Source organism: Xanthomonas sp. NCPPB 3570 (assembly GCF_056725115.1).
Window position 1 is genome coordinate 1,873,571 of sequence record NZ_CM161513.1, and the last position, 55,649, is coordinate 1,929,219.

Below are 55,649 nucleotides of genomic sequence, written 5' to 3' on the forward strand. Positions count from 1 at the left end.
CCGCGCGCCAGGCCTCCGCCAGCGCCGGGTCGGCGGCCGGCTCATCCGACGCCGGCGCCGGCACCAGGCGCAGGGTGCGCGGTAGGCCGTCGCCGCCCATGTCCAGTTCGATCACGCCGGCCTCATCGTGCGTCGACGTCGCGCCGCGGGCCTGCTCGGGTAGGCTCAAACACCCGAAGGCATGCAGCGTGTCCTCGACCGTCACGCGCAGCTTGCGCCGGAACACGAAGCGGCCCAGTGCCGTCGCCAGTTCCTCGGCGCCGCCGTCGGCCAGCAGCATCAGCAAGGCGTCGTCGGCCTGGCGCAGCAGCGCGAACACCGCGATCACCCGGCCCTTGGCGGTGAGCCAGGCGTTCCATTGCCATTGCCCCGGTGCCAGCGCCTGCACGTCGTTGGCGAATTGCGCATGGGCGAAGGCCGCTGCATCCGGACCGCGCAATGCGACGTATTGCAGGTGTGGCAAGGCGGAAAAACCGCCGGATTCCAGATTCAGGTTGTCAGGCACGAGAGGGGAGGACTAAAATTGACGAGTTGTGAGACCCGCATGATAGGCCAACCAACCCCCACACCCGAGTCCGATCCCGAAACGCAGCGGCCCGCCGAGGACACCCCTCCGCAGACCGAGCCTGCGCCGCGGGAGATCGGCGGGCGCGGCGGCCTCGAGCCGACGCGCTACGGCGACTGGGAGAAAAACGGACGCTGCATCGATTTTTGAGCAGCTTTGAGCCAACGCGGCCTTAAGCACGCCGCCCAGCCGAGACAACGAGCCCAGCGAATGGCTACGCGCGAACGTCCCCTTTCCCCGCATCTGCAGGTCTATCGCTGGCAGATCCAGATGGTGACCTCGATCCTGAATCGAGCCACCGGCATCGTGCTGTCGATCGGTGCCCTGATCATCGCCGCCGGCCTGTTGGCGCTGATGCTCGGCCCTGCCTCCTGGAACTGCTTCCGCGACATCGCCGGCGCCTGGTACGGCCAAGTGTTCCTGTTCGGCTGGACCTGGTGCTTCGCCTTCCACCTGTTCGGTGGCCTGCGCCACATTCTTCAGGATTTCGGCCAGGGCTACGCCGTCCGCGCCTTCGTCACCATCGGCTGGCTGTCGGTCGTGCTCAGCTTCGTGCTGACCGCCGCGGTGTGGGCCTACGTGCTGCTGGGAGCCACCGCATGAGCCGCTATCGCACCCCGTTGAAGAACGTCCGCGGCCTGGGCGCGGCCAAGACCGGCACCGAGCACTTCGTGCTGCAGCGCCTGACCGCCACCGCGCTGGTGCCGCTGTCGATCTGGTTCCTGATCTTCGTGCTGAGCCTGCTCGGTTCGGACTACGTCGCCGCCACCGAGGCCGTGGCCAAGCCGTGGAACGCGATCCTGCTGGTCGGCTTCCTGATCGCCGCGTTCTGGCACGCCCAGCTCGGCATGCAGGTGGTGCTGGAAGACTACGTGCACACCTCGCTGCTGGCGCTGGCCGCGCAGACCATCGTGCGCTTCGTCGCCGTGCTCGGCGCCATCGTCAGCATCTTCGCCGTGGCGCGCATCGCGCTGGGCATCGCCTGATCCATCGGCGCCCCCTCTAGGAACCACATTTCGATGTCCGCTTACAAGATCACCGAACACAAGTACGACATGGTCGTGGTCGGCGCCGGCGGCGCCGGCCTGCGCGCGACCTTCGGCCTGGCCCAGAAGGGCCTGCAGACGGTCTGCCTGACCAAGGTCTTCCCGACCCGTTCGCACACCGTGGCCGCGCAGGGCGGCATCTCCGCCGCGCTCGGCAACATGGGCGAGGACGACTGGCGCTACCACTTCTACGACACCATCAAGGGCTCGGACTGGCTGGGCGACCAGGACGCCATCGAGTACATGTGCCGCGAGGCGATCCCGGCGATCATCGAGCTGGAGCACTACGGCGTGCCGTTCAGCCGCACCGAGGACGGCAAGATCTACCAGCGTCCGTTCGGCGGCATGACCACCAAGTACGGCGAAGGCCCGTCCGCGCAGCGCACCTGCGCCGCCGCCGACCGCACCGGCCACGCCATGCTGCACACGCTGTACCAGCAGTCGCTGGCGCACAACGCGCGCTTCATGATCGAGTACTTCGCGCTCGACCTGATCTTCGACGAGGAAGGCGCCTGCCGCGGCGTGCTCGCCCTGGACATGGCCGAAGGCTCGCTGCACCTGTTCCGCGCCCACGGCGTGGTGCTGGCCACCGGCGGCTACGGCCGCGCCTACTTCAGCGCCACCTCGGCGCACACCTGCACCGGCGACGGCGGCGGCCTGGTGATGCGCGCCGGCCTGCCGATGCAGGACATGGAGTTCGTGCAGTTCCACCCGACCGGCATCTACGGCGCCGGCTGCCTGATCACCGAAGGCGTGCGCGGCGAAGGCGGCATTCTGCGCAACAGCAGCGGCGAGCGCTTCATGGAGCGCTACGCGCCGCACTACAAGGATCTGGCCTCGCGCGACGTGGTGTCGCGTTCGATGACCATCGAGATCCGCGAAGGCCGCGGCGTCGGCGAGCACAAGGACCACATCCTGCTCGACCTGACCCACCTCGGCCCGGGCGTGATCGACGACAAGCTGCCCGGCATCGCCGAGAGCGCGCGCATCTTCGCCGGCGTCGACGTGCACAAGCAGCCGATCCCGGTGATCCCGACCGTGCACTACAACATGGGCGGCATCCCGACCAACTACCACGGCGAAGTGGTGCGCAAGGACGGCGACAACCCCGATGCGGTGGTGCCGGGCCTGTACGCCATCGGCGAGGCCGCCTGCGTGTCGGTACACGGCGCCAACCGCCTGGGCTCCAACTCGCTGCTCGACCTGGTGGTGTTCGGCCGCGCGGTGGCCAACCGCTGCGCCGAGACGATCAAGACCGGCGCGCCGCACAAGGGCCTGCCGGGCGACGCCTGCGACAAGGCGCTGGGCCTGTTGGACAAGCTGCGCAACGCCAACGGCAGCACCCCGACCTCGGTGATCCGCGACAAGATGCAGCGCACCATGCAGTCCGACGCGGCGGTGTTCCGCACCAGCAAGACGCTGAAGGAAGGCGTGGACAAGATGGCCGACATCTTCGCCAGCTTCGAGGATGTCAAGGTGTCCGACCGCTCGCTGGTGTGGAATTCCGACCTGATCGAGACCTACGAGCTGAACAACCTGCTGCTCAACGCAGTGGCGACGATCAACTCGGCCGAACAGCGCAAGGAAAGCCGCGGCGCGCACGCCCACGAGGATTTCCCCGACCGCGACGACGTCAACTGGCAGAAGCACACGCTGGTCACCGTCGACGACAAGGGCCAGTGCAGCTTCGACTACCGCCCGGTGCACATGTACACGCTCAGCAAGGACGTGGACGTGGTGCCGCCGAAGCCGCGCGTTTACTGACCACAGCCGGGAATCGGGAGTAGGGAATCGGGAATCGAGAACAGCGCATGCGCTCTTCGCTCCCGCTTCCCATTCCCCATTCCCCAATCCCCATTCCCGGATTTTAAAGCCATGGCAGAGTTCACCCTCCCCAAGAATTCCAAGATCGGCAAGGGCAAGCACTTTCCCGCCAAGGGCGCGAAGAATGTGCGGACCTTCAAGGTCTACCGGTGGAATCCGGACGACGACAGCAACCCGCGGACCGACACCTATGAGGTGGATCTGGACGCGTGCGGCCCGATGGTCCTGGACGCGCTGATCAAGATCAAGAACGAGATCGATCCGACCCTGACCTTCCGCCGCTCGTGCCGCGAGGGCATCTGCGGGTCGTGCGCGATGAACATCGACGGCACCAACACGCTGGCCTGCACCAAGGCGATCAGCGACTGCGGCAAGAAGGAAGTGCCGATCTACCCGCTGCCGCACATGAGCGTGGTCAAGGATCTGGTGCCGGATCTGACCCACTTCTACGCGCAGTACGCTTCGATCAAGCCGTGGATCCGTACCCAGACCCCGCCGCCGCCGGACCGCGAGCGGCTGCAGTCGCCGGAAGACCGCAAGAAGCTCGACGGCCTGTACGAGTGCATCCTGTGCGCGTGCTGCTCGACCAGCTGCCCGAGCTACTGGTGGAACGGCGAGCGTTACCTTGGCCCGGCGATCCTGCTGCAGGCCTACCGCTGGATCATCGACTCGCGCGACGAGGACACCGGTGCGCGCCTGGACGATCTGGAAGATCCGTTCAAGCTGTACCGCTGCCACACCATCATGAACTGCGCGCGGACCTGCCCGAAGGGCCTGAACCCGGCGCTGGCGATCGCCGAGATCAAGAAGCTGATGATGGCGCGCCGCGCCTGATCGCAGCGGCATACGTTCCATACGGCGGGCCTGCCCGCCGACCGCGCGGCACCGGCTTTCGGGTTCGGTGCCGCGTTCGTTTTCGGCGGCTGCCGTGCGGCGCCGCCCCCAGGCAAGGGCGCATGCGATGGACGAGAGCACCGAACTGAAGAAGCTGCGCTGGCGCTGCCGGCGCGGCATGCGCGAACTGGACCAGTTGTTCGGCCGCTACCTGGACCGGCGCTGGGGGGAAGCTTCCGAGGCCGAACGCGGGGTTTTCCTATACCTGCTCGATTGCGAGGACGATAAGTTGTGGCGCTGGTTCATGGGCTACGAGGCCTGTCCCGATGCACGCGCCGCCGATCTCATCGCTTCCATCCGCGCCATGCCGGCTTGACTGGCGCCCCTCGCGCTGGCTGCTGGCCGCGCTGACCCTGCTCGGCGCGCTGGCGCCGCTGTCGCTGCTCGGTTCCGACCTGCCGCCATACCTGGCCTGGCCGGCGGCCGTGCTGGCGCTGTTGTACGCGGTGTGGCTGCTGCGCCGCGAGGCTGGGCGGGCGCAGCGCACGCTGTTGGTTCCTGCAGGTGTCGGTACCGCCAGCATCGATGGCGCTGCGGTGAGCGACCTGCAGGTCGCCTGGCGCGGGCCGCTGGCGTTCGTGCGCTGGCGCGACGCGCAGGGGCGCACCCAGCGCCTGGCGTGGTGGCCGGACACGCTGCCACCGGCGGCACGACGTGAACTGAGTCTGGCCGCTTCGGCCCATGCCGCTTCGTCTGCGCCGCCGCAAATGGCACCATAGCGCTCCCTGGATGGTGGCTGCGCATGTTCAAACCCTTACCCGTGGCCATCGGCCTGCGCTATCTGCGCGCCAAGCGCCGCAACAATTTCATCTCCTTCATCTCCATGGCCTCGATCCTCGGCATCGCCCTGGGCGTGACCGTGCTGATCACCACCCTGGCGGTGATGAGCGGGTTCCAGAAGGAGATCCGCGACCGCCTGTTGCAGATGGCCGCGCATGCCACGGTCAGCGCGCAGGGCGCGCCGATGGAGGACTGGCAGCACGCGGTGGACGTGGCTATGCGCGACAAGCGCGTCGCCGGCGCCGCGCCCTACGTCGAGGAAGAGGCCCTGCTGACCGGCCAGCGCAACCAGCCGGCGATCGTCCGCGGCATCCTGCCCAAGGAAGAGGCCAAGGTCTCGGTGCTGGCGCAGAAGATGAAGCAGGGCTCGGTCGACAGCCTGACCCCGGGGTCCTACAACATCCTGCTTGGCCAGGAGCTGGCGCTGTGGCTGGGCGTGGGCGTTGGCGACAAGGTGGTGGTGATGCTGGGCGAGCCGCAGGCCAGCCCGATGGGCATGGTGCCGCGCTACAAGCGCTTCACCGTCAGCGGCATCTTCGAGGCCGGCTACAACGAGATCGACCGTGGCCTGGCGGTGACCAGCATGCCCGACCTGCAGCGGGTGCTGCGCATGGGCGACGGCGTCACCGGCGTGCGCCTGAAGCTGTACGACATGGACCAGGCCTGGAACGTGGCGCGCGACTTGGCGCTGAACCTGCACGGCCCGTACATGGTCAGCGACTGGACCCGCGAGAACGCCAACCTGTACCAGTCGCTGAAGATGGAAAAGACGGTGATGGGCATCCTGCTGTCGCTGATCATCGCGATGGGTGCGTTCAACCTGGTGTCCTCGCAGGTGATGCTGGTGACCGACAAGCAGGCCGACATCGCCATCCTGCGCACGCTGGGGCTGAGCCCGGGCGGGGTGATGCAGGTGTTCATGGTGCAGGGCACGCTGATCGGCGTGATCGGCACCGTCGCCGGCGTGATCGGCGGCATCGTGCTGACGCTCAACCTGGAGCGGATCCTGGCCGGCATCGAGGCGGTGTTCAACATCAAGCTGCTGCCCGAGGACGTCTACTACATCACCGGCCTGCCCACCGACATGCAGCCGCACGACGTCATGGTGATCACCATCGTGGCCTTGCTGATGAGCTTCCTGGCCACGCTGTACCCGGCCTGGCGTGCGGCGCGCACGCAGCCGGCGGAGGCGCTGCGCTATGAATGAGGGCCGGGAATCGGGAATGGGGAATCGGGAATCGGGAATGCAGAAGCCACAAGCGGGCGCGGCGATCCGCGCCGAAGGCCTGGCCAAGACCTACGCCGAAGGCAAGATGCGCACGCCGGTGTTCGACGGGCTGGAGCTGAGCGTGGCCGCCGGCGAGACCGTGGCCATCGTCGGCGCCTCCGGTGCCGGCAAGAGCACCCTGCTGCACCTGCTCGGCGGCCTCGACGTGCCCACCTCCGGCGAGGTCTACGTAGCCGGGCAGCGCATGTCGGCGCTGACCGACGCGGCGCGCGGGCAGTTGCGCAACCGCTCGCTGGGCTTCGTCTACCAGTTCCATCACCTGCTGCCCGAGTTCACCGCGCTGGAGAACGTGATGATGCCGGTGCTGCTGGGCGGCGCGCCGATGCCCGATGCCGATGCGCGCGCGCGGGCGCTGCTGGAATCGGTGGGCCTGGGCCATCGTCTGGAACACAAGCCGGGCGAGCTGTCCGGCGGCGAGCGCCAGCGCGCCGCGGTGGCGCGTGCCCTGGTCAATCGCCCGGCCTGCGTGCTCGGCGACGAGCCGACCGGCAACCTCGACGACAAGACCGCGGCCAACGTGTTCGCGCTGATGCTCGAACTCAACCGCGCGCAGCGCACCAGCCTGGTCCTGGTCACCCACGATCGCAGCCTGGCGCGCAAGCTGGACCGGGTGCTGGAACTGCACCAGGGCAAGCTGCGTGAATTGGCGCCTGCGGACGTTTGAGTGAGTGTGGTGGCGGCGGCATGTGTCGCCGCCTTGCACAGTGTCGGGAATAGTCGCGGCCTTAGGTCGCCAGCCGTTGAAATCTGTTGCGTGCGTTCGGGGCCGGGCGTGACAGCCTGGCTTGCTGTGCAGTGCTCGCGGTCACGACAACAGCGGTGTTCTGCGACCCGATGCAGTGCGCGTCGGGACTGAAGTCCCTCCCACAGTGCACATCGACGCTTCGCCGCGCGATGGAGCGACGTCAGGCTCGACGAGCGACGCAGCGAGCCGCGGAGGCTTTACTGCATCTGCCGACTCCGAAGATCCTCGGACAGGCGCAAGCACTTCGATCGCAAGCGTCCCGTAGGAGCGGCTTCAGCCGCGAAGGAGCGTCACCGGTAGAGCCTGTCGCGGCTGCAAGCCGCTGCTACACGTGCACCCCATGTAGGAGCGGCTTCAGCCGCGACGAACGAAGCCGGCACGTAACCGGCCTTCGTTGCTGTCGGCGCCGAAAAACTTCGTACGGCATTCCCTGCAAATGCGTCGCCGCAGCACTGCAGCGGATGTCCCGACAACGACGACCGTCCTGCAGCGCATCGCATGCTCCGTAGTCGGCGACCTTTCGGATTGCCGCGTTCCCGCTGCCGGACGACTCCTCACCCAGCCGCGTGCCTCAGGGAATCACCCGCTGCGCGCGCAGCCGCGTGAACAGCTCCAGGAACGAGGCGCGGCTGTCGTAGTAGCCGAGGAAGCCCAGGTCGCGGCTCTTGGTCATGTCGTTGACGCACTCGATCTCGCGGCCGAGGTCGGCATCGGTGTGCCACCACGAGGCGAGTTGGTTGACGTCCGCCTGCACCAGCCCATGCTGCTCGGCGATCTCGCGCCACAGGGCCGGCGCGGCGTCCTGCAGCCGCGCTTGCAGCGGCATCGGCGCATCCGGATAGGGGGCAGGGTCCAGGCCGAAGAACGCGGCGATCTCGCCCCACATCCAGCGCCAGCGGAACACGTCGCCGTTGACCGTGTTGAAGGCCTGGTTGCGTGCGGCCGGATTGGTCGCCGCCCAGGCCAACTGGTGGCCGAGCAGGCCGGCGTCGGTGAGGTCGGTGAGGCTGTCCCACTGCGCGCGCGAGCCGGGAAACACGAAGGGCTGCCCGGTGTGCTTGCACAGCGTCGCATACACCGCCAGGGTCACGCCCATGTTCATCGCATTGCTGCCGTTGGCCTGGCCGATCATGGTGTGCGAGCGGTGCACGCTCCAGCCGAAGCCATGGCGCGCGGCGGCGTCGAACAGCAGGTCTTCCAGTGTGTAGTAGAAATTCTCGCCCGGCTGCCGCGGCTCGCTCTCGCGGAACGGCGTCTCCGCCTTGCCGCTGCCGTAGTGCTCGAACGAGCCCAGGTAATGTTTGGTGCCGGTGACCAGCGCCATGTGCTGCAGCGCTGCGCCGTCCAGGCCTTCGCACAGGTGCCGCAACATCGCGCCATTGGCGGCGACGTTCTCCTTCTCGGTGTCGCGCCGCGTCCAGGTGCAGAAGAACACGTGGGTGATCGGCAACCCACGCAGCGCGGCCACGGTGGCCTCGCGGTCGAGCAGATCGGCCGCCACCGGGATCACGCCTTCCTGCGGCACCGGGCGGCGTGCCAGCCCATAGACGGTCCAGCCGTCGGCGACCAGGACGTTGGCGAGGTTGTAGCCGGAGATGCCGGTGACTCCGACGATCAGTGCGATGCCCTTGCGCATGCGCGCACTCCTTACGACGTTGGGCACAGCACCATAGGCGCCTGGCGATGAAGCTGCGGCGAACTGCACCAGGACTGTGACGCGGCGCGCGCTCGGCTTAGGCAAATTCTGACGCGGTGTCCCGGCATAGCCCGATGGCCCGCGTCGAATCGCGATGCGACGCTGGCACGGCGATCGCGATGGCATTGCACGTTGTGGATGCCCGCGCGGAGTCGTGTCGTTGCGTCCGATTCGCCGATGCCATGGAGGGCAAGTACATGCAACTGGCAGCAGAGGCCGTGCCGCGTCGAGACGTCGCTGGCGTTGGCGGGTCGCGCTGGCCGGCACCGGCGCCGTTCGGCGCTGCGGTCGCGGCCAGCCTCGCCGCCGGCGTGCTGGTCGCGCTGTGGCTGCCGCGCCTGCTGCCCTGGCCGCTGGCCGTGGCGATCCTGCTCGTCGGGGCGGTGCTGTACGTGGCGGCGCCGCGCTGGCGCTGGCTGGGGGCGTTCGCGATCGGTGCCGGCTGGCTGGCGTTGGTCGCCGGCATGGTGCTGGCAAGGCAGTTGCCGGCCGACTGGGAAAAGCGCGTGGTCGACGTCCGTGGCCAGGTGGTGGAACTGCCGCAGGCGGAGACCCGCCGCACCCGCTTCCTGTTCCGCGTGGACAGCGACGCGGCGCAGCCGGCGCCGGTGCGCGGGCGCCTGCTGCAACTGGCGTGGTACGACGACTTCGGCACGCACCAGGCCGGGCCGCGCAGCGCCCTGCGCGCCGGCGCGCGCTGGCAGTTGCAGGTGCGCCTGCGTGCACCGCGCGGCTTGAGCAATCCTGGTGGCTTCGATGCCGAGGCCTATGCGCTGGCGCAGCGGATCAGCGCCAGCGGCTACGTGGTGGCGCCGCGTGCGGCCACGCAACTGACGCCGGGGCAGGGCATCGACGCCTGGCGTGCGGAGATGTCCGCACGCATCGCCGCGGCCGTGCCGCAGGCCTCGGCGCGCTACGTGCAGGCACTGGCGCTGGGCGACACGCGGCGCCTGGACGATCGCGACTGGCGCATCCTGCGTGCCGCCGGCCTGACCCATCTCATCGCCATTTCCGGCTTCCATGTCGGCCTGGTCGCCGGCGCCTTCGCGTTGCTCGGCGGCGGCCTGTGGCGGCTGTGGCCGCAACTGGGCCGCTACTGGCCGCGTCGCCAGGCCGCGGCGGCGCTGGCGCTGCTGGGTGCCGGCGGCTACACCCTGGTGTCGGGCATGGCCCTGCCGACCGTGCGCACCGCGCTGATGATCGCCGTGGTGGTCGCGGCCCGGCTGTGGCGGCGGCCGGTGCGGGTGGTCGACGCGCTGGCACTGGCTGCGATCGCCATGCTGCTCTGCGACCCGCTGGCGGTGCTCTCGGCCGGCTTCTGGCTGAGCTTCCTCGGCGTCGCCTGGCTGGCCTGGTGCATGCCCGACGCCGGCCGCGGCTGGCGCGAAACGTTGCGCAGCTTCCTGACCGCGCAGGGGGTGGCCACGGTCGGCCTGCTGCCGGTGAGCACGATGCTGTTCGGGCAGGCCTCGCTGGTCGGGCCGCTGGCCAATCTGCTGGCCATCCCCTGGTGGAGCCTGGTGGTGGTGCCGCTGGCCCTGCTCGGCACCGCGCTGGAGGCGTTGCACGCCGGTGCCGGGGCCTGGCTGTGGCGCCTGGCCGCGGCCTGTTTCGACCTGACCTGGCCGTTGTTCGTCACCCTGGGCGAGAGCCGCTTCGCCCTGCGCTGGCTGCCGGAGGCGCGCGACTGGGCACTGCCGCTGGCCCTGCTGGGCGCGTTCTGGCTGCTGTTGCCGCGCGCCGTGCCGGGCAAGCCGCTGGCGGCGCTGCTGTGGTTGCCGTTGCTGCACCCGCCGCTGGAGCGGCCACGGCCGGGCGAGGTCGATCTGGTGATGTTCGACGTGGGGCAGGGGCTGTCGTTGCTGGTCCGCACCGCCCACCACCAGCTGCTGTACGACACCGGGCCGGCGGTGGAGGACGGCTACGATGCCGGCGAGCGGGTGGTGGTGCCGGCGCTGCATGCGCTCGGCGTGGCGCGGCTGGATCGCGCGGTGATCAGTCATGGCGACAACGATCATGCTGGCGGCCTGGGCGCGGTGCGCGCGGCGTTGCCGATCGGCCTGGTCCAGGCCCCGGCTGGCGCGCCGTTGCCGGTGGACCGGGCCTGCGAGGCCGGCGACGCCTGGGAGTGGGATGGGGTGCGCTTCCAATTTCTGCACCCGGCGCGGCACTTTCCCTATCTGCGCAACGAGTCCAGTTGCGTGCTGCGCGTGGAGACCGCGCACGGTGCGCTGTTGCTGGCCGGCGACATCGGCGACGTGGTCGAGCGCACGCTGCTGCGCGAGGCGCCGCAGGCGCTGCGCGCCGAGGTGGTGGTGGCGCCGCATCATGGCAGCGCGCATTCCTCGCAGCCGGCCTTCGTCGCCGCCACCGGCGCACGCTTGGTGCTGGTCTCGGCGGCCTATGGCAACCGCTTCGGCCACCCGCATCCGGGCGTGGTGGCGCGCTGGCAGGCCGCCGGCGCCGAGGTCGCCGGTACGCCGCAGGGCGGTGCGCTGCGCGTGTGGCTGGGGCGCGCCGGCCCGCAACTGCGCGAGCGGCGGCCCTGGCGGGCGCGGCTATGGGACGCGGCGGAGCGGGCGCGGGCGGCTGCTATCCTATCGGCCAGTGAACGAACGGCCGAGCGTGCCGGAGGGTTGCGACGTGTGGGAACTGGTCAAGGCCGGTGGCTGGCCGATGGTGCCGTTGCTGCTGTTGGGCGTGGTCGCGCTGGCGATCGTCCTGGAGCGGTTCTGGAGCCTGCGCCGTAGCGAGGTGTTGCCGCCGGGACTGGGCCAGGAAGTGCGCAACTGGGCCACGCGCGGCAAGCTCGATCCCACCCACATCGAGTCGCTGCGGCGCAATTCGCCGCTGGGCGCGCTGCTCGCCGCCGGCCTGGACGTGCGCAACCGCCCGCGTGAGATCGTGCGCGAGCGCATCGAGGACACCGGCCGGCATGTCGTGCACCGCATGGAGCGCTACCTGAACGCGTTGGGCACGATCGCCTCGGCCGGACCGCTGCTGGGCCTGCTCGGCACCGTGGTCGGCATGATCCAGATGTTCCTGGGCATCCTCGACCATGGCCTGGGCGATGTGAACCAGCTCGCCGGCGGCATCGGCAAGGCGCTGGTGTGCACCGCCACCGGCATGATCATCGCGGTGCCGGCGCTGATCTTCCATCGCCATTTCAAGGGCCGCATCGCCGGCTACGTGATCGAGATGGAGCAGGAAGCCACCGCGTTGACCGATGCACTGGACGGCCACGGCCGTGCCGTGGCGCCAGCGGCACGCGGCGCCGCGTCGAACGCCGCGACGGCCAAGGGCTGAGCCGGTGCGGATCCGCGACGACCGTGGCCAGGACGAGCCGCACATCGACCTGGTGCCGTTGATCGACGTCATCCTGGTGCTGATCATCTTCTTCGTCGTGACCACCACCTTCGATGCGCGTTCGACGCTGCAACTGCAGTTGCCCAACGCCAGCGACCGCAATGCGCCGCCGCCGGCGCGCGCGCTGAGCGTGCTGATCAACGCCGACGGGCATTACTTCATCAACGACCAGGAAGTGCTGCGCACCGACGTGGAGTCGGTCAAGCGGAGCATCGCCCAGGTCGCCGGCGACGACCGCGAACAGCCGGTGCTGCTGCGCGCCGACGCGCGCACGCCGTACCAGGCGGTGGTCACCGCGCAGGACGCGCTGGGCCAGCTCGGATTCCGCCGCATCGCCATCGCCACTGCCCCCGAAGTCAACAGGGACGGAAGCTCCAAGTGAATGTACCCACCGACGTGCCCGTCCAGGATTCCCCCTGGCGGACCTATCGCCGCCTGTTGTCCTATGCCGGCGGCTACCGCGGCCTGCTGCTGATCGCCGCCGTCGGCGCGCTGCTGGAAGCGCTGGCCGGCTCCGGCTTCCTGGCGCTGATGAAGCCCATCACCGACGAGACCTTCATCGCCCGCAACCGCGAAGTGGCGATGTGGCTGCCGCTGCAGATCGTCGGCCTGTTCGTGCTGCGCGGCATCGCCGGCTACGTCACCGACATGTCGATGGGACGCGCGGCGCGGAGCATCTCCCGCGATTTCCGGGTCAACGTGCTGGACAAGTACCTGCGCCTGCCGGGCAGCCGCTTCGACGCCGAGCCGGTGGCCTCGATGCTGGTGCGGCTGGGTTCGGACAGCGAGCAGGTGGCGCAGGCCGCGGTCGACGCGATGAAGGTAATGGTGCAGCAGACCCTGCAGATCGTCGGCGCGCTGGCGGTGATGCTGTGGTACAGCTGGACCGTGACCGTGACCATCCTGCTGGTGGCGCCGCCGCTGGCCTGGGTGATGGACCGCGTGGCCAAGCGCTACCGGCGGGTCAGCCATCGCATCCAGGAGAGCAACGCGGAACTGATGCAGTCCGCCGAGCAGGCCCTGTCCGGCAACCAGGAGGTCAAGGTCTACGGCGCGCGCGCCAGCGAGATGGAGCGCTACCAGCACCTGGCCGACACCAACCTGCATCTGGCGATGAAGGTCGAATCCACCCGCGGCATCTCCTCGGCCGCGGTGCAGTTGCTGGGCGCGATCGGCCTGGCCGCGCTGCTGCTGATCGCCGGCCACGAGGCGCTGGCCGGGCGCCTGACCGCCGGCGAGTTCGTGTCGCTGATGACCGCGATGATGGCGATCATCCCGGCGCTGAAGAACCTCACCAACGTGCAGAACATGCTGCAGCGGGGCGTCGCCTCGGCGCAGCGGCTGTTCGTGGTGCTGGATGCGCCGGAGGAACAGGACAGCGGCACCCGCCACATCGAGCGTGCGCAGGGCCGGATCGAGTTCCGCGAGGTCACCGCCGCCTATCCGGGGCAGGCGCGGCCGGCGCTGGCCGAGGTCAGCTTCGTCGCCGAACCCGGCACCGTCACGGCCATCGTCGGCCGCTCCGGCAGCGGCAAGTCCAGCCTGGTCAAGCTGATCCCGCGCTTCTACGATCCGCAGTCCGGGCAGATCCTGCTCGACGGCCATCCGCTGCAGGAATACCGCCTGGAGGATCTGCGCCGGCAGATCGCCCTGGTCGGCCAGCAGGTGATGCTGTTCGACGGCAGCATCGCCGAGAACGTCGCCTACGGCGAGATGCGCGACGCGGGCCCGGCGCAACTGCAGCAGGCGATCGCCGACGCCAACGCGATGGAGTTCGTCGAGCACCTGCCCGAGGGCGTGCAGGCGCAGGTCGGGGCCAAGGGCGGACGCCTGTCCGGCGGCCAGCGCCAGCGCCTGGCGATCGCCCGCGCCATGCTGAAGGACGCGCCGATCCTGATCCTCGACGAGGCCACCGCGGCGCTGGACAACGAATCCGAGCGGCTGGTGCAGGACGCCTTGCACCGGCTGATGCCCGACCGCACCACGCTGGTCATCGCCCACCGCCTGTCGACCATCGAACACGCCGACCAGGTGCTGGTGATGGACCACGGCCGCATCGTCGAGCGCGGCACCCACAGCGAACTGCTGGCGCTGGGCGGGGTGTATGCGCACCTGCACAGCATGCAGTTCCGCGAAAGGCAGTTCGGATGAGCGAGCGCGGGCCACACACCCCCGCCTATTGGTACGGCACGGGTTCGCCGCCGCTGCACGCGCGTGTGCTGACCCCGCTGTACGCGGCGGCGATCGCGCTGCGCCGTGCGCTGTACCGGCGCGGTTGGCGCAAGCGCCACAGCATCGCCGCACCGGTGGTGGTGGTCGGCAACCTCACCGCCGGCGGCACCGGCAAGACGCCGCTGACCATCGCCCTGGTGCAGCGCCTGCGCGACGCCGGCTGGAGCCCGGGCGTGGCCAGCCGCGGCTACGGCCGCAGCCAGCCGCAGGAGCCGCGCTGGATCGAGCCGGGCACCTCGGCCGAGCAGGGCGGCGACGAGCCGGTGCTGATCGCGCGCAAGACCGGGGTGCCGGTGCGGGTGGACCGCGACCGCGTCGCCGCGGCGCGCGCGCTGCTGCAGGCCGGCTGCGACATCGTGGTCTGCGACGACGGCCTGCAGCACTACCGCCTGCAGCGCGACATCGAGATCGAGGTGGTGGACGGCCAGCGCCGCTATGGCAACGGCCGCCTGCTGCCGGCCGGGCCGCTGCGCGAGCCGGTAGCGCGCGGCAACGAATGCGATTTCCGGGTCATCAACCTGGGCCAGGCCAGCGACAGCGGTGCGCTCGAAGCCGGTTTCGGCGAATGGGCGATGCGCCTGCGCATCGACAGCGCGCAGCCGTTGCGCGGCGGCCGTGCGCGGCCGCTGCGCAGCTTCGCCGGCCAGCGCGTGCACGCCGTGGCCGGCATCGCCCATCCGCAGCGCTTCTTCGACATGCTGCGCGCGCAGGGCATCGGCGTGGTCCCGCATGCCTTTCCCGACCACCACCAGTACCGCGCCGCGGACCTGGCTTTCGGCAGCGAACTGCCGGTGCTGATGACCGAGAAGGACGCGGTCAAGTGCGCCGCCTTCGTCAACGATTGGTGCTTCAGCGTGCCGCTGGTCGCCGAACTGCCGGCGGCGTTCTGGATCGGCCTGCTGGATCGGCTGGACAAGCTGCGCGGCCGCGCCGGCGAGTCCGGCGACTAGCGGCGCGGCGCATCGGCTGTTTCCTGCGCAATCGCGCCGGATCCACCGTCTTCCGTAGGAGCGGCTTCAGCCGCGATGGGGCGTTACCGGCAAGGCCCGTCGCGGCTGAAGCCGCTCCTGCAGGACGCTCAAGACGCTTCCGAGAGGTGCCTGGAGGCACGCAGGCGGCACGACGCTCGGGGCTGCTGCGCCGCTCGTCGCCGCCCACGCCTTGAGCGCCGCGTTGCGTCGGCGAACCGCACTAGAACCGGTAGTTCAGCGACAGCGCGGTGTTGCGCGGGGCGCCGTAGTAGCCCTGCGCCCAGTACAGGCTGTTGATGTACTTGCGGTCGGTGACGTTGTAGACGTTGAGCGTGGCGCTGAACTGCGGGGTGAAGTCGTAGTGCGCCATCAGCCCGAGCAGCGCGTAGCTGTCCTGTCGGGTGAAAATCTCATTGCCGCTGGTGTCCACGGCCTGCTGGTCGCGGGAGATGTCGCTTTGCCAGGTCAGCGTCGCGCCCAGCTTCAGCGCTTCCCACTGCGGCACGGTGTAGGTGCTGGCGAGCTTGAAGGTGCGGCGCGGCACGTAGGTGCGCACGTTGTTGCCGGCGTCGTCCTTGAGGCTCAGCTGGGTGTAGCCGGCATTGAGCTGCCAGTGTTCGCCGAGCCGGCCGGCGATGTCGAACTCGTAGCCGGTGGAGGTGGCGTCCACCGGCTTGTAGGTCTGCAGCGTGCCGACGTAGGCATCGGCTTCGGCGGTGTTGTCCTGCTTGGCGCGGAAAATGGCGAACGAGGCATTGACCCGCTGCTGCAGCCACTGGCCCTTGATGCCCAGTTCGGCGTTGCTGCCGGTGATCGGGTCCAGCACCCGCAGGTTGCGGTCCAGTTCGGTCTGCGGATTGAAGATCTCCGCATAACTGGCGTACAGCGCGTAGTTCGGATCGAAGGTGTACACCGCGCCGACGAACGGGGTGGTCTTGCTGGCGTCGTAGACGTGCTGCACGCCGTAGTTCTGGCCGCGGCTCTCGATCCTGGTGTGGTTGACGCCGGTGATCAGCTTCAGCGCATCGCTCAGGTTCCAGCGCGCGGTGGCGTAGGCGCTGCGGCGGATCATGTCGAACGCGGCGCCGGTCGGCGCGGTGGTGAACGCTGGCAGGGCGATGTCGCCGCTCCAGTTCTCCAGGCTGGGCAGGGCGAACCAGGCGCTGGTGTCGCTGGAATCGGGGTAGGTGGAGACCTGCGAGACGTCGATGCCGGCCCACTTCACCCCGGCCACCAGTTCGTGCTCGCGTCCGCCCAGCACGAACGGGCCGCTGGCGTAGAGGTCGGCGTACTTCTGGGTTTCGTGGCTGACGTAGCGCGAGGGATAGGAGTACAGCCCCAGCCCGGTGGCGCGATCGGGCGTGCCATAGGCGTAGAACAGGTTGCCGTCCGACTCCAGCTTGCGGTAGTTCAGCGCGGCCTTGAGCTGCCAGCCGCCGCCCAGCGCCTGCTGCAGTTCCACGAACGCGCGCTTGTCGGTGCTGTTCCAGTACGACCAGTCGGCCGAGGTGCTGGTCGAGCGCGCATAGTGGGTGGCGCTACCGTCGCTGTAGTACAGGGGCAGGGCGCCCCACATGCCGCCGTGGGGTTCGTTCTTCTGGTCGCTGGCGCCCACGCTGAGCAGGGTGCTGTCGCTCAGGTCGGCCTCGACGATGCCGTAGACGCTGCGCTTCTTCAGCGAGTAGCGGTCCAGGTAGCTGTCGCCGTCCTGGCCGGCGGCGACGATGCGTCCGCGCACGCTGCCGCTGTGGTTGAGCTTGCCCGACAGGTCCGCGTCCACCCGCCGCATGTCCCAGCTGCCGGCGGTGACGCCGACGCTTCCCTGCAGGTCCTGGGTCGGGCGCTTGCGCACGAAGTTGATCGTCGCCGACGGGTTGCCGGTCGAGGACAGCAGGCCGTTGGCGCCGCGCAGCACCTCCACGCGCTCGTACATCGCCGTGTCCAGGTCGCCCTCGGCACCGCCGTTGGTGAACGGCAGGCCCAGCCCGTCGACCTGGAAATTGATGATGTCGAAGCCGCGCGCGGTGTAGTAGGTGCGGTCGGTCTCGATCTTCTCCACGTTGACGCCAGTGGCCAGCGCCAGCACGTCGTTGGCGTTGCGCAGGCCGAAATCGTCCATCTGCTCGCGGCCGATGCTGCTCACCGATTGCGGCGTCTCCAGCGGACTCAGCACCAAGCCAGTACCGGTGGCGCTGGGCGGCGGGGTATAGCCATCCTTGCGCTGCGCGACCACATCCAGCTTCTCCAACTCGGTGGGTTGCCGGTCGCCGGTCGCGCTGGCGTCGGCCTCGGCGGCGCCGGCCGCAGCCGGCAGCAGCAATGCGGCGATCGCCAGGCACAGCGCGCGGCGCGTGGTGGCGGAGGAGGGGGGTGCAGCGGATCGGAGCGGATGGGCGGGGAGGTTCATCGGTGGGGTCTATAGAATGGGCGGAAGGCAACGCGGTCGTCGCGCCAGAGGCTGTCGCAGCGGCACGCGTGCTGGGACAGTCCGGTCGTCGAATGGCGAATGCGAACTATTCTCAATAATTGACGGAGAAAGATCAATTCATGGCCGGATTCGCCCCGCTCCCGCACCTGTCTGCCGCCGCCAGTGACGTTCCCACCGTCGGCGCGGTGGCGGCATGAGCGCCGCTTTGCCGCCGTTCGTGGTCGCCATCCCGGCCCGCTATGCCGCCTCGCGGCTGCCGGGCAAGCCTTTGCGTGCGCTCGGCGGCGAGCCGCTGATCCGCCACGTGGCCCGGCGTGCGCTCGCCGCCGGTGCCACGCAGGTGTGGGTGGCCGCCGACGATGCGCGCATCGCCGCGGCAGTGGCCGACCTGGACGGCGTGCATGTGACCACGACTTCCAGCGACCACGCCTCCGGCACCGACCGCCTGGCCGAGTGCGCCGACATCGCCGGCTGGGACGATGCGACCCTGGTGGTCAACCTGCAGGGCGACGAGCCGTTCGCGCCGGTCGCCGGCATCGTCGCGGTGGCCCGGACCCTGGCCGACAGCGGCGCCGAGATGGCGACCCTGGGCACACCGGTGGACGCGGCCGAACACCTGTTCGATCCCAACGTGGTCAAGCTGGTGCGCCGCGCCGACGGCGATGCGCTGTACTTCAGCCGCGCGCCGATCCCCTGGCACCGCGACGCCTTCGCCGCCTCGCAGGCGCAGCTGCCGCTGCCCGGCCCGTGGCTGCGGCATATCGGCATCTATGCCTATCGAGCCGGCTTCCTGCGCCGGTTTGCGGCGATGCCGCCGGGGCAGTTGGAGCGGATCGAGTCGCTGGAACAGTTGCGGGTGCTGGAAGCCGGCTTCCGGATCGCGGTGGCGCTGTCGCCGGCGCCGTTCCCGCCGGGCGTGGACACGCCCGAGGACCTGGCGCGCGCCGAGGCCTATCTGCAGGGCGGCCAGGCATGAAGCTGCTGCTGGTGTGCCTGGGCAACATCTGCCGTTCGCCGATGGCCGAGGGCGCGCTGCGCCACCATCTGCAGCGCTCGCCGCTGGCGAGTGTGGTGGAGGTCGACTCGGCCGGCACCGGCGACTGGCACCGCGGCGAGCCGCCGGACCGGCGCGCGGTGGCCTGCGCGGCCGCGCACGACGTGGACATCGCCGGCCTGCGCGCGCGGCAACTGCGCGACCGCGACTTTGCCGAATTCGACTGGCTGCTGTGCGCCGATGCGGCGAACCTGCGCGACGTGCAGCAGCGCGCACCGGCGTCGGCGCGCGAGCGCGTGGCGCTGTGGCTGCCGTGGGCCGGCGTGCATGGCCGCAGCGAGATCCCGGATCCGTACACCGGCGGCAGCGCGCAATTCGAGCAGGTCTGGCAACTGGTAGACGAAGCGGCCGCCGGCAGCGTGGCACGACTGTCCGCCGACCTCGGCTCCGGCATAATCGGCCGATGAATTCCATCGCCGCCCTGGAACTTCCCGCGTCCGGCGCCTGGCTCAACGCCGAGCCGATCCGCCTGCGCGATCTGCAGGGCCGGGCGCTGGTGCTGGCCTTCGTCAATGCCGCCTCGGTGTGGTGCGCGCAGCGCCTGGCCGAACTCGGCCAGTGGCAGGCGCGCAATCCCGGACGGCTGCAGGTGATCGTGGTGCAGGTGCCGCGCTTCGACAGCGAGCGCGAGCCGCAGCGGGCGCTGAAGCTGCTGCGCAGCCAGGGCGTGTCCGCGCCGATCCTGCTCGATGCCGATTGGGCCGCCTGGCAGCGCTTCGACATCCAGGCCTGGCCGACCCTGGTGCTGATCGACGCCGGCGGTGTCGAGCGCGAGCGCCTGGTCGGCATCGGCGGCGCCGAACTGGACAAGGCGCTGCACGCGCTGTGCGCCGGGCAGCCGTTGCCGCTGGACGAGGACCTGCGCGACGCCCGCGAGACCCAGCCGGAGCCGCGCCTGCCGCTGCGCTTCCCGACCGGTCTGGTGGTGGCCGACGACCTGCTGTATGTGGCCGACAGCGGTCATCACCGCATTCTCGAATGCAGCACCAATGGCCGCGTCCTGCGCCAGTTCGGCATCGGCACCGCCGACTTCATCGATGGCGCGATCGGCGAGGCGGCGTTCCACCGTCCGCGCGGGCTGGCGCTGGAGCGCGGCGTGCTGTACGTGGCCGATACCGGCAACCATGCGCTGCGCCGGATCAACCTGCTCACCGGCCAGGTCGACACGCTGTGCGGCAACGGCCGCGCCGGCGAGCCGGTCGAGGGGCGGGTGGAGCAACCGTTGCTGGCGCCGCTGAACCATCCGCAGGACGTGGTGATCGCCGACAACCAGGTGCACCTGGCGATGGCCGGCGACAACCGCATCTGGAGCTACGACCTGGGCAGCCGCAGCCTGCGCTGGCGCGCGGGCGCCGGCGCGCTGGAGCTGCGCGACGGCAGCGGCCACCTGGCCGCGTTCGCGCAGCCGTGCAGCCTGGCCGCGGTGCAGCAGGTGCTGTACGTGTGCGATGCGCTGGGCTCGGCGGTGCGCTCGATGCAGTTGCGCGGCGACCTGGTGCAGACCCTGCTCGGCGGCCAGGGACCATGGGATTTCGGCAACGAGGACGGGCCGCGCAGCCGTGCCCGCCTGCAGTTCCCGCAGGCGATCGCGCTGAGCCCGGACGCGCCGCTGCTGTGGATCGCCGACAGCGGCAACGGCAGCCTGCGCAGCCTGCGCCTGGGCGGCGGCGAACTCTCCACCGCGGTATTGCCGCGGCGCCTGCACGGTCCGGGCGGGCTGGCGGTGAGCGCGGGCACCGTGTGGATCGCCGAGACCGATGCGCATGCGGTGCTGCGCTACGACATCGCCAGCGGCGAACTGCGCGATCTCGCGATCGGCGAATGAGTACCCCCGAATTGCCCCCGTTCGACGGCAAGGCCTTTGCCGCCAACCTCAGTACCGCGCCCGGCGTCTACCGCATGTACGCCGCCGACGACACCTTGCTCTACGTCGGCAAGGCCGGCGCGCTGCGCAAGCGCGTGTCCAGCTACTTCAGCGGCTCGCCGAAGAATGCGCGGACCATGGCCATGCTGGCGCAGGTGGCGCGGATGGACGTCACCGTCACCCGCAGCGAGGGCGAGGCGCTGCTGCTGGAAAACCAGCTGATCAAGTCGCTGTCGCCGCGCTACAACGTGTCGCTGCGCGACGACAAGAGCTATCCCTACGTGCTGCTGACCCGCGAAGAGTGGCCGCGGATCACCCTGCACCGCGGCCCGCGCGCGGTGCCCGGGCGCTATTTCGGGCCGTATCCCGGCGTCACCGCGGTGCGCGAGACGCTGAACCTGATGCACAAGCTGTTCAAGCTGCGCAGCTGCGAGGACAGCGTGTTCCGCAACCGCTCGCGGCCGTGCCTGCAGTACCAGATCGGCCGCTGCAGCGCGCCGTGCGTGGCGCTGGTGGCGGCCGACGAGTACGCCGAGGCGGTGCGCCGCTCCACGCTGTTCCTGGAAGGGCGCAGCGACCAGCTCGGCGAGGAACTGGTGCAGGCCATGCAGGCCGCCAGCGAGCGCCTGGAGTTCGAGCGCGCCGCGCGCCTGCGCGACCTGCTCGGCTCGCTGCGCAGCATGCAGAGCCGGCAGTACGTGGACGGCCGCGCCGCCGATCTCGACGTGCTGGCCTGCGCCACCCAGGGCGCCAACGCCTGCGTGCTGCTGCTGGCCTTCCGCGACGGGCGCAATCTCGGCACCCGCGCGTTCTTCCCCAAGACCAATGGCGAGGACAGCGCCGCCGAAGTGCTGGGCGCGTTCGTGTCGCAGTACTACGTCGAGCACGCGCCGCCGCGCGAGGTGCTGCTGGACCGCGAGATTCCCGACGCCGAGCTGATCGAGGCGGCGCTGAGTTCGGCCGCCGAGCGCAAGGTGCAGCTGAAGTGGAACGTGCGCGGCGAGCGCGCCGGCTACCTGGAGCTGGCCAGCCGCAACGCCCAGGCCACCCTGGTCACCGAACTGACCAGCCGCAACGCCCAGCACGCGCGCAGCGAGGCGCTGCGCGAGATGCTCGGCCTGGCCGAGCCGGTCAAGCGGGTGGAATGCTTCGACATCAGCCACACCATGGGCGAGGCCACGGTGGCCTCGTGCGTGGTGTTCGACGCCAGCGGCCCGGTGCGCAGCCAGTACCGCCGCTACAACATCAGCGGCATCGAGCCGGGCGACGACTACGCGGCAATGCGCCAGGCGATCGAGCGCCGCTTCCGCCGCGCCGCCGAAGGCGAGGGCAAGGGCGATGCGGTGCTGCCGGACGTGCTGCTGATCGACGGCGGCGCCGGCCAGTTGGCGCAGGCCACCGGTGCGCTGGCCGACCTGGGCGTGGACGGGGTGCTGCTGATCGGCGTGGCCAAGGGCGCCGAGCGTCGCGCCGGCCACGAGACCCTGGTGATGCCGGACGGGCGCGAGTTGCGGCCGGGCGCGGCGTCGCCGGCGCTGCAGTTCATCCAGCAGGTGCGCGACGAGGCGCACCGCTTCGCCATCACCGGCCACCGCGGGCGCCGGCAGAAGGCGCGCATGACCAGCAAGCTGGAGGACATCCCGGGCATCGGCCCGCGGCGCCGCGCCAGCCTGCTCAAGCACTTCGGCGGACTGGCCGGGCTCAAGGCCGCCGGCGAGGCCGAGATCGCGCGGGTGGAAGGGATCAATGACGCACTGGCTGCACGAATCTACGCTAACCTGCACGGGCTGCCGGTACCCGATCCGGCAGGCGAGTAGAGCAGCGCAATGAAGTTGACCATCCCCACCTGGCTCACGCTGCTGCGGATCGTGATGATCCCCGTGCTGGTGCTGGTGTTCTATCTGCCGTACACCTGGACCAACTTCGCCTCGGCGGCGATCTTCGGCCTGGCCGCGTTCACCGACTGGCTGGATGGCTGGGTGGCGCGGCGCTACCACCAGTACTCCGCGTTCGGTGCGTTCCTGGATCCGGTGGCGGACAAGCTGATGGTGGCGGTGGCGCTGTTCCTGATCGTGCAGGGCCACCCGACGCCGTGGATGGCGTTCTGGGCGGCGGTGATCGTCGGCCGCGAGATCGCGGTGTCGGCGCTGCGCGAGTGGATGGCCGAGATCGGCCAGCGCGCCAAGGTGCGCGTGGCGATGATCGGCAAGATCAAGACCACCGCGCAGATGGTGGCGCTGCTGTGCCTGCTGTACTCGGTGATGCCAGACGGCTCGCCGCCGGAGAGTGTGTGGATGGGCCTGTTCGTCTTCCACGTCGGCGACTGGACCCTGGCCATCGCGGCGATCCTGACCCTGTTGTCGGGCATCCAGTACCTGCATGCGGCCTGGCCGAGCCTGCGCGACGACGAGCGCGCGGCGGTGGCGGAAAAGAACGCGAAAAAAATCGAAGGCAACGGTTGACAGGCTGCGTGGTCCCGGTAGAATTCGCGGCCTCAAGCGGGAATAGCTCAGTTGGTAGAGCGCAACCTTGCCAAGGTTGAGGTCGCGAGTTCGAGTCTCGTTTCCCGCTCCAGATCATGAAAACAGGACCTTCGGGTCCTGTTTTCGTTTTGGGCGATGCGCTGCGATGGTGGGTGGGCACGTGCACGCGGCGCGACCCTTGCGCATTGCGAGTGGGGCCTTGCCCGCTGCCGACGGTGCGGCGTCGTGTGCAACGTTTCGCCTGGACAGCGCTGCCATCGTCTGCCGCTGTTGCAGCCGCCGTGCTGCCTGTCGCTGTCATTGGGGCGCATGTCGCGCCACCTGGCGCGAGCGGTTCTCTTGCGTCCAGTTGCGTGTGCCGACGACGGTGCCTCTTCCCGCCATTCGCCTGGTCGGTGGCGCGCGAATGCTGGCGCCCTTGCACTGGCGACCGGAATGGCGGTTCCGGATCCGGATTGTGTCGACCGCCGTGACGGCAGCCTGCGGTAGCGTCGATGGCGGCTTGCAGACCGTGCAGCGGCAGTTGGCCCGGCCAGGGTGTGCGGGCAACGCGCGCGCCGGCATCGACGGTCAGGCGCCGCGCGAAGCGATGCCGTCCACTCACCTGCCACTTCAGGAGCTACCGATGACCTTCGAGATCGCGACCTGGTACGACACATGGAACGCCACGGGTGCCGACAATCTTGCGCAGGGCAAGGTCCCGCTCGGCTATGCTAGCCGTTACAACCTGGCGTTCGGCAGCTTCGTGCCGGCCGCCAGCGGCTACACGCTGGATCTGGACCAGCAATTCGCCATGCAGAATCTCGCCCAGATCAAGGCGCAGGCGCCGACGGCGGTGATCTATGCCGGTGTGGGCGACACCGGACTGGCCGAGACGGCGGCCGACAACCGCAACAACGCCAACCGTTCCACGGCCAATATCGTGACCTACCTGCAACAGCACGGTCTCGCTGGGATCAGCATCGACGCCGAAGGCGGTGGCATGCCGTTCGTCGTTGAGCTGGTCGGCCAGCTCAGCGCCAGCTTCAAGGCGGCGGGGCTGGGTATCGCGGTGTCGGTGCCATGGCCCGGCGATGGTCCGGACGGCCTGTATGGCGAGGGTGCGGTGGCGGCATTCAATCAGTACGTCGATGCCGCGGAGTTGCAGGATTATTCCTCGCTGGGCACGCCGCAGGATGCGCAGGTGTGGCTCGATGCCGGAGTCAGCGCCGGCATCCTGATGGGCGGTGTGGCCACCGAGAATGGCGATGTGCAGACCTCGCTCGAGGACACCGCCGCCTGGACCAATTACGCTTTGCAGCACGGACTGCGCGGCATGTTCAGCTGGCGGCTCGACAACGATCATGGTCTGGACGGCAAGAACGAAGACGTGCAGCCGACCTTCACCGGCGCCAAGACGATCTACGACACGGCCCAGGCGCAGTCGGGCGGTACGACCGCAGCGCGCTAGCGCGTCGCGCGTGTCGCGCCGCTTGTTCGTGCGCAGCCACGCGCCTTGCTGCAGCGAGCGCATCGCCGGCCACCGATGACCGGCGATGCGCAGGCGCAGCAGTGCCACCCAGTGCTGCTGCACCTCGCGCGCCAGCGGTGGCGACGCCGTGCGGACGTGCGCCATCGCGCAGACGACACCCGCATGCCTGCGCCGACTCAGGGCGCGGGGGAGACCGCGTGGAATCCAGCATGTCCGCAGGCGGCGTCGTAGGCATAGTCGCCCGCGGCGAGCAGGTGGCGGCCGCTGTTGATGTGCCCCGGCGGCGTCTTCAGCGGTCCGCGCCACTGCACGCTGTCCGGGGTCGCCGCCTTGCCGTCGCCGACCGCGAAGCCGTAGCCGAACACCGGCTGTCCTTTGGCGTCGACGACATCGAGTCGCAGTTGGGTGGCATCCGGCACCACGCGCGTGGCATGGCCGGCCAGTTGCACGGTCTGTTGCAGGCTGGCCGGCGTAGCGGGCGGCACCACAGGATTGAGCATCATGTAGGACACGCCGGTGTCGGGTAGTAGTTTGCCGCAGACGCGGTAGTCGCTGCCGCTGTCGGGGAAGCTGGCGCAGGCGGTGGGCGCCTGCCAGTCGCTGGGCGCGGTGGCGGTAGCCGCACCGCGCTGCAGCGGCACCAGGGCGAAACCGGTCAATGCCCGCTTGCTGACGCCCAGGGTGATGCTCTTGGCGCCGACGATGTAGCCGGGGCTCATGCGCTGCGCGCGCATCTGCGCCAGGTTGAGAAACGGATTGCGCGCGGCGTCGACGCCGCGGTCGTAGCCCACGCCCATCATGCCGAAGCCCGGCGAAATGGTGCTGCAGTCGCGCAGCACCTGCGTGGTGCTGCTCAACGCGGGGCTGCCGTTGTAGCCGGCGCAGGTGGCGGGTACCTGCGCCAGCGGCTTGGGTGGTTGGGCGATGCTGGCGACATCGCAGGTGCACTGCGCCGCCAGCACGGTGATGCGATCCACGCGCGCCGCGGCGCTCTTGCCGTCGGCGGAGACGCCGAGCCGCATCGGCACGTCCACGTACTTGCCGGGATGGTACTTGCTGTCGCTCGAGTAGAAGATGTGTCCAGGCGTGTTCGAAGCGTCCCAGGCGCTGCGCAGCGCGTCGCTCAGCGGCACCACCACGCCGGTGGAGCCGGTATCGACTTCCAGCACCTGGCTGCCGTTGCTGCGGCCATCGGCATCGCTGCCGAGCTGCACGCGCACCTGATAGGCGAATTTGGGCGTGGCCTTGGAGACCAGCGGCAGGTCCACGGTCTGCGACTGCAGCGTGCAGGTCTGCGCGGTGGCGGTGGCGGTGGCGCTCGCGGCCAGGCACAGCGCAGTGCTGCTCCAGCGTGTCCATCGGTTCATGGCGATGCCTCGGTTGGGTGTGGCGCCATGCTAGAGCGCGGCAGAACGCCGATCGCGCGCGGCGGCGTGCGATGCCGCGCTTGTCTACTGCCACCGGCATGGCGCTGTGGTGGGCATTCCAGTCGTCGTGGGGCGGCACGCGCGTGTCGTAGTGTCCGCAGTGCGCTCTTCGCAAACGCTGAGCACGCGCAGCGCAGGGTTGCCAAGCCGGGGAGCTTGGTACACAATGCAGTCCGTTGTGCGTCGGGCTGATTCAAAAACATCTTTTGAATCAACGTGTTGGACGAAAGCCGTAAGGCATTGTCCGATTCCCGCGCCATGGCCCCGGCAGCGGGGCTTTGTTTTTGTCGGCCGCCATGGGCGTTGCGGCAAGACGTCAGTCCACCGGCCTGGTGGCAGAGTGGTTATGCAGCGGACTGCAAATCCGCGTACGCCGGTTCAATTCCGACCCAGGCCTCCAGTTCGATGCAACGCAAAAGGGCCGCTTTCTGCGGCCCTTTTGCGTTGCGTCATGCGTGCATCGTTTCGTCGTCGCATCGATCCGCGTGCTTCGCCAAAACGAGCGAACGTCCTCGGACCGATCATGCGCGCGGGAGCGACCGGCGCGAATCGCGTGCGTGACGGCGCCTCCCGCCATTGCGCCGGCGCCTCCTCACCAGCGATACGTCGCCGTGGCCGTCACGCGACGCTGCTCGCCGTAGTAACAGTTGTCGTAGGCGTCGCAGTTGCTGAGGTAGGTCCTGTCGGCGAGGTTGTGCACGTTCAAGGCCAGGCTCCAGCGGTCGCGGTCGTAGCCGAGCAGTGCGTCGAGCAGGGTGAATGCCGGCACCTCGGCGCGCGCGGCGTCCAGGTCGCCGCGATTGGCGCCGGTGTAGCGCGCGCCCAGGCCGACGCGGATGCCGCTGTCGAAGCGGTAGTCGCCCCACAGCGCGGCGGCATGGCGCGAGACCGCCGACAGCGGCTTGCCCAGTTCGTCTGGATTGCTGCTGGTGGTGACGTGCACCGTCGGCGTGTAGCTGTAGGAGCCGATCAGTTGCAGACGCGGCAGCGGGTGCAGCGTCGCCTCCAGTTCCAGGCCGCGGACCAGGGTCTCGCCGGTCTGGCGCGGGACGTAGTCCGGGTCGTAGGTCAGGTAGTTGCGCCGGCGCAGGTCGAACACGGCGGCGCTGTACGACTGGGTGCCGCCGTCGGGCTGGAAACGCAGGCCGGCTTCGTACTGGCGCCCGCTTTCCGGGCGGAACGCGCGGCCGCTCAGCGGGTCGCGCGTGGCGGTCGGCACGAACGATTCGCTGTAGCTCAGGTACGGTGCCCAGCCGTTCGCGGCCACGTAGGTGAGGCCGGCGCGCTTGCTGGCCTTGCGTTCGGCGATGTCGCTGCGGCTGCCGTCCAGGCGGCTGTCGAGCCGGCTGTCGGCGCGGTCGTAGCGGGCGCCGAGGGTGAGCAGCCAGCGCTCGCGCCAGCGCACCTGGTCCTGCACGTACAGGCCGGTCTGGCTCACCGTGGCGATGCCGTCGTACCACGGCGCGGGCATTCGCACCGGGTCGCCGTAGACCGGGTGGCGGATGTCCAGCGGTGTGGTGGCGCCGCCGCTGTGGCTGACCTGGTCGATGCGCGTGCGTTGGTAGTCCAGGCCGAACAGCAGCGTGTGCTGCACGGCGCCGGCGTGCAGGCGCAGCTCGAGCTGGTTGTCCAGGTTCAGCGCGTGCACCGTTTCCCTGCTGTCCGAGGCGGTGCGGCGCAGTCGGGCGAAGTTGGCCGGGTCCAGCGGATCGGCGGGGTCGTCGATGACGAAACCGCGCCCCTGCACGCTGCGGTAGTCCACCTTCAGGCGGCCGTAGCGCGCGTTCTGGCGCAGGCGCAGCACGTCGTTGACGCGGTGTTCGAACAGCGCGGCGAGCATCGCCGTGTCCAGGTCGAAGCGGTTGTAGGTCGGGTCGCTTTCGAACAGGCGGCTGGGGAGATAGGTGCCGATCGCGGTCGGCACCAGCGATCCCACCGCCGGCCGCATGCGCAGGTACACGCCGGCGCGGGTGCGGCCGAGTTGCGAGAGCAGGGTGAGGCGGGTGGCCGCGCTGGGCGCCCAGGTCAGCGCCGGGGCCAGGAAGCGGCGGTCGTCGCGCATGCCGCCGGCCGGCAGTTCCGCCTCGCGCGCCAGGGCGGTGAGGCGGTACAGCACGCTGCCGTCCTCGCTGAGCGGCCCGGACAGGTCGCCGGCGAGTTGCCGGCGCTGGTGATCGCCGAATTGCACCTGCAGCTCGTGCAGTGGTTCGGCGGTCGGCCGCTTGCTGATCGCGTTGACCAGCCCGCCCGGGCCGCTCTGTCCGTACAGCACCGAGGCCGGGCCGCGCAGCACCTCGATGCGCTCGGCGCCATAGCGTTCGATCGGCCAGATGCCCCAGTTGCCGTTGTTGCGCAGCGGCATGCCGTCCAGGTAGAAGCCGGGCGCATAGGCATCGAAGCCGCGCAGCGAGATCCAGTCGTAGCGCGAGTCGGTGCCGTAGCGGGTGGGGATCACGCCGGGCGTATAGCTCAGCGCGTCCTTGAGCGTCTGTGCGCCCTGGGCCTGCATGCGCGCGTCGTCGATCACCGACAGCGACTGCGGCGTTTCCAGCAGGCTGGTGTCGGTCTTGGTGGCGGTGCTGCTGCGTGTGCCGGGATCGCTGCGCTCGCTGACGCGCACGGTGGGCAGGGTGGTGGCGTCTTGCGCATGCGCGGCGTGCGGGCCGGCCGTGACAAGGACGGCGATGGCGGCGGCCAGCGGTGCGACGCGGCGGGTGCGGCGCGCGAACGCCGGGCGGTAGGACATGGGCGACATCAGGCGGCTCCTTCGTTGCGATGCCTGTGCGCGACGAACGGGTCGCACAGGCGGAGGGAAGGGCTGCCTGGGCGCGGGCCTGGGTGGCGAGGGAATGATGGGTCCGCCGCCGTGGCGGCGGCGGACGCTGCGTGTGCTGGGCGTTGCGCGAGCGGGCGGTTACCAGCGGATGCCTTCGAACGGGTTCCAACTGGTGCTGCCCTTCACCCTGTCCAGATAGTAGGCGTAGTTGGCGGTCATGCCGACCAGGATCGAGTAGGCGATGCCGAAGGCCCGGGTGGCCGCGTCCGGCAGGAAGGTCAGCACGATGCCGCAGCACAGCGAGATGGCGAGCAGCATCAACGCCTTGCGCCACAGCCCGATCACGAACAGGTAGATGAAGCCGAAGAAGAAGGCGAACCAGTTCATGTTGAGGCGCAGCTTCTCCTTGAACGGCAGCGCCTTCATCGCCTCCTTGAAGCTTGCCGACTTGGGTTCGCCGTAGGTGTCGTAGAAGGTAAAGCGGAACTGCCATTTCGGGCTGTACTGGCTGTAGTCGTGGGTCGTGCTGTGCATCGGGGTTCTCTTCTTCGGGTGGTTGGGGTGGGGGAATGCGGGAGCGTCGACGCGCGCGACCGCGCCGGTCGGGCGTGGTGGTGGCGCGTTGACCTTTGGCGATGGCGTGGGCACCGTAGGCGCGGCTCCGCCGAGCTGGCTCGCCATGTTTGCGGGGAGCGCCGGGAGTGGAAGGCCAGGAGGGACGCCCTGGCCGGTCTTGATGCCGCAGTCGACCAGGAGCACGCGATGGTTCTGAAGGATATTTCCGCTACGGCCTGCCGCGCACTGCCGCTGCTCGTCGCCACGCTGTTCGCGGTGCCGGCCGCAGCCAGGCAGACGCTGCAGTGTCCCGAGCGCCTGCGTGTGGCCGAAGCGCCATTGCAGAGTCCCGACCTGCCGGCCGACGCCCGCGTCGCATTCGCCGCCGCGCCGTCGCTGCGGCTGTTCTCCAGTGGCGTCTATTCCGGGCCGCCGCGCGAAATGGCGGCGCTGGTGCCGAGCAACGAGGACACGCGCCGCCCGGGTGATGCGGGCGTGTCGATCTGGCGCTTCGATGCGCCCGACCCGCACGGTATTTACCTGGTGTGCGGCTATGGGCCCGATGGCCTGGTGCAGGTGTTGCGGCGCGTCGGCGACGTCGCGCGTTGCGAGGCGAGGCCGCTGCGTGCCAGTGGCACCGAGCCGGCCGCCGGTACCCTGTTCGTGTGCGAGTGAGGTCGCGCGATGGCAGGCGCGCGCAAGGCCGTGGCGATCACCGCGCAGGTGCTGTCCTGGAGCGGCTATGCGTTGGGCATGCTGCTGTACGCCGTGTCCGGTAGCCCGTACGCATGGGTGGACGGTCCCGATCCGCAGCTGTCCTCCGCCAGTTTCCAGCACAGCGGCAACGGGCGGCTGGTCGGCCTGTGCGTGCTGGCCGCGCTGCTGCTGGTGCAGGGCGTGCACGCGCTGCTGAGCCGCAGCCGCAGCGTGCGCCTGTGCTGCCTGGCTGCGATGGTGATCGCCTGCCTGGCCTTGTACTGCTGGAACTGAGCGCCGTCTCCAGACCGCGTGCATGCGGGACTGACGCAGGCACGCGAACGCCACGCGGCGCATGTCGCGAGCGGTGACGTCCTTGTCGCGCGTGGTGCGGTGCTGCATCGGGAGAACGGTCGTCCAGGACGGCAGAGCGGCCGGCGCCGCGTGCGCCGACGCGATTCCAGCCCGAAAGGGAAACTCCTGGTGAAGAGACGAGCGAGGGAGGGCGATCCCTACCTCGGGATTCGGGATTGGGGATTCGGGATTGGCCAGGGCGGTGTAGCGCGGGCCTGACGGTTTCGTCGGTGATGGCGGGCGGCTGCTGGCAGGCGCCTATCGCCCGACCCGGCGGTTGACTCAGCCCTTCGGCGTTTGTGTCTTCGTTTCGCGCGACTTGCGCCGCACGCGCCGACGCACAAGCCAGGCCGCCGCGGTCAGCAGCGCCAGCCCGGCCGCGCCCAGGGCGACGCGATGCGTGTGCACGAACTGGCGCATGGCCTGACCGCGCTCGCTCCACATGCGCCGCCGCGCGCCTTCGAAATCCGGCGTCTCGCAGGCGCCCACGCCGAACACATAGGCCTTGCCAGGTACCGGGTTGAGTGCGCCGTGCGCGACATAGCGCTGGTAGGAGCGGCGCGCCTGCGCCGGGTCTAGGGTGATGAGCCAGTCGGTGGCCTGGCACAGCACCGCGGCGTAGGCCTGGCTGCGTGCGGGCAGGTCGTCGGCGGCGCGATCGGCCAGGGCGGCGGCGATCCAGCGGTAGTGGTAGCGGCGGTAGGGCAGGGCGGCGGTGGCGGTCCAGCGCTGCGCTTCGGCGGCGGTGAGCAGTCCGCCTGGGCGCAGCTGTGCGTGCGAGGTCGCTTCGGCGTAGTTGCCGGCGTAGATCCGGTTGTCCGGCCCCAACTCATAGCCCAGCAGTTCCATACCCTGGCGGCGCGCGATCAAGGCGGCCTGGTAATGGCCCTCGGCGCGGCCGATGCCGGTCCAGGCGGATGCGGCCTGCCGCCGTGCATCGCGGTAACGGCGTGCCGCCTCGCGCAGTTCGGCCTGGGCGAAGTAGGGTAGTGCCGCGTCGTAGCGGCCGTCGCGCATCAGCCGGCGCGCCAGCAGTTCGCGCAGTTTCAGCGCCGGTGTCCGCTCCCAGTACTCCGGTGCAGCGTCTGCGGCGGTCGGCGGCGCAGCGGGGACGTGGCGATCCACGTAGTCCTGCAGTTCCTGCACGGTGAGCACGCGCTCGGCGACCGCGGCGGCGTCTTCCCAGTAGAGGTCGCCGCTGCGGTACAGCTGTGCGAACGCGTCGACGTAGCTGCCGCGTTGCAGGGCCAGGATCGCCGCTTCGCCCTCGATGCGGCACTGCGGTTTGACCGTCTCGTTGTTCCAGTCGCCGTTGCGGCGGGTGCCCCAGTCTTCGTTCGGCGGGAAGCGCCGGGATGCCTGCGCATAGGCCTGGGCGGCGCGCGCCGCGTCGCCGTCGCGCAGCGCCATCTTCGCGCGCAGCCACCAGGCCAGGCCGCTGTCGTCGGCATGCGCGAGCAGGCGCGCGGTGGCAGGGTAATCGCCCTGGCGATAGGCCAACGCCGCCAGCCGGTCGGCATCTTCCACCGGGTCGCGCTGCGCCTGTTCGAGCAGGCGCAGGAAGCGCGCCGAGGACAGGGTGCTGCCGGTCTCGGGGTCGAACGCGGTGGTGTCGCTGAGCAGTTTGGCGATCAGCAGCCGTCGCACCGCCTGTTGCTGCAGCAGCGGTGCCAGTTCGGCATCGCTGCGGCGGGCGAGGTCGGCGGCCACCTGCTTGAGCGAACTCATGCCGGTGTCAGAGCCTTGCGCCGCCTGCACCGCGTACAGACCGATCGCGCCGTTCCAGTCGCCGCTGGCGAGCAGTAGGCGCGCCTCCTCGCCGAGGCTGGCGATGCCCAGCTCCAGCGGGTCGTCGAACCCGGCCAGGCGCAGCGCACGGGTCTGCTGGAAGGCCTGCCGCGCCTGCTGTCGGTACGCCTGCCGCTGCGCCAGCGCATCGCCGGCCAACGCGCCGTCGGCGGCCAGCGCCAGGCTGCGCCCCAGCGAGTAGGCGGCCCAGGTGCTGCGCGTGCGGCGCTGCGCTTCGGGCAGGGCCAGCACCTGGCGGAAATAGTCCGCCGCCTGCGGATAATGCCCCTGCGCGAATGCGACCGCGCCGGCGGTGTACAGGCGCAGTTCCGGCGGCAGGTCGATCCCTTCGCGCTCGACGCGCTGCGCGTCGTCCAGCGCGCGGAGGTGTTCGATCCGGGCGAACCGCGCAGCGCCCAGTTGCGTGCGTTCGACGGCATCGCGCTGCTGCGGGAACTGCGCGCCGGCGTCCCAGTAGCGCGGCAGGGTCGCTGCGCTGGCGCGGCCGAGGCCGTCGATCGGCGCACCCAGGCGTTGCACCTCGCGGGCGAAGCTGCCTTCCGGCAACTGCGCCAGCGCGCCGGCGCGGTCGTCGAGCAGACGGTAGGGGAAGTCCGGGCCGCAGGCGCGGGCGCGGCCCAGCGGCAGCAGGATCAGCGCGACGGCGAGCGCGGCGGCGCGCCGGGAATCACGGCAGGACATCGATGGCACCTGTGTGCAGGCTGCGGCAGCGGACCCAGCCAAGTGCCCGGCGTTCGCCGGCGGCCAGGGACGAGGAAGCGGTGGTGCGGTCGAAGCGGGGCCCCTGCTCCGGCAGGTGCAGCCGGTAATCGCCCAGGGCGTCGCCGGCCTCGCAGGTGCTGCCGTGCAGGACCACGCGCCGCGGCAGCGCAGCCGCGGCGGTGCCGTGGTTGGCCAGGATCAGGTCGTAGACCGGGCCGCTGCCGCTGGCGTGTACCTGCACCGCCGCCTGCAAGGGACGCCCGTGCACCACCGCCTGCAGCGTCGCCAGCGACCAGGCGCGGCGATCGCCCGGCAGCGGCAGGCGGAACCAGACGATGCCGGCCAGGTGCGGCGGGCGGTGCGCGTGCAGCGCCTCGACGAAGACGGCCAGCTGCTGTGGCGACACGCGCAATTCGTGGCGCGTGCCGCGTGCCGACAGCGGCGCTTCGCTTTCGATCAGCGGCGTGGCGTCGGTATCGGCATCGGCGTTGTCGACCAGGGCCACGCCGTAGGCCGGCAGGGCCAGCCAGAACGGCCTGGCGCTGCGCTGGGCGTAGCGGTCGGCCGAGTGTCGCGCCTGCACCGGATCGAACAGGCCCGCCGCGGGCGCGTCCACCGCATGCACCTGCAGCACCGAACTGTCGACCGTGCGCAACAGCGGCGCCAGCGCCGGGCTGTCCAGCCAGGCGGGCAGGGCGGTGATGCTCAGCGCCAGATCGGTCGGCAGCGCGCCGCGCAGCTGCCGCAGCAGCACGGCGTAGGCGGGCAGGCGCGCGGTGGCGCAATCGTGGTCGATCTCCACGCCGCGCAGCGCCACGCCGGCCGCGCGCCAGCGGCGCACCAACTGCAGGACCTCTGTGTCGATCCGCGCCGCGTCCAGTGCCGGCAATTGCCCGTCCAGCCGCACCACCGCGATCACCGGGCGGCCATCGGCGGCGAGCTGCCGCAGATCCACCGCGGCGCGGCCCCAGCCGGCGCGCGGGTGCGCCTGCAGCGCCAGCACGCGCAGCGCTGCGAAGTCCGCGCGGGTCTGCGCCAGCGCCACTGCGTGCGCGGCGCTCCACTGCCGTTGCCAGACGTAGACCTGCTGCTCCAGCGGTGCCGGTGGCGACGCCGCGCAGCCGCCAAGCAGCAGGCTCAGCCCGAGGAGCGCGTGGCGCAGCGACACGGCGGCCGGGTCAGGACACGCGCGGCCACTGCCCCGTCGGGCGGGCAGTGTGCGAAGCGTGGCTCATGCGCCGGCCATCACGAGAACAGCCCGAACAGCCGCTTCTTCGGCTTGGCCGCCAGTTGCTGGGCCAGGTCGTAGCTCTCGCGCACGTCCGCGCGCTCGTGCAGCGCCAGCGAGCGCTCGAAGGCGGCGACCGATGCGGGATAGGCGCCGAGGTTCATGTGGCAATTGGCTTCCATCATGTACAGCTGCGCCGCCGAGCCGGGGTCGGCCTGCAACAGGTCGTCGTCGAGCAGGGCGCGCGCCGCGTCGCAGGCCGGCAGTGCGCTGCGATAGTCCTTGAGCACGTAATGGCAGTTGGCCTGGTAGTAGTGCGTGTAGAAGTCGTCCATGCCGTCGCGCTGCACGGCGAGGAAGTCCTGCAATGCGGCCTTGGCGTCCGGCAGATAGTACAGCAGCAGGTAGCCGCGCCCGTGCCGCGCGCGCTTGCGTGCCTGCGCGTCCTGCTGCTGCGTGGCCTGGGCGATCAAGGCGCCGTAGGCGTCGACCGCGGCCGGGTACGCGCGGGCCTCGCCGAGTGCGCTGGCATGCACGAACAGCGTGTCCAGGTCGTGCGGATTCGCCTGCGCGGCCGCCTGCGACAGGTCGGTGTCGACCTGCTGCGGCTGCAGCCGGCCCAGCGCCCGCGCCGCGGTGAGGCGGTGGTGCGCCTGCACCAGCGCGTACAGGCGCAGCAGGTCCGGATCGGCCTGGGCGTCGTTGGGCAGCGCCTCGAACGCCTCCTGCGCCGCATCGGCGATTTCCAGCACGTCGGCATGGCGGCCGACGCGGTTGAGATGGCTGCACGCCGCCTGCGCGCAATCCAGGAACAGCGGCGTATCCAGGTCGTAGTCCAGCATCAGGGTCAGCGCCAGCTCCGCCGCCTCGGCGTGCATGCCCTGCTGGCGATAGGCCGTGCGCAGGTTCTGGTACAGGAACTGGAACTGGCTGTGGCGCAGGCCTTCCTCGAGGATGGCCTGCGCCTGCGCGTACAGCCCGCGGTCCAGGTACAGCAGGCCGAGGTTGTTGCAGCACATCGCGAAGCTGTGGGTGTCGGTGTTGCAGGTCGCTGCATCGCCCAACTCCAGCGCCTGCCGAAACAGCGTGGTGCCGTGCTCGTAGAGTGCGAACTGCACGGCGTCGACGTAGCCGGCGTCGGCCGGATCCATCCCCGCGTGCTTCCATTTGCCGATGGACACGCCGGCGCCGTAGTAGTGGCAGGCGTGACGGTCGCGGAAATCCAGCTGCAGCAGCTGAGGCGATTGCCCGGTAGGCAGCGCTTCCATCTCGAACAGACGGACCTGCAGATCCACCTGTGGCTGCAGCGCATGCGCCGTGCGGTAGGCGTCGATCGCGGCGGCGGGTTCGTCCAGCCAGTAGTGCGCGCTGCCGAGCAGGCGATGCGCCTCGGCGTTGTGCGGGGCCAGGCCGATCGCGCGCTCGGCCCAGGCGGCGACGGTGCGCAAGGCCTGCTCGCGGTCGCTGCCGAAGTGTTCGCTGCGGTCCAGGTAGACCAGGCACTTCAGCCGCCACGGCGCCGCCTCGCCGGGCGCGGCCTGGATCCGCGCATCGCAGCGCTGCATCAGCAGATCGAGGTCGCACGCCTGCAGATGGTTGAGCACGGTGGTGCCGGACCACAGCGTGTACAGGCCCTCGAGGTCGTCCTGGTGGAGGGCGGCCATGCCGCGTTGGATCAGGGTCTGCATGCAGCGGATGCTCCGGAACAGGGCGGTGCGGGAACCGGCAGCCGCGCGCGGCAGCGTCTCCCGCGGGGGACGTCGCGGTAGATAGACGAGCCAGTCGCGTCTTTCCCTACCGTGCCGCCCCGCGCGACTAGGGCGCCGCCGCCCCGAAGCGCCGGGTGTACTGCACGAACAGCTGGCGGCCGACGGTGTCGAACCAGGACATGTCGTAGAACGGATACACCGTGGCGCTGCGATCGCGTGGCGGCATCGCATCCAGCAGGTTGGTCGCGGCCAGCGAGAGCGTGCTGCGCGCGTCGAGCCGGCATTCCACGGTGGCGTTGACGCGGTAGCTGGCGCCGATCCAGGGCGATCGTCCGCTGCCGGGATCGTAGCGGCCGAAGGCCGATTCCCAACTGGGCAGGCGCCCCAGCCGTTGCGCATGCAGGGTCGCCGACCAGGCCTGGCGCGACCAGCGCAGGCTGGCGTTGGCCTTGGTGCGCGGCATGTCGACCCCGCTGTTTACCGCGAATGCGTCCTGCATCGGCTCGCCGGCGTAGAGCTGGGTGCGGTACTGGCGGACCCAGGTGTAGGCCAGCGACACGTCGAACGTCCCGACGCGCGTCTCGCGTTGCCCGTGCAGCAGCGCATCGATGCCGCTGGTGGTGGTGCGCGCCAGGTTCATCGGTGCGAGCGCGACGGCGTAGAGCCGGCCGTCGGCGCTGCGGACCACGCGGGCGATGCTCTGCTGGCAGGCGGGCGAGGCGAGCGGGCGGCGGCCCAGGCGGCAGTCGGCTTCGTCGCGCAGCGCGCGGTCGGCGGACAGATCCTGCACCTGGTCGCGCAGATCGATGGCGAAGTAATCCAGGCTCAGGTCCAGCCCCTGCCGCGGCGACCACACCAGCCCGGCCGTCCAGGAACGGCTGGTCTCCGGCTTCAGGTCCAGGTTGCCGCGGCGCCGGCGCAGCAGCGGTTCGCTGTCGAAGCGGCAATCGGCCGCGGCCACGGCGGCGTCTTCGCGGGCGCAACGGACATAGTCCGTGCCCACGCTTTCGTCGATGCCCTCGCCGGCGTACAGGTAGTGCAGGTCGGGCGCGCGGAACGCCAGGCCCTGCGAGGCGCGCAGCAGCAGGCGGTCGCTCGGTCGCCACTCCAGGCCACTGCTCCAGGTGAAACGGCCGATCTGGCGGCCGGAATAGGCATAGCGGTCGTAGCGCACCGCGCTGTCGATGGTCAGCGGCTCCAGCAGCGGCAGGCGCAGTTCCGTGGCCAGCGCCCAGCGCCGACGCTGGCCGGCGCCGTCGGCGTCGCGCCAGCTGTAGTAGTAGGACTGGGTCGCCAGCGGGTCGGGGTGCAGGGCGTAGGCCTGCGCGCCGACCTCGGCGGTGAGGGCGAGGCCGGCATCGCCGCCGCGCAGGCCGACCAGTGCCGGTTGGCGCAGGGTCAGCGCGGCCGCGTCGATCCGCGTTTGCGGTCGGTAGGTGGTGCGTGCGGCGATCGCGGCGTACTCGGCCGGCGTCAGCGCGGTGTACAGCCGTGCGGGGTCGGCATCGAACATCGGATCGCCCGAGCCCGGGTCCACGCCGACCTGCTCGCCGAGGAACAGGGCGTTGGCACGCGCGGCGACGATCTGCGGCCAGGTGGTGCGCAGGCGCGCCTGGGAGTGGCTCAGCACCGCCTCGTAGGACCAATCGCCGCTGCCGAGCGCGCCCTCGACGCCGGTGGCCACGCTGAGCCGCTGCTGCCGGTTGTGGACCATGCCCACGTCCAGCCCGCCCATTTCCTCCGGGGCGAACTGCCGGCTCCAGTACTCCACCTGGGCGGTGCGGCGGTTGTAGAAATAGCCTTCCTCGTTGCCGTCCGGGCGCATGTAGGCCCAGCCCGGTACGTCGCGCATCAGCGCGATGTCCTGCTGGCCCACCTGCACGTCGGCGAACCACTCGGCACGCGTGCCCAGCGCGCGGTGCAGCGTGGCATAGGCATCGACGCTGCGGCGGCGGTGCAGCACGGTGCCGTAGCCGATGGCGCGACGGCTGCCGCAGTAGTAGCCGGGCAGGCCGCCGCCGCCTTCGCCGTCGCGCGCGCTGTAGCCGGTGTCGTGATCGTTGAGCGACGCCAGCCGCGCACAGGCCGCCGCGCCCGGATCGAGATACACGTCGTTGGCATCGGTGCGCAGGAACGCGCGCCGCGGCGCCGCCGCGCGCGCGGTGGGGGCGTCGCTGCTGGAATCCTGGCGGGCACGCTGATATGCCCACAGCGGCTGTTGCAGATTCACCTCGACGCTGACCAGGCCGGACAGCGCCTCGCTGGAGAAGCCGTGGGTGAGGCTGGCCTGCAGCGTGCGTGCGTCGCCGCGGCTGCTCTGGCCGACGCGGGCGTCCACGGTGGTGCCGTCGGCGTCGCGCTTGAGCAGGATGTTGATCACCCCGGCGATCGCGTCGGAGCCGTAGATCGCCGAGGCGCTGCCGCTCAGCACCTCGATGCGCTCGACCATGGCCAGCGGGATGCTCGCCACGTCGACGAAGTTGCTGCGGCCGTTGAACGGCAGCGGGAAATCGGCCACGCGACGGCCGTTGATCAGTACCAGGGTGTGGTTCGGGCCCAGCCCGCGCAGGCTCACCTGTTCGGCGCCCGGCGTGTAGTCGGCGCCGCTGGCCGATTGCTGGCTCTGAGTCTCGCCGTCGTTCTGGGTCAGTGCGCGCAGCACGTCCGGCAGGCGCTGGAAGCCGTTGGCGCGGATCTGCCCGGCATCGATCGCCGTCACCGGCGCCGGCCCCTCCAGTTGCGCGCGCGGGATGCGCGAGCCGGTCACCTGCAGCGTGGCGAGTTGCGCCGTCGCCGCGGCAGCGGGTGGCGCAGGCGCCGGTGCGGCGACCGCGGCCATGCGCCGCAGCACCAGATCGCTGCCCTCGCGCCGGGCCTGCAGGCCGGTGCCCTGCAGCAGCGCGTCCAGTGCCTGCAGCGGATCGGCGATGTCGTGCACCCCGCGGGTGGACAGGTCGCGGACCAGCTCGGGCCGATACAGCAGTTGCAGGCCCGCCTGCCGCGCCAGCGCGTTCAGTGCCGGCGCTAACGGCCCGGCCGGGATGTCGAAGCCGCCTGGCTGCGCGATCGCCGCGGCGGCTGCCGTGGCGAGCAACGCGCCCCACGTCAGTCTCCGCTGGATCGAGCGATGCGACATCTCCATCTCCTGGTGGTGCGACGGAACGGGGCGGGCGGCGCGGCGCAGCACGGCGCGGCTGCGGCTGCGGCGGCTAACGACGGTGCAGGATCACCGCTTCCGCATGCGCTTCCATGCGGACCGGATACTCGCGTTCCAGCAGCCGCGCGAAGCCCTCCAGGTCGTTCCAGCGGATGCTGCCGCTGATCCGCAGCGCCTGCAGCGCCGGATCGGCCAGCACCAGCGGCCGCCGGTTGAAGCGGTTGATCTCGGCCACCGCCTGCGGCAACGCCACGTCGTCGAAACTGAGGTAGCCCTGGCGCCAGTCCAGTTGCCGCTCCGCCTCGGCGATGCTGCTGCGCTGCACGCGCGCGCCCTGCGCATCCGCCGTGGCGATGCTGCCGGCCGGCAGCAGCACGGCCTGCGTGCGGTCCATGGCGTCGGTCTCCTCCATGCGCACCATGCCTTCGGTCACCACCACGCGCAGCGCATCGTGGTCCTGGCGCACGTCGAAGCGGGTGCCGACCGCGACCACGCGACGCACGCCGCTCTGCACCACGAACGGTCGCGTCGGATCCTTGCGGACCGCGAAGAACGCCTCGCCTCGCTGCAGCACCACCCGGCGCGCCTGCGGCCCGATGCTGGCCTCGAGCAGGCTGTCGCTGCTCAGCGTCGCCTGTGAGCCATCGGCGAGGGTGACGGTGCGCAGTTCGCCGATCTCGGTGCGGTAGGCCTGGGCCATCGGCATCCCGGGCGCCAGGCGAAGATACAGCCCGGCGGCGACCGCGACGCTGGCCGCAGCCCCGAGCGCGGCCAGCAGCCATCCGCGGCGACGGGAGGCGGCGCGCGGTCGCATAGCGCCCGTGCGCGGCGTGGCTGGTGGCGGAAGCGACGGTCCCGGCGTCACCGTCAGGCCCGTGCTCAGGCCGCGCGGCGCCGGGTGACCCGCGGGAATGCCGGCGCCCAGCGCGCGCAGGCGCGCGGCCTCGTTCCAGGCCACGTCCAGGCGCAGGAATGCGACCCGGTGCGCGGTGGACGCATCCAGCCACGCGTCAAGTTCGGCCTGGTCCGCCTCACGCCAGTTGCCGCTTTCGCGCCGCGTCAGCCACTGTGCGGCCAGCGCTTCAATCGCCCAGCTTTCCATCTTGCGGTTCCTGCAGCACGACGGGCATCGGCGCGGCGGTCACCACCGCGCCATGGAAATGATCGGCGAGCAGGCGCACGCCCTTGGCCATGTGTTTCTCGACGGTCTTCTCGCTGATCCCCAGGCGCACCGCCACCTCCTTCTGCGAAAGTTCCTCCACCCGCCGCAGCCAGATCACCTCGCGGCAGCGGTCCGGCAGCCGGTCCAGGGCATGGGCCAGCCGTGCCAGCACCTGGCGGCCGCCGAGCCAGCGTTCCGGCGAGCGTTCGTCCACCAGGACGTTCAGGTCGTCCGGATTCCCCACCGCCTCGATGGAGACGATACGGCTGCGCCGCACCCGGTCGGTCATCAGGTTGCGCGCGGTGGCGAACAGGAACGCCTGCGGCGTGTCCGGCAAGGCGCGCCGCGCCGCTTCGTAGACGCGCGTGTAGACCTCCTGGCGCAGATCGTGGATCTCCTGCGGATGCGGCCAGCAGCGCATCAGGTAGGCGATGAGCGCCGACTCGTGGGCGAGGATGTGCTGGGCGAACCAGCGGTCCAGTTCATTCGCCATGGCATCGCTCCATGCAGGCCCGCCGCGCACGCGCACGGCGGCGCAGGCGCTGGGCGTGCGCGTCGCGGCGCGGGGGGGGCGGTGCTGCCAGGGAACCGCCGCAGCGGCAAAGCAGGGTGCGTCCTGTCACTGTGCTACTCCTCGGTCCGCTGCCATGGGGGAAGCGGCGGTCTGCTTCGTCTATTCCAGCACGGGCCGAGGCGATCGGCCCGGTCACTCCATCTAGTTTCCCACCAAGGACCCGGCCAATGCACCTGCTGTCCCGTTTGCGTCACCACACCTTCGCCCTCCTGCTGTGCGCGCTGCCGCTGGCTGGCGCCACCACCAGCGCATCCGCCGAGCCGGCGCGGCCGGAGGTTGCCAAGCAAGTCAAGGCCTACGCCTCGGCCGATGGCGTGAAAGTGTCGACGCTGCGCTACGGCCCGCGTGAGCGCCAGCAGGCGCTGATCCAGGTCATCGACGCGGACAGCGCCATCGACGGCAGGATCCTGCTCGCCAGCACGCGCAGCACCGACAGGGACACGCGCTACACCGTGCAGCTCGACGGCCGCCCCTACGTGCTGCTGATCGTCAGCGAGGCCACGGGCGAGTTGTACGTGCCGGGCACGCCGAAGCCGACCTCGGTGCGCTACGACGCCGATCTGTCGGCGCAGAGCAATCCGGAGCACTACCTGACGGACTACCAGGAGCAGGGGAACGGGCGCTGACGCGCTGCGGCGTTCCGGCATGCCGGCACAGGTCGTTTTTGCGATGATGCCGGCCTCGCCATTCGCGCCTGACCTCATGCCCCCAACGCGCCCCGTCCTGCAGTGCATGCGCGTCATCGGCGCGGCCTTGGTCGCCGCGCTGAGCCTGGGCGCTGTAGCACAGGCGATGCCGCCTGCGCAGACCGTCACCCGCTGCGGCTGGTTCGACAATCCCACGCCAGGCAATGCCACGCTCGTGGACAAGGACGGCGAATGGACGGTCGGCCAGCAGGGCGGGCACCAGGCCGAGGGCACGTGGCCGACGTTTCCGTCGCCGCGCTGGGTGGCGACCGGCACAGGCAGTGCAGGTTATGGCTGCGCCTGCCTCAAGGTGCGCGCACGTGACGACACCCAGGAAGTCACCACGATCGTGGCGGCCACGGCGCAGCCCTTGAAGACCTGCCGACAGGACAAGGCGCTGCAGGGCAGGGAGCCGGAGAATCCGCTGAAGTAGCGCCCCGGTTGCGTGGCCGGTTGCCGGTGCGCTGCCATCAGGGGACGCGTTGCCGCCGAGAATGCGTTCCGATTCAGCGAGGCGGCCATGCCCGACCGAACCTCGCGATGGTCACCGTTCGCTGCGTTCAGGATCGGACGGCCGCGGTTGCGTGTCGCGCCGGCCGGCCGGTCCGCACCAACGCTGCAGAACCGCGAGTGGAAAGGCCGAATCGCGGCCTGGCACGCCGCCGGCCGGCGGCGGACATTTTTTTGCAACGAAGGGCTAGCGCACCTCCAGGGAGGCGTGTAGAATGCGCGGCTCCCAAGCGGGAATAGCTCAGTTGGTAGAGCGCAACCTTGCCAAGGTTGAGGTCGCGAGTTCGAGTCTCGTTTCCCGCTCCAGATTGCGTCACATGCCTCTTGCGAGGCGGGTGAAACCCCGAAAAAGGAGCTGCGGCTCCTTTTTTCGTTTCCGCGATCCGTCTTTTCCCTGAGAGCGCCAGATCCGGCCTCGCTGCCGGCGCTGCGCGCTGCGCCTTCGCTCACGCAAGCGAGCCGGCGAGGAGCGCCTGTCTGGTCGCGTCGTCGGCGGGGTAGAAGCATTCCAGCGTCAGCTCCGCCAGGGTCACGTCCGTTGCGGTACCGAAGACCGTGGTGGTGGAGAGAAACGACAGGATGCTCCCGCTGGCTCCGCTGCGGATCGAGAGCGGCACCGCAATCCGCGCGGCAGCGCCGTGCGGGCGATCGCTGGCCGGACAGGGGAAGCCGTTGAGTTCGGCATGCAGCCTTTCGAGCTCGGGATCGGCCGATCGGTCGATGTCGAGGCGAAGCCGGGCCAGCAGATGGTGCCGCCATTCGGCGAGGTTGGCGATGCGCGGCGCCAGGCCATCGGGGTGCAGGGTCGCGCGCAGCACGTTGACGGGCGCCGCCAGCAGCGCCGGATCGATGCCGACCAGCATCGCGGCCGCTGCGTCGTTGGCGCGTACCAGGTTCCAGTGACGGTCGAGCGCGAGTGCAGGAAACGGGGCGTGAGCGCGCAGCACCGCGTCGACGGCCGCCAGCGCGGCCGCCATGTCGGGCGCGTCGAGGGCGCGTTCGCCATGCACGGGCGCATAGCCTGCGGCGTGCAGCAGCCGGTTCTGTTCCCTGAGCGGCATCGCCAGTGATTCGGCCAGGCGCAGCAGCAGGTCGCGGCTGGGCGCCGCCCGCCCGCTCTCGACGAAGCTCAGATGGCGCGTGGACACCTCTGCCGCGCAGGCCAGATCGAGTTGGCTGAGCCGACGCCTGGCCCGCCAGTCGCGCAGCACGTCGCCCACGGTGATCGCGTGTGTCGTCATGTCCTCATCCTAGCGACCTGCGGCGGTGGGGCCATTACCTGCGAGGTAATCGCGTCGTCGGATCGGCATCGGCATGCTCGGCCCATCAACGACGAGGAGATGGCGATGAACGACCCGGACACGCTGGCACGTGCCTATCTTGCGCTATGGAACGATGCCGATGCGGCCTCGCGCGACCGGCGCTTGGCGGACGGCTGGACCCCCGATGCCTGCTACGCCGATCCGATGATGACCGGCGCCTGCCATGACGGCATCGCCGCGATGATCGCGGCTGCCCGCGCACAGGTTCCCGGCCACCGATTCGCGCTGCGCGGCACGCCCGATGCGCACGGCGCCTTCGTACGCTTTTCCTGGACGCTGTCGCCCGAACACGGCGCGCCGATCGCCGCCGGCACCGATATCGCCCGACTCGCAGCGGACGGGCGCATCGCCGAAGTCAGCGGCTTTCTCGACAAGGACAGCGCATGACGCCGGCCTTCATCCCGCGTGGCGATGGTCATGCGCTGTTCGTGCGCGACTGGGGCGAGGGTCCGCCTGTGGTTTTGCTGGCGGGCTGGGCGATGGACGGTCGGATCTGGGGCGACACCATGCTCCATCTCAACGCCGCCGGCCTGCGCACCATCGCGTACGACCGCAATGGCCACGGACGCTCGACCGACCGTCCCGACTACGGCTACGACGCGCTCGCCGACGACCTGGCCGCCGTGCTGGAGACGCTCGATCTGGAGGGCGTCACGCTGGTGGCGCATTCGGGGGCGGGCGGCGAGGCGATCCGCTATCTCGCGCGCCACGGTCGTAGACGGATCGCGCGATTGATCCTTGTCGGGGCGACCGGTCCGCGGGTCGTCGGCAACAGCGGGATCACCCCGGCGATGGTGGATGCCTTGTGCGCGCAGCTCGCCTCCGACCTGTCGGGCTGGATCGACGCCAATATCGCGCCCTTCGCGCCAGGTTCATCGGACCGCGTCAACGCGTGGATGGCCGCCATGGTGCTGGACTGCTCGCGCCGCGCCGTGGTCGCGTTCCAGCGCACCATCGCGCTGAGCGATCTCTCGGCGGAGGCCGCCGCGCTCACGTTGCCGGTCACCCTCCTGCATGGCGATCGCGACGTGTCCGCGCCGCTCGATGCCAGTGGCCGTGTCTATGCGGCGATCATCCCGGGCGCCGAACTGATCGTCTACGAAGGCGTGGCGCACGGCGTGATGGTGACGCATGCGGCCCGGCTTGCCGGCGATATCGTGCGGCGGGTGAAGTCCTGCGCATGAGCTGCGGGTCGAGGGCGAACGCGACGGCGCCGATCGTGTCGCCGAAGTGCAGATAGTGGAGACGCTGGCATGAGTGCGAGAACACTTCCTGAAACGTACGTCATCACCTTCCACGTCAAGCTGGATCAGGTTTGCCGCTTTCGCGCACTGCTCGACCCGGTGCTCGACGCGATGCGTCACGAGCAGACCTTCGTGCGTGCGGCGCTGCACGTCGATCCCGAGCGACCGAATGTCTTCCAGTTGCACGAGACCTGGGCCGATCGCGAAGATGTCCTCAACGTGCAACTGCATCGACCGTACCGGCGGGAGTGGCACGCCGCGTTGGACGACCTGCTGCTTGCGCCGAGGCAGATCGCCATCTGGACGGTGTTGCGCGCCGATTGAGGTCGGCCGCGAATGACGGCCTGCGTTGGGAGCGGGCTGGACTCGGCTTCGCGCGAGCGTCGTGGTGGCGACGACCGCGAACCTGGCCGAGGTCGCGCAGACCGATGCGCTGTTGCGTGCAAGAACATCAGCGCCTCAGCGTCCATCGCCTGGCGCACCGTTCGTCTGCTGGCGCTTCGTCGCGGGGCCGGCCGAAGGCGCTGCGCAGGTGACCGCTGCGTCCGCCATCAGTTTCGCCAGCGCAGCCCGGGCGATCGGGCGCGCGGCCTTGTTGTCGAGGCGCGAAAGCCGGACGATGTCCAGGCCCGTCGCCTGCGCAAGCCGCAGACCCAGGTAGTAGCCGAAGCGATCCGGCAGCCCATCCGGGGGACGACCGCCCATCTGCAGGGCGCTGGAGGTCGCCGCGCTGTCGGCGTCGTCGAAATGTGCAGCGACGAAGCACAGGGCCACCGACCAGCGGCGATCGGTCGCTGCGCGAATGGGTGCGGGGATGTCGAGCAGCAATTGATGATCCGTCGCCTGCGGCACCATTGTGGCGGTCGCGTCGACGGCCAATGCTTCCTGCCACAGCGTGCACCAGAGCTGGTCGCAATCGGCGAAGTGGCGGGCGTGTTGCAGATGGAAGAGCTCGTGGATCAGGAACGGTTCGAGCGAATCGTCGGCGTGGTACTTCGCGATCAGGTCGGCGCCGAAGAGCATCACGTGCCGATGGCCCGGTTGCAGGTAGTCCGAACCGCCATCGCGCTGCCCAAGCGAGTGATAGAGGTAGATCGGCAGCGGTGACGCGAAGCCGGGAAATGCACGCTTGAATCGCGCGATCGCGGCGCTCAGGGCGGCCGGGAAATCGGCGATGGCGCGGTCGTAGTCCTCGTGATCGACGGAAAGCTGATGCAATGCGGCGCCGATCCGCTTGTCTGTGCCGGCACCTTCTGGATAGAGCCCGGGCAGCCTCGCATTGATGCGCGACCGGACCGCTGCGATCCGTGCATCGTCGGGTTGTCCCGCCGTCTCGAGCGCGGCCTGTTCGAACGGCGTGGCGAGATCGACATAGTGTGTCGCTGGCGCCGCGCTCGCCGAATGAGTGTTGGTCGAGAGGCCGATGGTGAGGCAGATGCAGGTCAACAGCCTGCGCCCATTCCTGGCGTGTCCCATGGTCGCTCCTGGCGGATCCGGTGGAGGGGAAGTCCCGCTTCGTGGGACATGCGTCGCGCCCATCGCGTCCGCATACGCGGGCGAGGGGAGCGATCGCGGCTTCAAGCCTAGCGCGGTTGCGCTTCGCCACCTGAGCGCTTCCTGTTTTGCACGCGTGGGTTCGCATGGCCCAGGGGCGGCGATGCCCGTTCGATGTTGCAAGAACGGCTGGCGTCGGCCTGGATCGGCTTACGCCGCCAGCCACCACCACGCGATCAGCGCGGTCGACAGCGCGGCGACGCCGCCCAGCAGCCGCGGCCGCCGCCACCAGCGCCGCGGCTGGCGGTCGATGGCATTGGCGCCGGCCCGGCGCAGCAGGCCACGGGCGAACCCATGGCGGTCCATGCTGCGATCGCAGGCGTCGATGCAGGCGCCACAGGCGGTGCAGGCGTAGTGCGCGCCGTTGCGCGGGTCGATGCCGGCCGGGCAGGCCTGTACGCAGGCGTCGCAGGCCACGCAGTCGCCGAGTTGTTCGGCGCTGAACTTGGGCAGGGTGCCGGCATACGCGGCCAGGGCCTCGCCGCGGCTGCCGCCCTGGCCGGCGAGCTGGGCGATGCTGGCGCGCACGGCGTAGTCGCGGGCGGTGATCGGGTCGAGCAGGCGCCGCCCGCGCTGGGCGATGCTGCCAGTGCCGCAGGCGCGGGCGCCGCGAGGTTCGCCGCGCATCGCGTCGTAGCCGATCAGCGGCGTGTCGCGGTCGCACAGCAGCGGCTGCAGGCGCGCGTACGGGCACAGGTAGCGGCAGACCTGGCTGCGCAGGAAGCCGGCATTGCCCCAGGTGGCCAGCGCGTAGAACAGCACCCAGAACGTTTCCCAGCCGCTCCAGGCGAATGGATGCAGGCGCGCGACCAGATCGGCGACCGGCACGAAATAGCCGACGAAGCTGACCCCGGTCCACAGCGCCACGCTCGCCCACACCACGTGGCGCGCCGCGGCGGGCCAGTCGGCGAAGCGGCCCTCGATCCAGGCGAAGGCATGGCTCCACACCGTCTGCGGACAGGCGACGCCGCACCACAGGCGTCCGGCGACGGTGGTGAGCACCGCCAGGGCCGCCGCGGCAGTCCCCAGCGCCAGCAGCAGCCAGCCGACGTCGTGCGGCCACAGGGTCCAGCCGAACAGATCGAAGCGCCGCGCCGGCAGGTCCAGCAGCAGCGCCTGGCGGCCGTGCCAGCGCAGCCACGGCAGCATGTAGAAACCGGCAAACAGCAGCCAAAGCACGATGCCGCGCACCTGCGTATAGCGTTTTGGCGGGGCAGGACCGGCGGCAGCGACGGGCGCAGTGACCAGGTGCAGGGGAATGGGACGCGGCATCGGCAGTCCGCTCAGGACAGCGGCGCGTCGTCGCCATGCGGCGCCGGACGCAACAGGAAGCCGGTCAGCAGGCTCGAAGCCAGCGTCGCCAGCCAGAACATGAAGAAGCCCACCGTATAGCCCAGTTCGCGGCTCAGCTGGCGGCCGGGGAAGGTGATGTCGCGCAGCGCCAGCGGATCGACCAGGGCGAAGAACAGCACGCTCATGGCGCCGGCGACCAGGAAACTCGGCCACAGGATCACCCCCAACCGCTGCACCAGCGGGCGCGGCGCGTCGGGATCGAGCGGGTCGAGCAGCGGATCGTCGGCTGAGGGCATGACGGTGGTTCCATCGCAAAAGGGAGATGCGGCATGCGCCAAGGCAGCGGCGCCACACGTCGCCGCGCCTGCCAGCCGCCTGGCCGCCGATCCCCCGTCGACACCGGCGTCGGCGCATGCCGCAGTCGCAGACTAGGCAGCGCGGGCAGGGCGGGCATTGATCCTGATCAAGGCCGCCGCTGCCGCCGCGTGGAGACTGGTTGGGTCGAACGAGGTGGAGCGGGCCATGCAGGACGAGATCGAAGGCATGCCGTTGCCGGGGCCGGACCTGTGCAGCGAGGCGGAGGTGCAGGCGCTGGTGGAGGCGTTCTACCGCCGCGTGCGCGCCGATGCGGATCTGTCGGCGGTGTTCGCCGCGCACATCGAGGACTGGGACGCGCATCAGCGGCAGCTGTGCGATTTCTGGTCGGCGATGCTGCGCGGCACGCGCCGCTTCCGTGGTGCGCCGATGCCGCGGCACATGGCCATGCGCGAACTCAGCGCCCTGCTGTTCCAACGCTGGCTGGGCCTGTTCCGCGCCACCACCGCCGAACTGAGCAATGCGCCGATGCGGCTGCTGGCCGATGACATCGCCCAGCGCATCGCCGAAACCTTCTGGCGCCGCCACCAGATGAGCTGGCGCCCGTTCGAGCCGGTGTCGCCGCTGCCGTCGGCTGCGTGCGTGGATTGATCCAGGTCAAGGCGCCCACGCCGGGCGCCGCGCATGCTCGGTCCATGGACATGCTCACCGCGCCCGATCCCTCCGCCGCCTGGACCTTCGACGCCGACCTGTTGCGCCGCTACGACCGCCCCGGCCCGCGCTACACCTCGTACCCGACCGCGCCGCATTTCCAGACCGGCTTCGGCCCGGCGCAATTGTTCGCCGCGGTCCAGGCCAGCGATCCGCGGCGGCCGCTGTCGCTGTACGTGCACGTGCCGTTCTGCCGCAGCCCGTGTTTCTACTGCGGCTGCCACCGCGTCATCACCCGCGACCCGCAGCGCGGCCGCGCCTACGTGCAGCGGCTGCTGCGCGAGGCGGCGATGATGGCCGCGTGTTTCGACGGCGAGCGCGAGGTGGTGCAACTGCACCTGGGCGGCGGGACCCCCAACTTCCTCGCGCCGGAGCTGCTCGGCGAACTGGTGCAGGGCCTGCACGGCCTGTTCCGCTTCAGCCAGGCGCCGGACCGCGAGATGTCCATCGAACTGGACCCGCGCACGGTGACCCCGCTGGACATCGCCACCCTGGCCGAGCTGGGCTTCAACCGCGCCAGCCTGGGCATCCAGGATTTCGACCCGCTGGTGCAGCAGGCGATCAACCGCCGCCAGGGCGTGCACGAGACCCTGGACATCCTGCGCGCCTGCCGAACGCACGGCATGCGCTCGGTCAACGTGGACCTGATCTACGGCCTGCCGCGGCAGACCCTGGCCGGGTTCGAGCAGACCCTGGAGACGGTGATCGCGGCGCGACCGGACCGCCTGGCCGTCTACGGCTACGCGCACATGCCGCAGTTGTTCAAGGCGCAACGGCGCATCGCCGACGCCGAACTGCCGGATGCCGAGCAGAAGCTGGCGCTGCTCGGGCTGGCGGTCAGCCGGCTCTCGGCGGCCGGCTACCAGTACATCGGCATGGACCATTTCGCGCTGCCGCAGGAAGACCTGGCGCGCGCGCAGCGGCAGGGCAGCCTGCACCGCAACTTCATGGGCTATACCACCCACGCCGACACCGACCTGCTGGGCCTGGGCGTCAGCGCGATCAGCCGCATCGGCGCCAGCTACAGCCAGAACCAGCGCGATCTGCCGGCCTGGGAGGCGGCGGTGGATGCCGGCGACAGCCCGGTGCTGCGCGGCCTGCAACTCAGCACCGACGACGCCCTCCGCGCCGAGTTGATCCAGCAGCTGATGTGCCAGGGGCGGGTGGACGTGGCGGCGGTGGCGCGGCGCCACGGCATCGACGTCGCCAGCTATTTCCGCGAGGAACTGCGCGCGCTGGCGCCGCTGTGCGCGGACGGCCTGGCCGACTACCGCGACGGCGTGGTCCAGGCCACCGCCCGCGGCCGCCCGTTGCTGCGCCTGATCGCCATGTGCTTCGACCGCTACCTGCGCCAGCCCGCCCAGCCGGCGCGCTACTCGCGCGCGATCTGAGCGCCGCGCATCACGCTTGCCGTTGGCATCCCCGGTGCTGCCGTGGCGGCGGTGCCGGGGATTTTTCGGCAGCGGTGCGTAGGTCTGCCGATGCCGGTATGTGGTGTCTCGGTTCGGCGCGTCTGGCGGATCGGCAGCGCCCTGCGGTTCACAAGCGCCGCGCGATCAGGCACGCTACACGCCACCAGGCCCGGATGGCGAAACTGGTAGACGCATCGGACTTAAAATCCGCCGGGGGCAACCCCATGCCGGTTCGATTCCGGCTCCGGGCACCATGGGTGCGTAAGAGTTTCAGTGCTTTGGCGACTCCGATCGGCTCCGCCGCTGTGCAGCTGCCTTGCAGCCTGGAACTTGTACTGGCGCTGCCGAGGAATTCTTTCTTTGCCTGCCGACAAGGTGGTTGCATGCAGGTCGATGAAATCTACTATCGAGTTACCTATCTGGACCCGAAGATGCGCTTGCCCGTCATACGGGCTTACGTTTGCCTTGGGGTGAATCTTTCGGATGAGGATGTGGAGGGCGATACCTGGTATTTTCAGGACGTCTTCAGCTATTACGAATCTGGTTCAGCTCTGACCGCAACAGAGTCAGACATTCCCGTGGTATGCCTGACAGGCGACGAGTTGAAGGGTGATATGTTGGATGCCGATCGGCTCCATGACTTGTTGGAAGAGACCGGGGCCAGGCGCTACTGACGTGAATTCCGTAATCCACCATGACTTCGTTGCGTAGCGAATGAGGTCGCTGCATGAAAAATGTAGATGAAATTTATTATAGGGTTACTTATCTTGATCCAGGGATGCGCTTCCCAGAGATAACAGCTTACGTTTTTCTTGGGATAAATCTTTCTGACGAAGATGTGGATGGTGATATCTGGTATTTTCAAGACGTCTATAGCTATTGCGAGACGGGCTCAGCATTGACAGCTACGGAACCGGGCACTCCTGTGGAATGCCTCACTACCGAGCAGTTGGTTGGCGACATGTTTGACATCGATCAACTCCGTGCGTCATTGATAGAGGTCAAAGCTAGATGTGGATGAAAATAAAATGAGCGAAAATATAGATGTCAATGCTTTTATGGAAAAAAATGGAAGTATTGAGCCCTTTTTGCTTAAAATATCGAAGCCGATTCCTTCAGGTGAAGATGACTTCTATTGTGTCGTACATATGCCTGGAGTGTTGACAGAAGATAAAAAATTCTAGGGATTGATGCGATCCAGGCAAGCGAGCTGGCAGCGAATTTTGTTAGGTCTATGTTGGGTGATGCCAAGATTGTTGATGGAAATGGAGTTGCCATCAACTGGTGATGTAAGAAGTAATCAGATGGATCCGCCAGCATTTCGCTCGCGGATCTTCGTTATCGTCGATCCAGGCCGTCTTACTGGATGATTTCTCATCTGTATTTCTGAGAAGGACGGCACCCGGCCATAGCCTCGCGACGCGCGCGTTTACCAGATGACAAGGCGCGCGCCGCATCACGCAAGCTTCGGCATCGCGTCATGGTTTGTTGCATTGCCGGTCGTTGGCGCAGTTCCAATCGCCGATACGCGCGATGCCTGAGTCTAGACTCGCCCGCATCTTTCGATGCGGGAGGGTAGAGGCGATGCAATATTCGAACGACGATGACGACGCCATCCTGCAGCGCCGCCGCACCTTTCTTCTCGGGACTGCAGGCGCGCTGGCACTGGGAATCACCGCACGTGCCGTAGGCGCTTCGCCGGCGTCTGCCGGGCTGCGTCACGTCGGCGGTGCCGATGCGCTGGCCACCGCTGCGTCCGGGGTGTCCGGTATCGTGCATCCCGGCCTGTTGGTCACCGAGGCCGACCTGCAGCGCATCCGCGACAAGTTGGCTGCCAACGCCGAGCCGTGGGTGGGCGGTTGGAACATGATGCTCAAGACCAACGACACCAACCTCGACGCGACGCCGCGTCCCCTGGCGGTGGTGACGCGCGGCGTGGATGGCGAGAACTATTGGGAAATGATCGGCGACATGGTGCGCACGCTGCACCTGGCCTTGCGCTGGAAGATCAGCAACGACGAGCGCTATGCGAAGAAGGCCGTCGAGTTCCTCAATGCCTGGTCGTCGACCTTGACCGAACTGGGCGGCAACTCGAACGTCTATCTTGCCTCGGGCCTCTATGGCAACCAGTGGGCCAACGCTGCCGAGCTGATGCGGACGTACTCCGGTTGGGCGAAGCAAGACCTCGCGCGCTTCCAGGCCATGCTGCTCAACGTGTTCTACCCGAAGTGCCACGACTTCCTGGTCAACCACAATGGCACGGAGATCAGAAAGGTCACGCACTATTGGGCCAACTGGGACTTGGCCAACATCTGCTCCATCTATGCGATTGGCGTGTTCTGCGACCGCGCGGACCTGATGGCCGAAGCGAGCGGCTACTACAAGACGGGTCGTGGCAACGGCGCTAGCGCCAACAACGTCTACTACCTGCATCCTGGGTATCTGGGGCAATGGCAGGAAAGCCATCGCGATCAGGGTCACTCGACCCTCGGCATCTCGCTGGCCGGCATGTTGTGCGAGATGGCCTGGAATCAGGGTGAGGATCTGTTCGGTCATTGGAATAACCGGTTGTTGGCCGGTGCGGAATACGTGGCCAAGACCAATCTGACCGATACCAGCGGCAATGCGCTGTTCACACTGCCGTTCGCGCCCTACAACGGGGTGTTCGGACTTGGCACCGCGACGGCGGGCACCAATCAACTGCGGCCCAACTGGGAGCTCATCTGCAACCACTATGTGAACCGCAAGGGACTCGCGGCTCCCTGGAGCGGGGCGATGCGCGACATGATCCGGCCCGAGCGCGTCGATGGTGGCGATCAGCCGGGAATCGGCACCTTGCTGTATGCGCGCGATCCGGTCGCGCCGGCCGCACCCAGCGGCCTCAGCGCTTTCCTGAGCAACGGAAAGGTGCAACTGTCGTGGTGGGGCAGCGCAGGCGCTTCGCTGTACGTGGTGCAGCGGGCCACGTCGCCCAACGGCCCGTTCGCGGCGATCGCGCGCGTCGCCGATCCGTGTACCTACACCGACGTTCCCGCGCAGGGCACCTGGTACTACCGCATCGTCGCACTGACCAAGGACGCCGGGCCGATGCTCGGTGCGGAGACTGCGCGCGTGGCGGTTCCCGGTGAGCTGTGGTTGCACCTGCCGCTCAACGGCGATGCCAACGACGCCAGCGGCCGCGGGCGGCATGGACGCTTGCAGGGCGGTACCAGCTGGGGTGCAGGCCGTAATGGCGGCAGCGCCTTGCAGTTCGACGGCCGCAGCAGTCATGTGCTGCTGCCCGACGGTGCGGTGTCGGCATTAGGCGATGTCACGGTGGCGGTGTGGGTGTACTTGGATGCGTCGGTGGTCAACGCGCGCATCTTCGACTTCGGCTCCAACGACGTGGCGTACATGGCGCTGCTCACACGCGACGGCAGCGGCAAGCTGCGCTTTTCGAGTTCCCGCAATCAGTTCTGGAACGAAGAGTCGGTCACGGCCGATGCGTTGCCTACCGGGCGCTGGGTGCATGTCGCGGTCACGCTCTCGGGGAAGGTGGGCACGCTTTACGTGGACGGCAAGCAAGTCGCCGTTGCAGACGGGATCTGGATCAATCCCTTCCAGTTGGGCGAGACCACGCGGACCTGGCTGGGCCGCTCCCAGTACGGCAGCGATCCCTACTTCAAGGGCCGCATGCAGGATCTGCGCATTTATAGCGGCGCGCAGGACGCGGCCTTCATCGCAGGCCTGGCCCGCTGAGCAGTCGGGCAGCCGCGCTGCCCGTCCGCCTTGAGCACGCATCGGTGCATGGCCGCACCGATGCGATCTCGCACACGCCGGAAGTGTCTCTCCTGGCCCGTCCGCCCGGCCTGTTCTCGGCCTTGTATTTTTCGAGACAATCGGTCTAATATTGACGCATGGAGCTTCCAGTCGCGTCAGTGCAGCCTCGCCGTGGGCGGCCGCCAAAGTCGGAACGTGCGCTGCAGGACACGCGCGACCTGCTGTTGCGCGCTGGTATGGAAGTGCTGACCAGTCAGGGTTATGCGGCCACCGGGATCGACGCCGTGCTGTCCCGCGTCAAGGTGCCGAAGGGGTCGTTCTATCACTACTTCAGCAGCAAGAACGCCTTCGGCCTGGCGGTGCTCGAGGCGTACGACGCCTATTTCCTGCGCAAGCTCGATCGTCATCTGCAAGCCGACGAGGTGCCAGCCTTGCAGCGTCTGCGCCACTTCGTCGAGGACGCCCTGGAGGGCATGGAACGCTTCGACTTCCAGCGAGGTTGTCTGGTCGGCAACCTGGCTCAGGAAGTGACCACGCTGCCCGGCGACTTCCGCGCGCGTCTGGATGCCGTGCTGCTGGGCTGGCAGCAGCGGGTGGCCGACTGTCTGCGTTCGGCGCAGGCGGAGGGCGCGCTGGCCGCGCATGCCGACGCCGATGCCCTTGCCGCGTACTTCTGGATCGGCTGGGAGGGCGCGGTGCTGCGCGCACGGCTGGCGTGCAGCGTCGCGCCGATGCAGGTGTTCGCGCAGCGCTACTTCGCCGGCCTGCCGCGCTAGATCGGCTTGCTTCCTCTCTCATCCAAGGAGTGCTCATGTTCAACGCCATCCTCATCGACAAGGACGATGCCGGCTATCGCGCCGCGCTGCAGCCGCTGGATGAAGCGGCCCTGCCGTCAGGGACGGTCACCGTCGAGGTCGCGTACAGCACGCTCAACTACAAGGACGCCCTGGCCATCACCGGTCAAGGGGGCGGCGTGGTGCGTCGCTTCCCGATGGTGCCGGGCATCGACCTGGCCGGTACCGTGCTGCACAGCGAAGATCCGGCCTATCGCGTCGGCGATGCGGTGTTGCTCAACGGCTGGGGCGTGGGCGAAAAACACTGGGGCGGCCTGGCCCAGCGCGCACGCGTGGACGGCGATTGGTTGATCCCCTTGCCGCAGGCGCTGAGCGCCCGCCAGGCGATGGCGATCGGAACGGCCGGCTACACGGCGATGCTGTGCCTGCTGGCACTGGAGCGCCATGGCCTGCGTCCCGAGCATGGCGAGGTGTTGGTCACCGGCGCCAACGGCGGCGTCGGCAGCTTCGCCATTTCCCTGCTGGCGCGCCGCGGCTACCGCGTGATCGCCTCCACCGGCCGTCCGCAGGAAGCGGACTATCTGAAGGCGCTTGGCGCGCAGGAAATCGTCGATCGCGCGACGCTGTCGCAACCAGGCAAGCCGCTGCAGGCCGAGCGCTGGGCCGCAGCGATCGATTCGGTCGGAAGCCACACCCTGGCCAACGTATGCGCCGGTACGCACGCCGATGGGGCAGTGGCGGCATGCGGTCTGGCGCAGGGCATGGAGTTTCCCGCCACCGTCGCGCCGTTCATCCTGCGCGGGGTCAGCCTGCTGGGGATCAACAGCGTCACCCGTCCCAGGCACGAGCGCATCGAGGCATGGTCGCGGCTGGCGAAGGAGTTGGACCTGTCACAGCTCGATGCCATCACCCGCGACATCGGCCTGGGTGAGGCCATCGGCGCCGCACGCGATCTGCTCGACGGCAAGGTGCGCGGACGCTTGGTGGTGGACGTCAATCGCTGAGGGGAGGGGCTGGCCTCGGTGGCGAGCCTCGATCGCGGTGACGTGCGCAAGCAACCTGGCAGCCCGCCGCGTCGGTAGGTCGATGCCGGCGGTGTATGTTTCCTGTAGGCCATCTGTCTGGAGGTGCAGCCGTTGTCGCATGCGGGCGCGCTGCCGGTCCCAATCCGCAATGGATGGTGGGCGGCGGTG

General features: G+C 69.5%; 51 protein-coding genes and 4 tRNA genes (1 of these 55 cut by a window edge). 39 read left to right on the top strand and 16 right to left on the bottom strand.

Annotated elements, in window-relative coordinates; genetic code table 11:
- Positions 1-505 carry the 5' portion of a CAF17-like 4Fe-4S cluster assembly/insertion protein YgfZ gene (gene ygfZ / locus AC1PLR_RS08230; RefSeq protein WP_481103233.1) on the bottom strand. The gene continues 368 nt to the left of window position 1, outside the view, so the window shows 505 of its 873 coding nt (coding positions 1-505); the start codon lies at positions 503-505; its stop codon lies off the left edge, out of view.
- Positions 506-544: 39 nt separating this feature from the next.
- Between ygfZ and AC1PLR_RS08235 the strand changes: the two genes are divergently transcribed.
- From AC1PLR_RS08235 to lolD, 9 genes are all read left to right on the top strand, one after another.
- Complete coding sequence (locus AC1PLR_RS08235) at positions 545-715, top strand: DUF1674 domain-containing protein (protein ID WP_081481960.1); 171 nt, start codon at positions 545-547, stop codon at positions 713-715.
- Positions 716-775: 60 nt separating this feature from the next.
- Positions 776-1,168 carry a succinate dehydrogenase, cytochrome b556 subunit gene (gene sdhC, locus AC1PLR_RS08240; RefSeq protein ID WP_017912577.1) on the top strand — a complete coding sequence of 131 codons (393 nt, stop codon included), beginning with the start codon at positions 776-778 and terminating at the stop codon, positions 1,166-1,168.
- A complete protein-coding gene (sdhD, locus tag AC1PLR_RS08245; RefSeq protein WP_010342655.1) occupies positions 1,165-1,551 on the top strand; it encodes a succinate dehydrogenase, hydrophobic membrane anchor protein in 387 nt (128 codons plus the stop codon). Before sdhC ends, sdhD begins: the two co-directional genes overlap by 4 nt.
- Before the next feature lie 33 nt (positions 1,552-1,584).
- The gene (gene sdhA / locus AC1PLR_RS08250) at positions 1,585-3,375 is read left to right on the top strand and encodes a succinate dehydrogenase flavoprotein subunit (RefSeq protein ID WP_010342654.1); all 1,791 of its coding nucleotides are present in this window, start codon (positions 1,585-1,587) and stop codon (positions 3,373-3,375) included.
- A gap of 111 nt (positions 3,376-3,486) precedes the next feature.
- Positions 3,487-4,269, top strand: coding sequence for a succinate dehydrogenase iron-sulfur subunit (locus tag AC1PLR_RS08255; protein WP_017908442.1), 783 nt, complete (start codon positions 3,487-3,489; stop codon positions 4,267-4,269).
- Between the two features lie 127 nt (positions 4,270-4,396).
- Positions 4,397-4,645, top strand: coding sequence for an FAD assembly factor SdhE (locus AC1PLR_RS08260; protein WP_010342652.1), 249 nt, complete (start codon positions 4,397-4,399; stop codon positions 4,643-4,645).
- Positions 4,596-5,048: a hypothetical protein gene (locus AC1PLR_RS08265; RefSeq protein WP_481103234.1), complete on the top strand. Its 453-nt coding sequence runs from the start codon at positions 4,596-4,598 to the stop codon at positions 5,046-5,048. The genes AC1PLR_RS08260 and AC1PLR_RS08265 overlap by 50 nt, the downstream gene beginning before the upstream one ends.
- 23 nt (positions 5,049-5,071) lie before the next feature.
- Positions 5,072-6,316 (top strand): lipoprotein-releasing ABC transporter permease subunit, encoded by a 1,245-nt coding sequence (locus tag AC1PLR_RS08270; RefSeq protein ID WP_010342649.1) that lies wholly within the window; start codon positions 5,072-5,074, stop codon positions 6,314-6,316.
- A gap of 37 nt (positions 6,317-6,353) precedes the next feature.
- The gene (lolD, locus tag AC1PLR_RS08275) at positions 6,354-7,061 is read left to right on the top strand and encodes a lipoprotein-releasing ABC transporter ATP-binding protein LolD (protein ID WP_010342647.1); all 708 of its coding nucleotides are present in this window, start codon (positions 6,354-6,356) and stop codon (positions 7,059-7,061) included.
- A 652-nt stretch (positions 7,062-7,713) separates the two neighbouring features.
- Here lolD and AC1PLR_RS08280 read toward each other — a convergent pair.
- Positions 7,714-8,778: an SDR family oxidoreductase gene (locus tag AC1PLR_RS08280; protein ID WP_481103235.1), complete on the bottom strand. Its 1,065-nt coding sequence runs from the start codon at positions 8,776-8,778 to the stop codon at positions 7,714-7,716.
- 257 nt (positions 8,779-9,035) lie between these two features.
- On the opposite strand from AC1PLR_RS08280, the gene AC1PLR_RS08285 reads away from it, so the two are divergent.
- The 5 genes from AC1PLR_RS08285 to lpxK are packed head-to-tail and all read left to right on the top strand — an operon-like array spanning position 9,036 to position 15,386.
- Positions 9,036-11,588 (top strand): DNA internalization-related competence protein ComEC/Rec2, encoded by a 2,553-nt coding sequence (locus tag AC1PLR_RS08285; protein ID WP_481103236.1) that lies wholly within the window; start codon positions 9,036-9,038, stop codon positions 11,586-11,588.
- The gene (locus tag AC1PLR_RS08290) at positions 11,482-12,144 is read left to right on the top strand and encodes a MotA/TolQ/ExbB proton channel family protein (RefSeq protein WP_029562039.1); all 663 of its coding nucleotides are present in this window, start codon (positions 11,482-11,484) and stop codon (positions 12,142-12,144) included. The genes AC1PLR_RS08285 and AC1PLR_RS08290 overlap by 107 nt, the downstream gene beginning before the upstream one ends.
- Before the next feature lie 4 nt (positions 12,145-12,148).
- Complete coding sequence (locus tag AC1PLR_RS08295; protein WP_010342642.1) at positions 12,149-12,586, top strand: ExbD/TolR family protein; 438 nt, start codon at positions 12,149-12,151, stop codon at positions 12,584-12,586.
- Positions 12,583-14,355 (top strand): lipid A export permease/ATP-binding protein MsbA, encoded by a 1,773-nt coding sequence (gene msbA, locus AC1PLR_RS08300; RefSeq protein ID WP_481103237.1) that lies wholly within the window; start codon positions 12,583-12,585, stop codon positions 14,353-14,355. Before AC1PLR_RS08295 ends, msbA begins: the two co-directional genes overlap by 4 nt.
- The gene (gene lpxK, locus AC1PLR_RS08305) at positions 14,352-15,386 is read left to right on the top strand and encodes a tetraacyldisaccharide 4'-kinase (RefSeq protein ID WP_104609562.1); all 1,035 of its coding nucleotides are present in this window, start codon (positions 14,352-14,354) and stop codon (positions 15,384-15,386) included. The genes msbA and lpxK overlap by 4 nt, the downstream gene beginning before the upstream one ends.
- Before the next feature lie 241 nt (positions 15,387-15,627).
- On the opposite strand, the gene AC1PLR_RS08310 is transcribed toward lpxK, so the two are convergent.
- Positions 15,628-17,814: a TonB-dependent siderophore receptor gene (locus AC1PLR_RS08310; protein WP_481103238.1), complete on the bottom strand. Its 2,187-nt coding sequence runs from the start codon at positions 17,812-17,814 to the stop codon at positions 15,628-15,630.
- 214 nt (positions 17,815-18,028) lie between these two features.
- On the opposite strand from AC1PLR_RS08310, the gene kdsB reads away from it, so the two are divergent.
- From kdsB to AC1PLR_RS08345, 7 genes are all read left to right on the top strand, one after another.
- Positions 18,029-18,811: a 3-deoxy-manno-octulosonate cytidylyltransferase gene (kdsB, locus tag AC1PLR_RS08315; RefSeq protein ID WP_481103239.1), complete on the top strand. Its 783-nt coding sequence runs from the start codon at positions 18,029-18,031 to the stop codon at positions 18,809-18,811.
- On the top strand, positions 18,808-19,296 hold the full coding sequence (locus tag AC1PLR_RS08320; RefSeq protein WP_481103240.1) for a low molecular weight protein-tyrosine-phosphatase: 489 nt from the start codon (positions 18,808-18,810) through the stop codon (positions 19,294-19,296). Before kdsB ends, AC1PLR_RS08320 begins: the two co-directional genes overlap by 4 nt.
- Entirely contained in the window at positions 19,293-20,714 is a 1,422-nt protein-coding gene (locus AC1PLR_RS08325) for a hypothetical protein (RefSeq protein ID WP_010342635.1), read from the top strand. Before AC1PLR_RS08320 ends, AC1PLR_RS08325 begins: the two co-directional genes overlap by 4 nt.
- Positions 20,711-22,570, top strand: coding sequence for an excinuclease ABC subunit UvrC (gene uvrC / locus AC1PLR_RS08330; protein WP_010342634.1), 1,860 nt, complete (start codon positions 20,711-20,713; stop codon positions 22,568-22,570). Before AC1PLR_RS08325 ends, uvrC begins: the two co-directional genes overlap by 4 nt.
- A gap of 9 nt (positions 22,571-22,579) precedes the next feature.
- Complete coding sequence (pgsA, locus tag AC1PLR_RS08335) at positions 22,580-23,215, top strand: CDP-diacylglycerol--glycerol-3-phosphate 3-phosphatidyltransferase (RefSeq protein WP_010342633.1); 636 nt, start codon at positions 22,580-22,582, stop codon at positions 23,213-23,215.
- A gap of 36 nt (positions 23,216-23,251) precedes the next feature.
- A tRNA-Gly gene (locus AC1PLR_RS08340) sits at positions 23,252-23,327 on the top strand.
- Between the two features lie 366 nt (positions 23,328-23,693).
- On the top strand, positions 23,694-24,686 hold the full coding sequence (locus AC1PLR_RS08345; protein ID WP_481103241.1) for a glycoside hydrolase family 18 protein: 993 nt from the start codon (positions 23,694-23,696) through the stop codon (positions 24,684-24,686).
- A gap of 197 nt (positions 24,687-24,883) precedes the next feature.
- Here the strand turns inward: AC1PLR_RS08345 and AC1PLR_RS08350 are convergent, their stop codons facing one another.
- On the bottom strand, positions 24,884-26,074 hold the full coding sequence (locus AC1PLR_RS08350; protein ID WP_481103242.1) for a hypothetical protein: 1,191 nt from the start codon (positions 26,072-26,074) through the stop codon (positions 24,884-24,886).
- A 386-nt stretch (positions 26,075-26,460) separates the two neighbouring features.
- Here AC1PLR_RS08350 and AC1PLR_RS08355 point away from each other — a divergent pair.
- Positions 26,461-26,534 (top strand) — tRNA-Cys (locus AC1PLR_RS08355).
- 192 nt (positions 26,535-26,726) lie between these two features.
- Here the strand turns inward: AC1PLR_RS08355 and AC1PLR_RS08360 are convergent.
- Positions 26,727-28,889 carry a TonB-dependent siderophore receptor gene (locus AC1PLR_RS08360; RefSeq protein ID WP_481103243.1) on the bottom strand — a complete coding sequence of 721 codons (2,163 nt, stop codon included), beginning with the start codon at positions 28,887-28,889 and terminating at the stop codon, positions 26,727-26,729.
- Positions 28,890-29,048: 159 nt separating this feature from the next.
- Positions 29,049-29,444, bottom strand: a complete 396-nt coding sequence (locus AC1PLR_RS08365; protein WP_371182565.1) for a DUF2628 domain-containing protein — start codon at positions 29,442-29,444, stop codon at positions 29,049-29,051.
- Between the two features lie 228 nt (positions 29,445-29,672).
- On the opposite strand from AC1PLR_RS08365, the gene AC1PLR_RS08370 reads away from it, so the two are divergent.
- Together AC1PLR_RS08370 and AC1PLR_RS08375 are read left to right on the top strand one after the other, a co-directional pair.
- On the top strand, positions 29,673-30,140 hold the full coding sequence (locus AC1PLR_RS08370; RefSeq protein WP_481103244.1) for an STY0301 family protein: 468 nt from the start codon (positions 29,673-29,675) through the stop codon (positions 30,138-30,140).
- Between the two features lie 9 nt (positions 30,141-30,149).
- Positions 30,150-30,455: a hypothetical protein gene (locus tag AC1PLR_RS08375; protein WP_481103245.1), complete on the top strand. Its 306-nt coding sequence runs from the start codon at positions 30,150-30,152 to the stop codon at positions 30,453-30,455.
- Between the two features lie 342 nt (positions 30,456-30,797).
- Here the strand turns inward: AC1PLR_RS08375 and AC1PLR_RS08380 are convergent, their stop codons facing one another.
- The 6 genes from AC1PLR_RS08380 to AC1PLR_RS08405 form a co-directional block, all read right to left on the bottom strand.
- Positions 30,798-33,005 (bottom strand): hypothetical protein, encoded by a 2,208-nt coding sequence (locus AC1PLR_RS08380; RefSeq protein ID WP_481103246.1) that lies wholly within the window; start codon positions 33,003-33,005, stop codon positions 30,798-30,800.
- On the bottom strand, positions 32,992-34,194 hold the full coding sequence (locus AC1PLR_RS08385) for a DUF3142 domain-containing protein (RefSeq protein WP_481103247.1): 1,203 nt from the start codon (positions 34,192-34,194) through the stop codon (positions 32,992-32,994). Before AC1PLR_RS08385 ends, AC1PLR_RS08380 begins: the two co-directional genes overlap by 14 nt.
- Positions 34,195-34,271: 77 nt before the next feature.
- Positions 34,272-35,942 (bottom strand): tetratricopeptide repeat protein, encoded by a 1,671-nt coding sequence (locus tag AC1PLR_RS08390; protein ID WP_481103248.1) that lies wholly within the window; start codon positions 35,940-35,942, stop codon positions 34,272-34,274.
- 127 nt (positions 35,943-36,069) lie between these two features.
- On the bottom strand, positions 36,070-39,099 hold the full coding sequence (locus AC1PLR_RS08395; RefSeq protein ID WP_481103249.1) for a TonB-dependent receptor domain-containing protein: 3,030 nt from the start codon (positions 39,097-39,099) through the stop codon (positions 36,070-36,072).
- 73 nt (positions 39,100-39,172) lie between these two features.
- Entirely contained in the window at positions 39,173-40,222 is a 1,050-nt protein-coding gene (locus AC1PLR_RS08400) for a FecR family protein (protein ID WP_481103250.1), read from the bottom strand.
- The gene (locus AC1PLR_RS08405) at positions 40,203-40,775 is read right to left on the bottom strand and encodes an RNA polymerase sigma factor (protein ID WP_481103251.1); all 573 of its coding nucleotides are present in this window, start codon (positions 40,773-40,775) and stop codon (positions 40,203-40,205) included. Before AC1PLR_RS08405 ends, AC1PLR_RS08400 begins: the two co-directional genes overlap by 20 nt.
- Positions 40,776-41,023: 248 nt before the next feature.
- Here AC1PLR_RS08405 and AC1PLR_RS08410 point away from each other — a divergent pair, with 248 nt between their 5' ends.
- The 3 genes from AC1PLR_RS08410 to AC1PLR_RS08420 all read left to right on the top strand — a co-directional run bounded on the left by AC1PLR_RS08410 (position 41,024) and on the right by AC1PLR_RS08420 (position 42,358).
- Positions 41,024-41,482 carry a hypothetical protein gene (locus AC1PLR_RS08410; protein WP_481098392.1) on the top strand — a complete coding sequence of 153 codons (459 nt, stop codon included), beginning with the start codon at positions 41,024-41,026 and terminating at the stop codon, positions 41,480-41,482.
- Between the two features lie 19 nt (positions 41,483-41,501).
- Positions 41,502-41,975 carry a DUF4087 domain-containing protein gene (locus tag AC1PLR_RS08415; RefSeq protein WP_481103252.1) on the top strand — a complete coding sequence of 158 codons (474 nt, stop codon included), beginning with the start codon at positions 41,502-41,504 and terminating at the stop codon, positions 41,973-41,975.
- Positions 41,976-42,282: 307 nt separating this feature from the next.
- A tRNA-Gly gene (locus AC1PLR_RS08420) sits at positions 42,283-42,358 on the top strand.
- Positions 42,359-42,498: 140 nt separating this feature from the next.
- On the opposite strand, the gene AC1PLR_RS08425 is transcribed toward AC1PLR_RS08420, so the two are convergent.
- Positions 42,499-43,293, bottom strand: a complete 795-nt coding sequence (locus AC1PLR_RS08425) for a helix-turn-helix domain-containing protein (RefSeq protein ID WP_371182544.1) — start codon at positions 43,291-43,293, stop codon at positions 42,499-42,501.
- Here AC1PLR_RS08425 and AC1PLR_RS08430 point away from each other — a divergent pair.
- The 3 genes from AC1PLR_RS08430 (at position 43,282) to AC1PLR_RS08440 (ending at position 44,942) form a co-directional block, all read left to right on the top strand.
- Positions 43,282-43,761 (top strand): nuclear transport factor 2 family protein, encoded by a 480-nt coding sequence (locus tag AC1PLR_RS08430; protein WP_481103253.1) that lies wholly within the window; start codon positions 43,282-43,284, stop codon positions 43,759-43,761. The two genes, AC1PLR_RS08425 and AC1PLR_RS08430, sit on opposite strands and share 12 nt — an antisense overlap.
- A complete protein-coding gene (locus AC1PLR_RS08435; protein ID WP_481103254.1) occupies positions 43,758-44,558 on the top strand; it encodes an alpha/beta fold hydrolase in 801 nt (266 codons plus the stop codon). The genes AC1PLR_RS08430 and AC1PLR_RS08435 overlap by 4 nt, the downstream gene beginning before the upstream one ends.
- A gap of 69 nt (positions 44,559-44,627) precedes the next feature.
- Positions 44,628-44,942, top strand: a complete 315-nt coding sequence (locus AC1PLR_RS08440) for a putative quinol monooxygenase (protein ID WP_481103255.1) — start codon at positions 44,628-44,630, stop codon at positions 44,940-44,942.
- 135 nt (positions 44,943-45,077) lie between these two features.
- Here the strand turns inward: AC1PLR_RS08440 and AC1PLR_RS08445 are convergent, their stop codons facing one another.
- From AC1PLR_RS08445 to AC1PLR_RS08455, 3 genes are all read right to left on the bottom strand, one after another.
- Entirely contained in the window at positions 45,078-46,094 is a 1,017-nt protein-coding gene (locus AC1PLR_RS08445) for a DUF2268 domain-containing putative Zn-dependent protease (protein WP_481103256.1), read from the bottom strand.
- A gap of 228 nt (positions 46,095-46,322) precedes the next feature.
- Entirely contained in the window at positions 46,323-47,444 is a 1,122-nt protein-coding gene (locus AC1PLR_RS08450) for a 4Fe-4S dicluster domain-containing protein (protein ID WP_481103257.1), read from the bottom strand.
- Between the two features lie 11 nt (positions 47,445-47,455).
- Entirely contained in the window at positions 47,456-47,761 is a 306-nt protein-coding gene (locus AC1PLR_RS08455; protein WP_019800681.1) for a hypothetical protein, read from the bottom strand.
- Positions 47,762-47,987: 226 nt separating this feature from the next.
- On the opposite strand from AC1PLR_RS08455, the gene AC1PLR_RS08460 reads away from it, so the two are divergent.
- The 9 genes from AC1PLR_RS08460 to acuI all read left to right on the top strand — a co-directional run bounded on the left by AC1PLR_RS08460 (position 47,988) and on the right by acuI (position 55,460).
- Positions 47,988-48,431: a group III truncated hemoglobin gene (locus AC1PLR_RS08460; RefSeq protein ID WP_481103258.1), complete on the top strand. Its 444-nt coding sequence runs from the start codon at positions 47,988-47,990 to the stop codon at positions 48,429-48,431.
- A 44-nt stretch (positions 48,432-48,475) separates the two neighbouring features.
- The gene (hemN, locus tag AC1PLR_RS08465; RefSeq protein ID WP_481103259.1) at positions 48,476-49,882 is read left to right on the top strand and encodes an oxygen-independent coproporphyrinogen III oxidase; all 1,407 of its coding nucleotides are present in this window, start codon (positions 48,476-48,478) and stop codon (positions 49,880-49,882) included.
- Positions 49,883-50,070: 188 nt separating this feature from the next.
- Positions 50,071-50,157: transfer RNA gene (locus AC1PLR_RS08470), tRNA-Leu, on the top strand.
- 129 nt (positions 50,158-50,286) lie between these two features.
- Positions 50,287-50,577 (top strand): hypothetical protein, encoded by a 291-nt coding sequence (locus AC1PLR_RS08475; protein ID WP_481098382.1) that lies wholly within the window; start codon positions 50,287-50,289, stop codon positions 50,575-50,577.
- Positions 50,578-50,630: 53 nt separating this feature from the next.
- Positions 50,631-50,924 (top strand): hypothetical protein, encoded by a 294-nt coding sequence (locus AC1PLR_RS08480; RefSeq protein ID WP_481098381.1) that lies wholly within the window; start codon positions 50,631-50,633, stop codon positions 50,922-50,924.
- Between the two features lie 7 nt (positions 50,925-50,931).
- A complete protein-coding gene (locus AC1PLR_RS08485) occupies positions 50,932-51,087 on the top strand; it encodes a hypothetical protein (RefSeq protein ID WP_481103260.1) in 156 nt (51 codons plus the stop codon).
- Between the two features lie 400 nt (positions 51,088-51,487).
- Complete coding sequence (locus AC1PLR_RS08490) at positions 51,488-53,641, top strand: LamG-like jellyroll fold domain-containing protein (protein ID WP_481103261.1); 2,154 nt, start codon at positions 51,488-51,490, stop codon at positions 53,639-53,641.
- A gap of 158 nt (positions 53,642-53,799) precedes the next feature.
- Complete coding sequence (gene acuR / locus AC1PLR_RS08495; protein ID WP_481103262.1) at positions 53,800-54,438, top strand: acrylate utilization transcriptional regulator AcuR; 639 nt, start codon at positions 53,800-53,802, stop codon at positions 54,436-54,438.
- Between the two features lie 35 nt (positions 54,439-54,473).
- Entirely contained in the window at positions 54,474-55,460 is a 987-nt protein-coding gene (gene acuI, locus AC1PLR_RS08500) for an acrylyl-CoA reductase (NADPH) (RefSeq protein ID WP_481103263.1), read from the top strand.
- Positions 55,461-55,649: the final 189 nt, after the last annotated feature.

Excerpts from the sequence above, each read along its gene's own strand:
- AC1PLR_RS08235 (WP_081481960.1), top strand. The coding sequence starts at position 545 with ATGATAGGCCAACCAACCCCCACACCCGAGTCCGATCCCGAAACGCAG.
- sdhC (WP_017912577.1), top strand. The coding sequence starts at position 776 with ATGGCTACGCGCGAACGTCCCCTTTCCCCGCATCTGCAGGTCTATCGC.
- sdhD (WP_010342655.1), top strand. The coding sequence starts at position 1,165 with ATGAGCCGCTATCGCACCCCGTTGAAGAACGTCCGCGGCCTGGGCGCG.
- sdhA (WP_010342654.1), top strand. The coding sequence starts at position 1,585 with ATGTCCGCTTACAAGATCACCGAACACAAGTACGACATGGTCGTGGTC.
- AC1PLR_RS08255 (WP_017908442.1), top strand. The coding sequence starts at position 3,487 with ATGGCAGAGTTCACCCTCCCCAAGAATTCCAAGATCGGCAAGGGCAAG.
- AC1PLR_RS08260 (WP_010342652.1), top strand. The coding sequence starts at position 4,397 with ATGGACGAGAGCACCGAACTGAAGAAGCTGCGCTGGCGCTGCCGGCGC.
- AC1PLR_RS08265 (WP_481103234.1), top strand. The coding sequence starts at position 4,596 with ATGCACGCGCCGCCGATCTCATCGCTTCCATCCGCGCCATGCCGGCTT.
- AC1PLR_RS08270 (WP_010342649.1), top strand. The coding sequence starts at position 5,072 with ATGTTCAAACCCTTACCCGTGGCCATCGGCCTGCGCTATCTGCGCGCC.
- lolD (WP_010342647.1), top strand. The coding sequence starts at position 6,354 with ATGCAGAAGCCACAAGCGGGCGCGGCGATCCGCGCCGAAGGCCTGGCC.
- AC1PLR_RS08280 (WP_481103235.1), bottom strand. The coding sequence starts at position 8,778 with ATGCGCAAGGGCATCGCACTGATCGTCGGAGTCACCGGCATCTCCGGC.
- AC1PLR_RS08285 (WP_481103236.1), top strand. The coding sequence starts at position 9,036 with ATGCAACTGGCAGCAGAGGCCGTGCCGCGTCGAGACGTCGCTGGCGTT.
- lpxK (WP_104609562.1), top strand. The coding sequence starts at position 14,352 with ATGAGCGAGCGCGGGCCACACACCCCCGCCTATTGGTACGGCACGGGT.
- AC1PLR_RS08310 (WP_481103238.1), bottom strand. The coding sequence starts at position 17,814 with ATGAACCTCCCCGCCCATCCGCTCCGATCCGCTGCACCCCCCTCCTCC.
- kdsB (WP_481103239.1), top strand. The coding sequence starts at position 18,029 with ATGAGCGCCGCTTTGCCGCCGTTCGTGGTCGCCATCCCGGCCCGCTAT.
- AC1PLR_RS08320 (WP_481103240.1), top strand. The coding sequence starts at position 18,808 with ATGAAGCTGCTGCTGGTGTGCCTGGGCAACATCTGCCGTTCGCCGATG.
- AC1PLR_RS08325 (WP_010342635.1), top strand. The coding sequence starts at position 19,293 with ATGAATTCCATCGCCGCCCTGGAACTTCCCGCGTCCGGCGCCTGGCTC.
- uvrC (WP_010342634.1), top strand. The coding sequence starts at position 20,711 with ATGAGTACCCCCGAATTGCCCCCGTTCGACGGCAAGGCCTTTGCCGCC.
- pgsA (WP_010342633.1), top strand. The coding sequence starts at position 22,580 with ATGAAGTTGACCATCCCCACCTGGCTCACGCTGCTGCGGATCGTGATG.
- AC1PLR_RS08350 (WP_481103242.1), bottom strand. The coding sequence starts at position 26,074 with ATGAACCGATGGACACGCTGGAGCAGCACTGCGCTGTGCCTGGCCGCG.
- AC1PLR_RS08360 (WP_481103243.1), bottom strand. The coding sequence starts at position 28,889 with ATGTCGCCCATGTCCTACCGCCCGGCGTTCGCGCGCCGCACCCGCCGC.
- AC1PLR_RS08365 (WP_371182565.1), bottom strand. The coding sequence starts at position 29,444 with ATGCACAGCACGACCCACGACTACAGCCAGTACAGCCCGAAATGGCAG.
- AC1PLR_RS08370 (WP_481103244.1), top strand. The coding sequence starts at position 29,673 with ATGGTTCTGAAGGATATTTCCGCTACGGCCTGCCGCGCACTGCCGCTG.
- AC1PLR_RS08375 (WP_481103245.1), top strand. The coding sequence starts at position 30,150 with ATGGCAGGCGCGCGCAAGGCCGTGGCGATCACCGCGCAGGTGCTGTCC.
- AC1PLR_RS08380 (WP_481103246.1), bottom strand. The coding sequence starts at position 33,005 with ATGTCCTGCCGTGATTCCCGGCGCGCCGCCGCGCTCGCCGTCGCGCTG.
- AC1PLR_RS08390 (WP_481103248.1), bottom strand. The coding sequence starts at position 35,942 with ATGCAGACCCTGATCCAACGCGGCATGGCCGCCCTCCACCAGGACGAC.
- AC1PLR_RS08395 (WP_481103249.1), bottom strand. The coding sequence starts at position 39,099 with ATGTCGCATCGCTCGATCCAGCGGAGACTGACGTGGGGCGCGTTGCTC.
- AC1PLR_RS08400 (WP_481103250.1), bottom strand. The coding sequence starts at position 40,222 with ATGGAAAGCTGGGCGATTGAAGCGCTGGCCGCACAGTGGCTGACGCGG.
- AC1PLR_RS08405 (WP_481103251.1), bottom strand. The coding sequence starts at position 40,775 with ATGGCGAATGAACTGGACCGCTGGTTCGCCCAGCACATCCTCGCCCAC.
- AC1PLR_RS08410 (WP_481098392.1), top strand. The coding sequence starts at position 41,024 with ATGCACCTGCTGTCCCGTTTGCGTCACCACACCTTCGCCCTCCTGCTG.
- AC1PLR_RS08415 (WP_481103252.1), top strand. The coding sequence starts at position 41,502 with ATGCCGGCACAGGTCGTTTTTGCGATGATGCCGGCCTCGCCATTCGCG.
- AC1PLR_RS08425 (WP_371182544.1), bottom strand. The coding sequence starts at position 43,293 with ATGACGACACACGCGATCACCGTGGGCGACGTGCTGCGCGACTGGCGG.
- AC1PLR_RS08435 (WP_481103254.1), top strand. The coding sequence starts at position 43,758 with ATGACGCCGGCCTTCATCCCGCGTGGCGATGGTCATGCGCTGTTCGTG.
- AC1PLR_RS08440 (WP_481103255.1), top strand. The coding sequence starts at position 44,628 with ATGAGTGCGAGAACACTTCCTGAAACGTACGTCATCACCTTCCACGTC.
- AC1PLR_RS08445 (WP_481103256.1), bottom strand. The coding sequence starts at position 46,094 with ATGGGACACGCCAGGAATGGGCGCAGGCTGTTGACCTGCATCTGCCTC.
- AC1PLR_RS08450 (WP_481103257.1), bottom strand. The coding sequence starts at position 47,444 with ATGCCGCGTCCCATTCCCCTGCACCTGGTCACTGCGCCCGTCGCTGCC.
- AC1PLR_RS08455 (WP_019800681.1), bottom strand. The coding sequence starts at position 47,761 with ATGCCCTCAGCCGACGATCCGCTGCTCGACCCGCTCGATCCCGACGCG.
- AC1PLR_RS08460 (WP_481103258.1), top strand. The coding sequence starts at position 47,988 with ATGCAGGACGAGATCGAAGGCATGCCGTTGCCGGGGCCGGACCTGTGC.
- hemN (WP_481103259.1), top strand. The coding sequence starts at position 48,476 with ATGGACATGCTCACCGCGCCCGATCCCTCCGCCGCCTGGACCTTCGAC.
- AC1PLR_RS08475 (WP_481098382.1), top strand. The coding sequence starts at position 50,287 with ATGCAGGTCGATGAAATCTACTATCGAGTTACCTATCTGGACCCGAAG.
- AC1PLR_RS08480 (WP_481098381.1), top strand. The coding sequence starts at position 50,631 with ATGAAAAATGTAGATGAAATTTATTATAGGGTTACTTATCTTGATCCA.
- AC1PLR_RS08485 (WP_481103260.1), top strand. The coding sequence starts at position 50,932 with ATGAGCGAAAATATAGATGTCAATGCTTTTATGGAAAAAAATGGAAGT.
- AC1PLR_RS08490 (WP_481103261.1), top strand. The coding sequence starts at position 51,488 with ATGCAATATTCGAACGACGATGACGACGCCATCCTGCAGCGCCGCCGC.
- acuR (WP_481103262.1), top strand. The coding sequence starts at position 53,800 with ATGGAGCTTCCAGTCGCGTCAGTGCAGCCTCGCCGTGGGCGGCCGCCA.
- acuI (WP_481103263.1), top strand. The coding sequence starts at position 54,474 with ATGTTCAACGCCATCCTCATCGACAAGGACGATGCCGGCTATCGCGCC.